We start from the raw sequence: 57,671 nt of genomic DNA, 5'->3' as shown, positions 1-57,671 counted from the left end.
GCATAATACCCTTTGCGCGCCCAGTCTATATTGGCACTCAGTACAGCGGCAGGAACCTTTTTGGAAGCAATCGCTGCTTGCAGCTTCTGCTCGGTCTCGGTGTAATCCGCCTGTACAATCCCCTTCACAACGACTTCGTCCTGTGAGGCATTGAATGCATCAATGGTTTTTTTCATGTTGTCGCCCAGATTACCACCGAGACCATACCAGAACTCAATCTCAACCGGGTCTTTCGCCTGAGCTTCTGTTTCACTGGCAGCAGCCGTTGTGCTGGATTCTGCGGGTGCTGGTGTTCCACAAGCAGTAAGCAGTGCGAAGCTCGTCGCGAGTACCAGCGACATACCACCCTTCCAGTTCAACCCCAGTTTCTTTTTCCATGTCATGCTTGCCTGACTCCAATTCATTGTTGTTCCTCCCGTTTAGGTAAAATGTTGGTTCGGCACGGTGCATCTGGATGGATGCACTCATACAAGGTAATTCATATCAGTTCTTGTTCACACCAGCCGTAATGTTCACGCTCTGCATGACCGTCTTCTGGGTGAACATGAAGAGAATAAGTAAAGGTGCGATGGTGAATGCACTCGCAGCCATGATCTGCGGCCAAGCCAGTCCATATGCTCCGCCTTCGACAAAGAAGCTGCGCAGACCAGCCGATACCAGCTGCAGGTCAGGGTCTTTGGTGATGAGCATCGGCCAGAAATAGTTGTTGTACTGTTCAATGAACGTAATCAGAACCATCACGGCAAAGCTGGAGCGAACGAGTGGTGCGATAATCGTCCAGAGAATCCGGAAGTGCGATGCACCATCCAGCTGACCAGCCTCCACCAGCTCATGAGATACCTGCATAAATGCCTGACGGATCAGGAAGATCGAGAACACGCTGACACAATTGGATACGATCAAGCCTGTGTAGGAATCCAGCAGGTTAAGTTCGCTTAGAACCAGGTAAGATGGCAGGTAAACGGCGGTGCTCGGTATCATATAACCCACCAGAATCAAGGATGTGAGCGTGCCTTTGAGACGGAATCTCATATGGGTGAGGGCATACGCCATCATACTGGAATTGACGATCTGAAATAGGCAGATTGCTAATGCCACACCGGTACTGTTCAGGATGTAACGGGCAAATGGTGCGGCATTCCAGGCATCTACATAATTGCTCCACAGGAACGTCTCCGGCCAGAAGGTCGGCGGGAACTGCCAGATCTCATCATTGGTTTTGAATCCGCTAATAACCATCCAATAGAAGGGAAAGGCTGTACCCAGTGCAATAATGGCTAACAGCAGGTAGCGGATGATTTCACTTATTTTCAGGTTCCCTTTGGACACGTTCTGCATCTCCTTGTGCTTCATCCTTTTGCTCTTCTTGTTCAATAACGTCATTGTCATTAGTAGTGCACCAGGCGTCTGCCCAGCAGGAAAGATACACCCGAGAGCACTACGCAGATCAGAATAATCACAACGGCGATGGATGAAGCTTCACCGACATTGAAGGATTCAAATGCAGATTGATAATACATGTACAGCAACGTTCTCGTGGATCCCGCCGGTCCGCCCTGAGTCATGACGTTAATCTGGTCATAGGCTTGCAGGGATTGGATCGTAAGAATAATGGAGAGAAAGAATGTGGTTGGCGAGATGAGCGGTAACGTGATACTTCTGAACTTGTCCCAACGGCCTGCCCCATCTATGGAAGCTGCTTCGAGCAGATCGGATGGCAGGTTCCGCAGTGCAACCAGGTAGAATACCATCGCCCATCCAATCGATTTCCAGAGCGTAACGATCAATACGGCGACCAGTGCCCAGTCCATGTCACGCAACCAGCCGATGGGCGATACACCGACCCAGCCAAGCATCAGATTGGCGAGTCCCACCTCTGGTTCAAAGATCCAGGACCACGCAATGGATACTGCAACGGTCGGTGTAACCCATGGCGAGAAGAGTAACGTCCGAAAGATGCCGGATGATTTTATTTTGCTATTCATGAGCATAGCTAGCGCGAGTCCGCCCACAATCGTTGGAATCACACTCCCAAGTCCGAATAACAAGGTGACTTTCAGTGACCGATAGAATTCAGAGTTCGTCAGCAGATAACTGTAATTGTCCAGTCCCACGAACAGCTTGTCCGGGCTCATGAAATCCCAATCGGTGAAACTGAGATACACGATATATCCCAAGGGTCCCAGCCAGAAGATCAGCAACGGGATTAGAGCTGGCAGCGTGAATAAGACTGCTTCAGACTCCCTCCATAGTTTTAAACGCAATTCCCCCACTCCTTACTGTCCAAATTTTCTTTAATGCTTGGGAATTTTCAGTGATAATTTCTTTTATATTTCTTCTGTACAAAATTTATTGTACACTCGTATTGAAAAATCTAATTCCGGGTTGTGTTAAAAATGAAGCCAGTCATGTAAAATATGAAGCAGCTAGTGGGAACGCTATCATAAACCAGAGGTGACATTGTGGGAAAAGAAACTGCCGGGAACCCGAATCAATCTTCATTACCCGATCGGTATGCGCTAAGGGAGAGAGTCATTGAGGCCATCGCCAATACGATGGATCTGTATGGGGTTAATCATACGTTCGGTAAATTATACGGCATTATGTATTTCGAAGATCGACCGATGACACTTGAAGAGATGAAGACCTCGATGAATATGAGTAAAAGCAATATGAGCTATGCGGTTCGTTCACTTACCGAATCACAGATGATCTATAAAATGGAGGAAAAGAAAGAACGCCAGGATCAGTATGTGGCTGAAACGGACTTCTATCGTACCTTTCAAAACTTCTTCGGATCGAAGCTGCAGCGGGAAGTGGATGTGATGTTGGAAGGTATTCGTGAAGTGATTCCTGACCTGTCGGCCATGATTCTTTCGGAACATACTTCTTCAGAAGATCGGGATGAGGCGCTGCGTGATCTGCACAAGCTCCAACATGCGGAGCAGTATTATGTCTGGCTCCAGGGATTCGTGGATCAGTTACGAGACGGCAGATTTTACGAGAATGTCCAATCAAGAGTAACTGAGTAAATTAATTGGGAATATTAGTATAAAGTGTATGAAGGGCATACCGAAGACTCCCGTGTGCTCTACACATTATTTAGTCAGACTAATCTTGTATAGACCGGAGATAGAAAACAGTTCTTTTTATATACCTATAATTAAATCCTAAGAGTATATTTTTTTCAATAATAGTATTTATATAGTGTTTTTTGCCTAATTCTAGTGGGTGTATTATAATAGTTATTTAGCATCAACAATGAATTAATGAGAGGTGAATCATGTTGTGCCTGTCTTCCCTAGAACATCCATGAACTCCGTGCCAGCGACTTGGAAGACCAAGCTGGATTTTTCATCACATCAATGGAGAGAATGGGAATATCGTGATTGTACACATCCCAATTCGGAGCCATTTTTAAGAATTCCCAAGAAGCTTTGGAGTAAGCGAGTACACTATCAAAGTAAAATCATTAAGAAAATCCAACTTGAATTGGAGATACTCCAAGAGCAATTTACCTTCCCATATTTATTTATTCTAGCTGATTTGGAAGGTGTCATATTGGATTTATGGGGTGAAGGTTCTCTACACTGGAGTATGAAACCATTAAAGCTCAAGAAGGGATCCTTGATTAACCTTCAGTCTAGTGGTATTAATGCATTATCTATTTCAATACAAACAGGAGAGCGTATTTTTCTTACAGGTACCGAGCATAAACCAACTTTACTTCAAGATTGGAAATGTCTTTGTCTTCCTATTAGTGTTAATGGTACAATATTCGCCTACTTAAATTTCAATTTTTTCTCAATTCATATGTATAATACCTCTTTCGCATTATTGGCAGCCATAGTTCAACATGTGGAAAAAGAGCTTGAGAGCGAACGAATTGATGAAGAGCATAAGTGTGGAGTATTTGAAACATATCATTTTACGGAAAGAGAAAGAGCAGTTGCGACATTATGGTTACATAATAAAGGCGCACTCTATATCAGTGGAGAACTTGGTATTACGGAGGGAACCGTTCGAAATTTTGTTAAGAAGATTTATGCGAAATGTAATGTAAGAGACCGCGTGAGTTTTATACAGAAGTTCCTATAGATTGTAATTAGTACCAATAAAAATAAGATCATAAGCTCCTGGAGGGTGAGAACCCTTGAAAAGAAATAATACATATATCCACCTAACTGCCAACAAGAAGACAACTAATATAAAAAAGCAGTTTCCTTCCTGTTAGTTGTTGAAAGTACTATGCTCCCCATAAAGTAGACAGGCGAATTAGTAGCATCCTGTTACTGAACGGGGAGCATTTTATATGGAATACAAATTTTCGGCACTTTTGGTAAAGAAGCACGATATGAAAATCACGCAAACTATGTCCCAAAATATAAGCTTACAATTACGAATGGTTACAACAAAAGGCACAACTATAGATCACACTAAACCCTACTAAATAATTTTCTTTCATAACGCAGTTATTTACTCCAAAAATCAGTTTTTTCAAGAACCCATTGAAGTGCCGATTTTTGCTCTGTAATTATGTGGGCTTCCATTTGCATCCCTGATTTAATCGTACTTTCTTGACCAAGTGCATTACGCAAAGCAATCTTTTCTAAAGAAGCCTCTACAATATAATAAGATGTACCATTATGTGCGTTAATTAGAGCATCACTACCTATAGACTTTATTTCCCCAAGTACGGACCCATATTCTTCTCGAGGATATGCCGCAAAATGGAAACGCACAGCATCGCCTTCATGAATTCGGCCAATATCTTGATGATTCATTGTTATTTGGACAGTATAAATCGTGTTATTAATCGGGACAATATCCATAACTTGTAGTCCTTCTTGAATTAGTTGTCCTTCGCCTATTTCATTTAACATATTGATTACTCCTGAGATAGGAGCAATAGCAGTGTACTTGTCTAATGAAGTGTTGATAGCTATTAATTGACTATTGAGTTCAGATCGTTGTTTGTTCAAATCATCAATACTTCCTTGCAGTTGAACATATGATTCAGATTTTTGTTTATCTAAATTCTTTTTCTGCTCAAGCGCCTCTTCTAGCTCAGTTTGGACTGTATACCTGAACTCACTTCGACTAGTCTCCATTTGTATTTTCAATGACTTAATTTTTTCCATTATCGTGGCGGCGTTGATTTCATCATTACTGAAAATTGCCCGCTTGTAATCTTGCTGCATTTGTGATTCTGATAAGAGGCTCTGTGCGTTCTTTAGCATGAAATTCTCGAATCTCTCAAATTCTGCTAAACTAGCATCCAAATAGTTTTTACCATAATTAAGACTTTTAAGCAGAAGGCGTTTATCACCAATACTTCTATCTATTTCCACTTGATCTTTAATCGTTTTAGAGATATCTAGTTTTATTTTATTTTCAACTGGATTGTCATTTTCCATTAGAGTTTTGTCAGCATACGTCTGGATCACTGTCTGGTTTCCAGACTGGATTGTAGAGTACAGTTTCTCTAGGCTAGACAAATACTTTCCTATTTTCTCATATTCGTTATTTAATTTCTCTTTATCTTTTTTTAGTGTACCTGTCTGTATAGAAAATAGTCTATCTCCTGCTTCCACCTGCTGTCCTTGCTTGGCATAGACTTGCGAGACGCTCCCCGTTGCTTTATTAATAATTTTTGAAATTTTCTCGTTTGGTCTGACGACCCCAGACGATTTTATGACAATATCGATTTGAGCTTTCCAGCTCCATATCAGAGCGATCATAAAAATAATTGTCAACAATACTAGAAACCAGCTAATAACTTTAGGAGATTTACTCTCAAGCATTTCTCTGCTATCTATCATCTCTTCGAAATTAGTAAGTTTAATGCTCATGAGGTTGCACCTACTAAATTATGCTCATCAATGTTTTTATCTTTTTTGTTCTCTTGCTCAGTTTCAATACCAGGAAGTTGGTCCTTCCAGAGTTCATAATAACGTCCTTGTTTTTTTAATAGCTCGTCATGTGTTCCCGATTCAACAACCATCCCTTGATCCATCACAAAAATGCGATCACATCGCATGACTGTACTTAAGCGATGAGCAATAATGATCATCGTCATTTCCGTTAATCCATGAATCGTATCAGATACCGCCTTTTCAGTAGTTGTATCTAGATTACTAGTTGCCTCATCCATAATAAGAATATCTGGTTTGTTAAGCAAGGCACGTGCTAAAGCCAACCTTTGTCGCTGTCCACCTGATAAATTAGAAGCATTCTCTTCCAGTGTTGTTTGGTATCTAAGTGGCATCTTATTGATAAAATCATGTGCACTGGCTTGTTTGGCAGCCTCAACAATGTCTTCCATTTCAATATCCAATGCAGAGCCTAGGGAAAGGTTTTCTCGGATCGTTCCACTAAAGAAAAATGTCTGTTGGGGTATATAGCTTATTTTTTGTCTTAGAGAATCAATAGCAATATCTTTAATATTGTTATCACCGATTAGAATTTCACCATTTTCGGTTTCATAAAATTTGAGTAACAATTTGGACAATGTTGTTTTCCCAGATCCACTTTCCCCCACTAAGGCAATCTTCTCTCCCTTTTCAATCCTCAGAGATACGCCGTTAAGAACAGATTCTCGTGTTCCATAACGAAATTGAACGTTACTAAAGGTGATGGATTCTTTCAGAGAAGCTGGTTTTATATTCTGGTCTTCGGCTTCGTTTTTTTCGGGCTCCAAATCCATAATTTCTGCCAATCGATCAGCAGCTACAACAGCTGTCTGCAAGGAAGGTTGCAAATTAATCAGATTCAAGATTGGATCAATAAAGTAAACTAACAAGGCATTGAAAGTGATCAATTGTCCCATTGTCATGTCCCCGTTCAAAACCTCTCTTGCTCCTATCCATAAAATCACAATACCACCCACGCCTTGTATCGTTCTTTTTAATGAAGATTGTAGATTGTTCGAGAAACCGAAACTAAATAGCGTACGAAGTAACTTTACAAATCTCTTCTCTGTTTCCAGGTTGGTTTTTCTTTCCGCTTGATAGGCTTTAACCGTTTCAATTCCGTTAACCGATTCGACAATATATGAAGTGAGAGCCGCATTTTGCTCCATTTGTTTACGGTTTTGTTTGTCGAATGTGCGATGAAAGCCCCATACTATTGAAGCATATAGAGGAACCATAATCGCTGTAATACCGAATAGGAAAGCATTTTGGTTATACAATATAATACCACCGGCTACAACCATGAGCGTATCAATCATTATGGTCAAAGCGGCACTAGAGATAGCATCCCTCACTTTTGAGGCATCCAAAAGTCTAGATATTACTTCTCCTGTCTTACGTGTTTCAAAGAAGGTTAGCGGAAGCTTTAAAATATGATAGTAATAACCCATAATTAGGGATATATCCAATTTTTGACTTAAATATAATAGTAAATGACTTCTAAAAGCATTCAAAATCGTTTGAAAAATGGTAATTGTAATGACACCGATGGATATCCAAGTTAATGTGTCTTCCAATCGATATGGGATAATGGAGTCCAATAAAAATTTAAAATAAAAAGCACCGAGTATTCCGAGTACAGTATATAAAAGGGATGTAAAAAATATCCCTAATAACATTCGCTTTTGGGGAATTAAAAGGGAGAAAAAACGAGAAAGCGTTCCTTGTGTTTCATCTTTCTTCTGAAACTGTGTTGTTGGTACCATTAGTATTAGAACACCAGTCCATATTTTAAAAAAATCTTCCGGGCTATACTTTACGATCCCTTGAGCAGGATCAGCAACAATCACTTTCTTTTTTGTGATTTTATGTATAACAACATAATGAAGAAGCGTCTGGCCTATCACAACATGTGCCACACAGGGCAAAGGGAAATCGCTAAAAAAGGCTTCTTTATCTCCCTTAACTCCTTTTGCAGAAAAACCAATTTGTTCTGCAGCTTTAATAAGTCCTAGCGCGTTAGTTCCTTGCTTGTCCGTCCCAGCAATCTCTCTTATTCGCGCTAAGGGCATTTTCAGCCCATGATGCTGTGAGATGGTCGCTAAACAAGCAGCACCACAGTCTTTAATATCATATTGCTTTTGTATGGTATATCGTTTGAGTAGAGACATGCTGACCTCCTGATGCAACTTCACTATACATTATGTGATTCCCTAAGAATGAGAATGAAACCTAGGTACTCTTATTAGTTTTAGAAATAAAGAATACCTAGGAGACAATCTGCGTATGTTTTTTATTGATTTGACTGCTTTAAGTAGATAAACTCTCCAACATCTTTGCCAAAGTTATAAATAAGTACCGCACCACTACAAGCAAAAAAAATGAGAAGTACTATACCTAAAAAAGGATTCTTATCAACAAAAGTACTTAAGTTCAGAAAAAACATTTTTATTGTACTCACAATAAACACAACCCCTTAAACGCGTTAAGAACAACCTTTTAAAATTTAAAAACTATTTTTTAGGAACTGTTTTAGTTACTAGCACCTTTGTAGCCGCTGTATACTCCGGCAACGAAGATCACAGCAACAACTATTAATCCTACTACAATCCCAGCACCGCCACCATTAGTTTCTAACTTCTCTTCGAAAGTCATTTCTTGCATTAAACCCATACTGACATTCATTATTTTTACCTCCACATATAATTAGTGAGTAAGATAGTACAATGTTTCTCCAACTACTTTGCCTGCTTCATAAATGGCAACAACTCCGGCAGCAACTCCGGCAATAATTTTGCCCAAACCTCCGCCGTTCACATTCATTAACTCTTCGTTACTCAAAGTTTGACCGTTAAAAGTAATTTGATTAGTCATGGTTTCACCTCCCTTCGGTATTAGAAATACCCATGTATATATCTACTTTAATTTCTGCGGAATAGCTGGATAGTTCCTTATAATTATAAGAATTGTATATTACACCTGGATTCAGCTTTTCTTGATTTGCATATGTGATAAGCCCTCTGTAAATATCTTGTAGAACCGAGGGACTACCAACATATCTGTAGTGTATATTTTTCCCAATATTAAAATTAGCTATAACTTTGTATGGTTCAGGGATAAGTTTAGTGTTTTTAATTGGAAGTAATATACTCATTAAAATAAATTCTTTTTCACCAATCTTCTCCACACCTAAATTCGCGGTAATTAAAGGGCCTTCTATCTCACAACCTAACAATGTAATTTCACCAATAAATTTTGAGATTTCAGGGTTCAATTCTTCTGGCAAGGCTTTAAATTCATACATTGCTACATTGTTAAGACTTAGCTCAGTATTTTCTTTAATAAGATCAGGATTAAACATAGAGTCACTCCTATAATCATAGTGAAGTAATATATATAATCATAATTAAAGGTGAACAATTATGATATATCTCATATTGGATATAGACGAATTTATCTGGAGCCATCAACATATTAATGCATACTAGCTAATCAGGGAACTAAACCGGTAAATGATCTGGTACCGCTATAGAGCCTACCGATTATATAGATTTTCTAAACAAGACTATCTTTCTCGGGCCTGTCAGATATAGATTATGTTTTCCGATAAAGGAATTATAGAAAAAAAAAATTAGAGCGCCCATCTCTAAACCAAGGAAGGGCGCTCTAATTAAAATTTTACTATTCAAATGTTTTCATTTACTTTTCCGCTGCAGCTTCGATATCTGCATACGCCCAGTAGGATGAAGGTACGTCACTAAACGTTGGCGTAACTTCTCCAGTTAGTGGTGTGCGGTTGAACAATACGTTCAGTACTTTCACCGCTTCTGCACGCGTCAGCTTGCTGTCCGGTTGGAAGGTACCATCGTTGTATCCTACCATCAGACCCGTAGATTGCACGTAAGCAATCGCATCCGCTGCCCACAGGTCTGCAGATACGTCCATGAAGGAAACTGCTGTACCCGCAGCCGTTGCTGCGTTTGCTTGTTGCTTCTGCATCCAACGATATGCAATCGTCGCCATCTGGGCACGTGTAATCGAACCTTCCGGTGCAAATTGAGTGTTGCTCATACCGTTCATGATGCCTGCAGATTGAGCTTTTTGAATTTCATTTGTTGCCCAGTATGTTACAGATACATCTTTGTAGTTAGCACTATTAGCCGAAACTGTTCCCGCATCGACAGTCAGATTGCGTGCCAGCATCGCTGCCATTTGCGCACGAGTGACGAATGCATCCGGGCGGAAATCAGCACCGAAACCTTGGATGTACGGCTGCTGTGTACCTTGCGAAGCTTTCAGTCCATCCACGACAACGAGGGTGAATGTACTGAATTTCGTTACAGTAAATTCGATGCCTTCGCTGTTATCTGCGAGTTGCACCAGTTTGCCTTGAATCAATTCTTTCGTACCGTCACTATGTTCGATGTAGATCGCCAGGTTGTCCAATGCTTGCTGACGAGCAGCTGGATCGGTTGGAAGACTTCCACGTAGCGGCAATGTCAACGTTACTTCGCGACTCTGCATATTCGTGTCGATCTCTACTGGACGAGCCAGTACACGCACATTCGTATTCGGAGCAATCTCTTGAATCAATTGCTCTTTCTTCGCGCGTTCTTCGACTTCTTTGCGCTCCGATTCCTTTTTCAAAGGGACCACGCGGAAGTACAAGTCTTGATCGAATCCGGCGATCGAATTCGTCGGAACAGAAATCACTACGTTCTCTGTAGAGATTTCAAGTTTAAGCGAACCATCACTCAAGTCTTTCACAGCTGCTTTAGGCAGTTCAATACGTGTCTCGGACACGGCATCTTTGGTGTCTGGAATGACAATACGTGCGGTGTTCATGTTCAATTGTTTCGCTTTTTCCACCGATTCCTTGGCAATCGCTTCGGTCATTTTCACCAAATCTTTGATTGTACCGTTCGTTTCGGTTGTACGAGTGATTGGTGTCTTGGTCAGGTTGGTGCCGTTAGCTCCGTTGACATCTACTACAATCTGTTCCTGCTTTGTTGTTGGAGCAGGTGTAGACGTTACAGGTGCAGTCGTAGACGATCCGCCACCTGTGCTACCACCCGGGTTAGGCGTGGAACCATTGCCATTATCTGTGTTGCTATCACCGTTCTGTGTAAAAACAAACTTCACGGCGCGGCCTGGCAGTTCATCGCTGATTGCTTTGTAACGAACCCATACCGTTTTGTTGCCGCTAAAGTCAAAGCGCTGAATGGAGGCAACATCAAGCCAGTTCAGTTTACCATCTAAGGAAATCTCCATCGTGTTGTCCAAGCCCGTTAGGGTGTTATTGATGTCATTCCCCTTCACATTAGGAGCCGTAAAGAATCGGTTAAATACATATTGCAGATTCCAAACATCCTCGTAGCTGTCTTGTTCATTAAGAACCCATTCTGCCAGTTCCTTCTGATCTTCCGGACTCAGCTCTGCTCGTTTGGATAAATCAAGGGCACCTCTTAGATTGAACTTGTATTTACTAAAGAATGCCTCGCCTGCAATCTGATTTTTCATAGCTACATCAAGCCATTGATTCATTCGTGGAATAGAGGTAGCTTGCTCAAATGAATCGATAGGCATAGACAAGAGCTTCAGTACGATATCAGGATTCGCAATATCCCCTTTATGTTCTCCCTCTAACCTTTCAAAGGCTATTTGATGCAAGTAGCTGTAAGCAAAAACACTTTTATCTACTTTGTTAGCACGATCCAAATGTTGTTGTCCAATGCTGCGCAGTACATAGGTTTGTTGGTCATTAAAGTATTTAGGTCCATCTACCAATTGCTGGGCAAGCAGATCCAGCTTGTTCTGAAGAACACTGAGTTCCCTCTGCTCCCAGATGGATTGGGCCAGAACAGCAAGTTCCATCATATATTGAACTTGTTCTTTATTTTTGTAATCATTTTTCACGTAATGGATCAGGAATTCAGCAATGAAATCTCTAACCTGTAAAGATAAAGCTCCGTATCCATTAGGCAACGTAATTCCCAAATCAGGATCTTCCATAGCCAGTCGCATAGCTTCTATATTACGGTTACTTTTTGCAGTATTTAAGACAGTCAATGGATCGCTTTCGTTATCATCATGGAAAAATTGATTAATAACCGTTTGAATTTCTTTGAAACTTGCATATCCATTAACCGGTCTTTCACTAAGCATCAGATCAGCCAATTGCTCCTGCTCTTCGGATGAGAGGTTTTCCCATTTGCTGATATCCAAAGGGAAGCTTCCAAGTAGTTTTTCTTGGTTTTCTTCTTTGGAGTTATACGATTCGATACCTTCTTGAATTTCAAGTATCTTATCTAATACTTTCATCATATCTTCTGACGTTACTACCTTATTTATAAAAGGAGTATCACCTACTGCTGTATCCCTATAAGCCAGAATCTTCTTAATGGAAGGGTTACCTATGATTTTATGCTCATATAAAAAAGCGGTCATACGTCTTTCAATCTCTGAAGAGTTGAGATACAGATCAATACGTTCATAATATCCATCTTCGACACCAGGATAATCAAAATGCTGTTTCCGCTCTGCTAGTTTTCCATAAAATTCATCAAGAACCTCTCTGGAGTCTGCTCCTCCAATTTTACGGGGAAGTTCCAGGGCTTGCAGAGCCAATTGCACCAGATATTGAACTTGTTTCTCGTCCTGATATCCATTGCTAGTTGGTGGATCAAGACTCAGTACATGTACTGCGATGTCAATCTGATCGTCTTCAGATAACGATTTAAAATCAGGCTCGGTTATGAATTGTTTATTACGAAATAGGTCTATAACTTCCTGTTTAAAGTCAGAAGTATCGCCCTGCTTTATCTTTTTTTTGATTTCGTTAAACTGGTCCAACTCACTTAGCTGTGTACTAGGGTCGTAAGATTGCATTTGATAAGCGGCTTCCAAGCCGTTTTTATCTACAACCATTACATTGAAATAGTACGTCAAGTTGTCGCTTAAACCCATGTATTCTCTAGCAAATGTACCGTCTTCAGATTCTGAACCAATGATCCAGTCATCATTCCCATAATCTAGTGAGTCCCTGATTTCTTCCATGTCTTTCAGATTAGGATAAACCGAGACGTAGACCTGATATTTTAATTCATAGGATGGAGTAGAGGAGTCAGCATATTCCCAATGTACCTCAACATTGTTATCACCCGTGGGCTTAATTGTGATTAGGCCATCATTTCCTGGTACAGGATATGATGCTCCGGCACTGACCTTCCCCGCTGGTGCCAACCATGGAGCTATTAACACCAAAACGAGCATCAAACTAATTATTTTTCTATAATTCATGTACTGAACACTCCCTGTCTTATATTTTTCACATAAAAATTCAACCACCCTGATACGTAAGACCTATTGTAGAACGCAACTCTAAACAAACTCTAAACAGAATAATCAAATAAATGGAAAAAGATCCACCCTGTAGGTCAATAACAGGATGGATCTCAATTTTTATCGTCATGTTTCTACATTTTTTTGTCGGATGTATTATCCAGGGCCTATATAACTCTCACTCAATTCAAAGTATATCCACCGCCTACATCTAACGTACTGCTCAGGATTCGTTCCTTCTCACCGAAGGTCCGTTCCGACGCATCATCTAAATGATGTACACAAACAGCCTGGTGCCCGGTAATCCGTGGCAGCAGGCTGCTTCATTGTGGTCACTATATAGCGAGAAGCATGTGAATTCTGGTGTGTCAACTTACTCCTGCTCACCATTTCCACGTATATACTCACTTAACTTCCCCTCATATACAAGTTCCAGCCGTTCACTCTGGCGAAAATCATCCGGCGTCACAAGGGCAGGCAGTTTGTTCCATAGCTTGATACCTGAGCGCTGTAGAATCTCGGCGACAAATTGGGAACAGAAGTAAGAGTTGCTGAACTCCACTGGTTCCTTCAAGGTAATGCCGATCACGCCCAGCAGATTGTACATATATTTCTGGCGGCTGCGGATGAAGATGTGCAGCACACGTTTCATCTTTTCCACTTCACGGTCCGTCACCTGCAGCTCGTATATAACACATGTGGTATTGGGATACTTGCTGTATGTACCTGTCTGGATATCTTCCTTCACAAATCCACCATTCAGCGGATTGCTCGGATGCTTGCGACCGAAGCTATATAGCTCGGATAATTCCCGGTTAAATGAGATGGATGCGTGATTGTATGGCGCTCTGGTGTAACTCTGAATAACCTTGGTAAACAACGTCCCTGTATTCGTAAGCAGGATATAGATCGAGCGTTCTTCTGTCATAACCAAATTTCCCCTTATCAAGTTGGCACTATTCCTTCATAATAACATAGGTACCCTATAATGAAATCTTACTTTGAATAAGCAGGTGATCGGTACGTGAGCAGTTCACTCTTTACACTAACCCTAATCTTCACAGCTTTACTTGTGATACATATCGTGTACCAAATTATTGCCAAGCTTCAGCCAACCAAAGACTATTCAGGCATCGGCCAGAAAATCAAAACCTGGTGGGGCATGTTCGTGATCTTCTGCCTCGCTACGCTTTTCAACCCCATTGTTTCGTTAATCTCGCTCATGGTGCTTGCGTTCTTCTCACTCAAAGAATATTTCTCCATGATTCGCAGTACACGCAAAGCCGACCGCAGGCTATTCCTCTGGGCTTATCTGGCGATTCCGGTTCAGTTCTACTGGATCTACATTGGATGGTATGGCATGTTTATCGTGTTTATTCCGCTATATGTGTTCCTGGTGCTGCCTCTGCCGCGGTTAATTAATAAAGGTACGGTCGGTTTCCTGCGCAGTGTAAGCTCCACACAGTGGGGATTGATGCTGATGGTGTTCGGACTCAGTCACTTGGCCTATTTCCCATTCGCTTCACCCGAATACGGGTCCAAGCTGGTGCTCTTCCTCGTTGTGTTAACGCAGCTTAACGATGTAGTGCATTATCTGGTCTCGCTCTATCTGGGCAAACGCAAAGTGGTGCCCACCGCCAATCCTTTTGTCACATGGGAAGGGTTCGCCTGTGCATTCATCGTAACGACATCGACCTCCTATTTTGTCTATCCCTACCTGACGCCGTTTGATTGGAAATTCTCCTTGTTCATCGGCGCACTGATTAGTTTGGCCGGATTCTTCGGCAGTCTGACCGTGTCCGTACTGAAGCGGGATCTGTTAATCGGGGACGATAACAAGTTCGATTCGCTCAAAAAAAGCTATCTGAGCCGAGTCGACAGTCTCACTTATACTTCACCAGTGATGTTCCACGTGGTCCGTTATTTCTTTGACTTCATGTGATAATAGAATACCCTTCATCCTGAAATATGATTTCAAAGATGCAAAAAAAGCAGCCGATGGGCTGCTTTTCCTGTTCATCTGCTACTTCAACGTAATATCCTTCCCGGACATAAGTACATTTCCTTCATCATTCGTGAATACAAACGTCGCTTTGCCACGCTCGCCCTTCATCTCATCCGAATAGATAAATCCGGAGTACTGCCCGTTTCCGCTAAAATAAAAGCCATCCTTACCATTCTCACCATGTTCAATGGCTTCTTGTAGCGAATTCACAATCGTCACCGTGTTAGATGTCCAACGCATCTCCGTTAGCGTGTAACCCTTCGGAACCTGCTTGATTCCAAAATCAAAGCTGTTGCCCTCCATCGGTTTGTCCGACTGGTCAATCACAATCTCAATCTCCTCCGATGGTTCTGTGGATTCGGATTGAGCCTTAGGTTTGCCAGCATCATCGCTTATACTACCTTGGTCATTGTTCGTCTTTGCATCCGCATTAGGGACAGAACTTTCTCCAGCTTCCTCAACAGGTTGCTTCGACTGCGGATACGCATGCTCTTGAACAGACTCGGCATTATTTTGGACCCCGCAGGCACTGATCATGAGCGAGATACAGAGCACAGACATGCAGAGTGCAGACTTCTTTATATTCATTTTCATTATCGCGTTCTCCCTTCTTTCATCTATAACACATCCATCCAGCACACTTCTTATTAATCACTACACCATATCGTCCCTCATGAAGCTCCATTATATGTAAATGACTAATAAATTCGGTATGCACTCACTCTTGGATGAGTAATGAACACGGGAGAAACCACGCCATGACTTATACAATCTGATGTTATCGATCAAATCCCGGCAAAATTAAAACTTGTCCTGTCTGGATCGCGTTATGCTCCAGTTCATTCACTTTCTTGATCGCTTCTATATACACACGAGTATCCATCTGCTGAGGTTTATGCACCAAAGAAATCCCCCATAATGTATCTCCTTGAGATACAACCACTTGATCTCCTGATAAAAGCTGCTCATCGCCGGCAAATGCAGTGAATACAGCACCACAACCTATGATTATAATTAGAACTATGATGACCCACCTCAATAGCCAAGTTGGCATTTGAACATGCTGTCTGAATAGCTTTTGAACATACGTAATACGAGACTCGTCTGTTTTGGCGTAAACGGGTTTATAAATACTTTTGTACGTAGAATACCTCATTCTAGTCGACCTCCAAATTTTCGTTACGCTAATCTTTAACACCATACTTACCTATGTATTTTTCATGTAACAATGAACGGTCAATAATCATCTTTTGGGTCCAATAGGTACCTTTGCGTAAGTCACGCTACTTGGATAGGTCTATTTTACCAATGCACTCTAAACAAATTCTGAACAAGACCTATTCCATGATCATCAGGTGAGATTTAACATATCTATATTCATGCCTGATTTTCGGCGATGCTTGACACCAGGCTTTTCTATAATAAGTGAAGGAATAAGATTCTACGGAAGTAAGGACGTGCTACTCATGATCTCTACTGATCTGAAGGAACAATATTATCAGGCTCTAGTGGCCAAAAATTCGGAATTCGAAGGACTATTCTATGTTGGTGTCAGAACTACCGGTGTCTTCTGTCGGCCCACATGCCCAGCGCGTAAGCCCAAATTCGAGAACTGCGAATTCTATGAAACGGCTCAGCAGGCACTTCTGGCTTCATATCGCCCGTGTCAACGCTGTCGGCCGTTATCTCACCCTAACCAAGTATCGGACGTCGTGCGTGTGTTAGTGGAAGCTGTGGAGAAGGAGCCGGAGAAGCGCTGGAAGGAGCAGGATTTCAAGGCACTCTCCATCGATGAATCCACGGCTCGCCGCCAGTTCAAGAAGAGGTTCGGCATGACTTTTGTCGAGTATGCCCGCGCCCGGCGTATGGGACTTGCCCTGAAGAATATTCGCTCAGGCCGCACCGTGATTGATAGCCAGTTATCTACCGGTTATGAGTCCAGCAGCGGCTTCCGCGACGCCTTTTCGCGCATCATGGGTGCAGCTCCTACACAAGTGGATGAAGGGAATGTCTTGAAAGCGTCCTGGATTGACACCCGCCTCGGTCCAATGATGGCTGTTGCAGATGAAGAGGCCCTCTATCTGCTGGAATTCGTGGATCGCAGAGGGTTGGAGCGCGAAGTGGAGCGCCTGCGTAAACGGACCAAATCCGCTATTGTGCCTGGTTCAACAGCTGCCATTCAGTCCATCGAACGTGAATTAAACGAGTACTTTGAGGGCATGCGGACATCATTCGACACACCGTTGTTCTGTTTAGGAACACCATTCCAGAAGCGTGTGTGGGAACAACTAATAGCCATTCCAGCAGGTGAGACGAGATCATATCAGGATATCGCGATTGCATTGGGTAAACCAACAGCATGCCGAGCGGTGGCACAGGCCAATGGAGCCAATCAACTTGCCATTGTGATCCCATGTCACCGCGTAATCAATGCCAGTGGTGAACTGGGTGGATATGGAGGTGGGTTAACCCGCAAAAACTGGCTTTTGATCCACGAGAAGCAGGATAGCCTGCCCAATGAATAAGGTACGCAGCATATAGATGACCAACCATACTATATACCAAAGGAGAATTAACATATTGAATACCCTAAAGGAAAAAGCAACGTTGTTCCACCAATTACATGTGAAAGGGAATCCACTGGTTCTCGTTAACGTGTGGGATGCCGGAAGTGCACAGACAATCCAATCTGCTGGAGCAACAGCCATCGCTACCGGGAGCTGGTCCGTTGCTGCGACCTATGGTGAGCAAGATGGCGAAGCATTGCCGTTCCATCTGGTCCTTGCCAATCTTGCACGGATCACAACGAGCGTTAATCTGCCTGTAACGATCGATATAGAGGGAGGGTATGGGAGGTTTGCGTCAGATGTGAAGGCAAATGTGCTTCAAATTATCGAACAGGGTGCCGTGGGCATTAATATTGAAGATCAACTTCCAACGGGTGATGGCCTGTATGATGTGGAGGAACAGTGTCTGAGACTGTCGGCCGCCCGAGAAGGCGCGAAGCAGGCAGGCGTTCCGCTTTTCATTAACGCTCGCACAGATCTCTTTCTGCAAGATGCACCTGAACAACACAATGAGGCGCTCTTGGAAGAAGCACTCACTCGATCAAAGGCATATGCCGAAGCAGGAGCCAGCGGCCTGTTCGTCCCAGGCTTACAGGATCAACAATGGATTCAGGAACTGTGTGAACGTTCGCCGCTTCCCATCAACATTATGGTGACATCCGCGGAGCCTTCACCGAGACAACTTGCCGCACTGGGCGTAGCGCGAGTAAGCTATGGACCCTATCCTTATCTGCAAGCCATGGAACACTTGAAAGAGCTGGGACGAAGTATTTTAGCGAAAAAATAACGGAAGGCAATCTTCTTACCATTCTCAATTCTTACCTGAGGGGGGTGTATAAGCGATCATCTATGAGGTGAATACTCCAAACAGGTGCTGGACTGCACTTGTTTTTAAGTGCTTATTCCTTTTCAACTATGTTATAATCACCCCTATTGAACACTAGGAGGCAAATATGCTTAACGTTGAACAAAAACTTGAAATTCTACAATCGTATCCCCAAATGCAACGCAAGGATGTTTCTCTCGGTCGTGTTAATTTCCACTACGAAGAGAGTGCATATGAGAAAAAAATTGTTGCTCTCCATATTCATCCGAACGGCAACGGTTATATCTATGCAGGGCTACTGCCCAACGTGGAGACCGATGCTAAAGGGTTCGTCAATATTCGTGATTACTCCGAAGCAGATCTACGCACATTGTTAGATGAAACGATTAAAGCGATGTCTCACAATCCCAACGCAGTTGAATTCCAAGAACCAGAGCAAGAGCAAAAACAAGAGCAAACAAACACCGCTCTTCATTTTACTACGACCTCTTCTGGTGGCGGAACATGGATCGATGAAGATGGACATACACTTACTTTAAAATATGAAGATGACATGTGGTATGTGTATTCCGGTCATAATCTGGATATGGCTTTCGAATCTCGTAGCGAAGCTGGCGATTATCTCCACGACGAAGGGTTCAAACCACAGGCTCAGGCTTAACACGTACCACCAGAGATCATCCCTCTCCAACCGAAGTAGCGCTCGGATGATATCCTTCCATTTGGCGCTCAAAACTCATAAAGTAGTTCATACAGAAAAACACGAGGTGTATATGTGCTCCCTCGTGTTTTTCCTGATCCTAATGGATCGTTACCTCCATTTCCTTCATATAACAGTTAACTATTCCCTGTCAGTCTCTACTAGCTTTTCGCACAAGCGGCGCATTCTTCATCATCGGGTACGTAGACAGAAGTAGCGCACCACCAATGCATCCCAGAACGGTGAACAATGTCATGCCATTGATCCTGGCAATCCACAACATAAACTCACTAAGATCGCCCAAAGTAAATATCAGGGTAATGACCAGGCCAACTCCAAAGAACATCATGAAGAAGTTACGCAACCCCAGTCGCATCCAGCAGACCGTTGGGAAGACGGAGATACCCAGTACGAGAAAGCCACACATCAGATCGATCCACAGGTAGGATAAGAAATGATATTCGCTTGAATACAACATACCTGGTTGATAGAGGGTAACGTCAACAATTCCTTTTTCCTGAAGCAGGTGTATGAGGAAATACACCACATGCAGAATGGCCATGGTGCCTGCAACCATCCATACCGAGTTCATATAGAAGGATTTCATGAATTGAATTCGTGTACTGCCCATACCGATCGCAACGGGAAACAGTGTCATGATTCCCCCGATCGCAAATGTACATATCCCTCCGTACATGGGACCAAACAGTTGTGTGGTATACGAGGCATCAAATATGAAGCCAATGGCCAGATATACGACGGTGAGCATGAGCGCAATGGATGTGAATATGACCAGATACAAACGCATGTCATCGCGAATCAGTCGGTTCGTACCTTTTATTGCGTTCATGGTTTAACCCCCTCTTGATTACGGGTCCTGTTAACCAAATAATCTTGTAATGTCGCTTTCTCAATGGAAAGCCCCTGCGAATGAGCGATATCTTTCCACATTTTCGAATAGGGCTCATCAATCATCACTTTCACAGTCGATCCCATCTGGGAAGACTCTATAACCTTAACATCTGCTGTGACTCGATGAACATCATCAACTATCCCTGTTAGAAGAACTCCTTTTTCACGCATCTCTTCCATCGGTTGATTCAATAACACCTCTCCGGCTTGCAAAACGATAAGGGACTCACATAAGGGCTGAATCTCCTCAATATGGTGGCTGGATATCAGGATCAGACGTGGGTTATCTTCATAACTTTCCAGTAGCGCATTGTAGAAAAATTTACGCTTCTCAGCATCGAGTCCATTGGTAGGTTCATCTAGAATGGTTACCTTTGCATTGCTGGCAAGACCCAGTATAATCTGGGCAGCAGTCTTCATGCCTTTCGAAAATTTAATGATCTTCTTCTTCGCCGGTAGTTCGAACATATCAATTAAACGCTCCGCCAAATCCTGATTCCACTGCGGATGAAAATATTGCCCCATTTGAACCATGTCATTAACCGTCCAGTTTTTTCCCAGAGGATGGTTCTCTTGAATGTAGCACAGATGCTCTTGGGCAGCCAGATTATTATAGGGGTCTTGACCCATGATCTGAACGGTTCCACGATCCGGGCGGTTATGCCCTGCGAGCAGACTCATCAACGTTGTTTTACCCGCTCCGTTTCTCCCCCAGATCGCACCAATGATCGGCTCACTCTCATGTAACGTAACTTGGTTCAGAACGGGCGTCTTCTGGTAGCTGTAGTTGACCTGCTCCATATGAATCATAACTCACTCTCCTTATCCTTCTTGCCGCGAATCAGATCAATGATCATGTCTTCATTCATGTGAATCCGTCTGGCTTCTTCGAGTAAAGGCTTGATGTATTCTTCATAAAAATCCTGCTTCCGTTCAACGAGCAAGGCTTCTCTTGCTCCCTTCGAGACAAACATTCCAACACCTCGCTGTTTGTATATAATCCCCTTGTCCACGAGCTCCTGCAGTCCTTTGCGGGCCGTAGCCGGATTAATATTGTAGAATCGTGACAGTTCGTTGGTCGAAGGAACCTGCTCCTCCACCTTTAATCTGCCCTCCACAATATCGTCCATAATCATCGTGGCAATCTGATGAAAAATAGGCTGAGATTCATCCAAAGTCGATTTCATGTGTTTCCAACTTTCATACAGAATAATGTGACGGTTAGTCGGTTAGTTACTCATGTAACTAACTATAGTATACAGAATCGTAAATGTAAATAGGCGAACGTCAATTCATTACCTTACCTACTTTGGCTCTGTTATATTGATTAATAAGACCGTCGAGAACGATGGATTGCTGGATCACTTCAGGATGAAGCAGACTGTCGTATTCCATCTGTATGCGGTATAACTGTTGTCTGGCATCTTCAATCTGTGACATCAAATCCAGGCATTCCATAGAACTCCTCCTTTTTGTCATATTTTAGTGCATTATGCCAATCGAAGGCGCAGGTGAGATACGACATACTTATTCTTCCACTTCGATATACAAAAAAAAGAACGCCTCTGAAATGAATCAGAAGCGCCTTTTGGCTCAGGCTTATGTCCCTAAACCGTGATCATTTGGTCGGTTAATTGAAGGGTTGGGCACTTCCACAACCGGGGTAGGCCCGGTAACAGGGGTTGCAGGAGTAAGAATACTTACCACTACACTACATGTAACTATCAGCAAAGCCAGCTTTCTCTTCATTGAGTTTCTGCACCTCACCAATCAAAATTTTGTACTGCTGTATAGCTGTGTCAGACGCATAATCCCTATATTGTTCAAACAATCCGACACCTCTAAGCATACCTCGTCCACTGCTAATTTCAATAGAAAATCTTAAACTATCTAGAACAAATTCTATACCTAAATTAAACTCGTCTTTCTTTAAATAATATGCGCCCAAATCTGCTAAAAGTCGTAAATACCGATCATCCGTGACCTGCTTGCTCACTTTCCCAATCCGATTGCTCTGTTCCTGATAAGTAAAATAGGATTCATATTCCTCAAGTACATTATCAATGTTCATATTATAGCGATTAGCGGCCGTGACGATATCGCAAAGTGCTGGGAAAATCTCATTCTCCTTCGTAGAGATGTACGCCAGATATTCAGACAACACTTCAAACTGTCCGGCCATTAATTGATATATATAACGATTACCTTCAGCCCATTCCTGAAATTGATGAATGACCACCATTTCCTCTGGATCGGGTTCTTTGACCCAACGATAATCCGTATATAAAGCAACATACTTTAATGCCATTTCATAGTTGTTCAGATGAAAATAGGCGCTTCCTGAGGCCAAGTAGGCATACATAATATAAAAAACAATAGGTCGCTTAGTTTCTTCCTGTTTCCTTCTGCCATTCATCTCATAATGTATAGCTGCTTTCACCCTCAGCTTCTCAGACAGTTCCTGGACTTTACTCCATCGGTGGAGCGATGCAAAAGCATTAATCAGTTCGTTAAGTGCATCCAGCTGATAGCGTTCATCCAGCCGATCCATATAGTATTCAAACCGGGCTGCGATAATCAGATTCCGCTGCTGATCATTGGTTAGCCCCAACCTGAATAGTCGATATTGGCATAGGGCAAGCCGCTCGGAATGTTGCATTTTCTCACTTTCGGCAATGTTCTCGTATAGAAGAATGGCTGGTTTGAATTTACCCGCTTCGTAGAATTCTTCAGCCACATCAAATAACAAAGGAATATAGGATAGATTATCCATCATTAGACGAATAACCTCTTCGATACAATTCAGTTTGTCCAACTCGGCGCAACGATGAAGAAAGGGCCCCAGTCTACGCCAGTCCGGGGTTGCATGTACAAAACACTCATCTATGTATAACTCATAGAAGGAACCTTCTTCCAGTCTCATGGCGGAAGTGATGCGATCCAACTGTTGCATAGCAATCGGCCGATTTTTATTCAATATATTGCTCAGCGTACCCGAATTAATCCCTGACGTTTCCGAAAAATGACTAATGGACATCTGTTCACGCTTCAAATAAGTCTCTAAATGATCGCGTATCGTGGTTGTCGGCTCCAAACGAACACCACCCTCCAAAATAAAAACCATAAACAGGATTATCGGTATACAAAAGTAATTATATGTAATTATAAAGTAGTGGTCAATATAATAATTTCAACTATTTTGTATTAAAACCATTTTAATCCTTTTAACAAAATAAATGAACAAAATAAAGACTCTTATCCTTATTTTATATTGGATACAGGCTGGCATCAAACCTGAAAAACGAACAAAAACACGAGCCATCTTCCGGCTCGTGCTCTCAACTGACTCATCAGTCAGCATGCTCACTATAACTTGAATTTATGGCAGTACATTCCCTGCTGCACGGTAAATCTCATACCACTCTGCACGAGTGAGATGTACATCTCCTGCTTTCACACAGTCTTGCAGACGTTCAATGTTCATCGTGCCTGTCACAGGCTGCATCTGGGCAGGATGACGAAGCAACCATGCGATAGCCATCGTGGTGTTGCTCACGTCATACTTCGCAGCAATCTCGTCGATCTTCGCATTCAATTCCGGGAACTTGTCGCTACCCAGGAATACGCCTTCGAAGAATCCGTATTGGAACGGGGACCATGGTTGAATGGTGATATCATGCAGGCGGCAATAATCGAGAATACTGCCATCACGGTTAACCGCGGCATCGTTCTCCATGTTCACGTTGATCCCGCTGTCAATCATTGTGGTATTGGTGATACTCATCTGCAACTGGTTGGCTACCAGTGGTTGTTTCACGTATTTTTTCAACAATTCAATCTGGTTCGGGTTCTGGTTGGACACGCCGAAGTGACGAACTTTGCCCTCACGCTCCAATTGGTCAAAGGCTTCAGCTACTTCCTCCGGCTCAACCAATGTATCCGGACGGTGCAACAGCAGAACGTCAAGATAGTCAGTATTCAGACGTTGCAGGATGCCATCCACCGAATTCAGAATGTGTTCTTTGGAGAAATCAAACATGCCTTTGCGGATACCGCATTTAGATTGAAGAATCAAATTTTCACGAACTTGGGGATTCATCTGTACCGCTTCGGCGAAAATCTCCTCACATGTTCCTGTACCATAAATGTCGGCATGGTCAAAGAAATTCGCACCAACCTCCATTGCAGAACGAACGAAATGTTCGGCTTCCTTGCTGTCTAATGAATTAATCCGCATGCAGCCCACGGCGACCACAGGTACTTCGAGTGTGCTACTGCCAAGTTTCATGGTTCTCAAGATGTAATCCCTCCATATTCGAATATGTTTTTGCGTCTTACTCTGATTGTGACACACATCTGCAATCGTTTTCAATAGAATTATCCTATATTCATATGGAGAAATGATAGGTTCTCCTTCACTGCCTGAATTCATACAGAAGTAAGTTATACTTCTTCCGGTACAATCACCTCAATATGGCGAGGCAGGACACGGATGTGGATCGGCAGTGCAGGGCCTTCTTCCCCATCCACGTTGGTGCGAATGGCTTCGTTGGAGCGGACATGAACTTCGTTGGCCGTAAAATAATCCACATCCTTATGGTCCTTCAGACTACCAAACAACAGGGAAGTGCCTAGGGTCAGGCTGTTGAACACACCGATGTTCCGAATGACAAAACAGTGAATCAAGCCATCATCCACCTCAGCATCCGGGGACAACTTCTCGAATCCTCCAACCGAATTGGTCAGCGCTGCGAGAAAAAGAGGAGACTCCCCCTCCCAGATCTGTCCATCATATTCAATCGTTAGTTGGTTGGCCGGTGTGTTCACCAGGTCTTTCAATCCTTCTTTCAGATACGCGAACGAACCCAGCTTCGACTTCTCTTCCGATGATACAGAGAACAAAGCTTCCGCCAAAGAGCCGGCTGCCACCACGTTGGCAAACAAACGGTCATTAATCTTCCCGAGGTCCACGCTATGAATCTGATCCGAACACAACTGCCGAATAGCTTCCTCCGGGTCAAGCGAGATATTCAGCGCGCGTGCAAAATCATTCACCGTACCCAGTGGTACCACGCCTAATCGGGGACGATGATCCTGATCCATCATGCCGTTAATCGTCTCATGCAAGGTGCCATCTCCTCCAATGGAAATGACCAGATCACAACCGTCTTCGCAGGCATTCAGACAGAAGTTGGTCGCATCACCTTCCCCGGCTGTTTCGTTAACAACCACTTCATACTGTTGTGACTCCAGAATTTCTCGAACTTGGGACACATACTGCTCGGCCTCTTCCTTACCCGACGATGGATTGCTAATGATCATGGCTTGACGCATACTCACATCTTCCCCTCCAAAATGGCATCTTTACTTCATCTATACCCCTTTCAAGGGTAGGTTGAATAGGGTCTGGGGGAGATATCGAATTTTTTTTGATAAAAGTGTCACGGAAGAGTGCAGAGCAGGGTTTGTTTCATATAGAATAGAAGTATAGAGATACAGGGGTAATGAAATTTATTGTTCCTTTTTCCTGATAACGGGTTAATAACTATAGATATGTTTGTATCGAAACTACCTTAATTATAATGAGCTCATATACACATAACACTCCGATGGCAGAACAACCGATCCTTACTACTGTTCGGAGTATTTAATAATTTTGATTATCACAATCGGAGGGAATGCATGCAATGAAAAGAATGACTCTACTGTTTCTAGTATTCATCCTGAGTATCGGAGCGTCAGGGCAAGCCATGGCTTATGCCACAACTGAATCAGGAGAAGGCCTTATTGAAGATCCCCTTCTAGAGAACGGACTGAAGCTGATTCTCAATAAACCTCTGGATGTCCCACTGACTTCGTCTGATCTGGAGCAGCTTGAGGTCGTGGATCTGAGCAACGCCGGCATTCGAAGCCTGTCTGGTCTGGAGTATGCCACCAACCTGACTCACCTCCGATTATATGGGAATGAGATTACGGATCTTACACCACTGAAGCACTTAACCCAACTTCGCGAGATTGATGTTCGCAACAATTACCTTACATCCATACATGCACTTGCCGAATTGAAGAACTTGGGACGGCTGTATATCAGCAACAATTCCATATCTTCCATTGAGGCTGTGCGAGGGTTCACCCGATTACATACATTTCACGCCAGCGGCAACCAGATTACCCGTCTGGATGCTCTATCGGAATCAAGTGCGCTGCAATGGCTTGAGATCTCGAACAATTCGATTGTGGATCTGACACCACTCTCTGATCTAACCAAGCTTAAACAACTGAATGTGGCAAACAATGATATTCAGACGCTGGACGTACTGGCTGAACTGCCAAACATCCTGCGGAATCTGAATGTGGCTGGCAATCAAATCACGGATCTGACACCCTGGAGCACATGACACGGTTGCGGACACTTGATATCTCCGGGAACCAGATTCAGCATCTCAAGGGAATGGAAGATCTAACCGGGTTAACCGAGCTGAATGCAGAATCCAACCAGATCTATGACCTGGAACCTCTACGGCAGCTTTCCAGCCTGGACGTATTGAAATTATCCAACAATCAGGTGTGGGACCTGACACCGATTGAGGGTTTTACGTTTACCCGTGATAACTCCGCGACAAATACCATACAGGATATCTCGGCTTCCACCTCGTTGTCCTCCGGTATGCTGACAACACTCCCTGAGATAGAGCCTGCGGGACTCACGGTACAGAATAACTATCTGGATGTCACCAGCGGCAGTACTACGATGCAGCTTCTGAACCAGATGAATGTGCGGGAGCAGAAACGAACGCCGCAAGGCAGCTTTCAGCGTCTAATTGAAGGCTCCACCACTGCCTATGTCGGTGATCGTGCTTATACGCTTGACGCTGCACCCTTTATCGATGAAGGCCGAACTTATGTCCCTCTGCGGTTTGTGTCGGAGCAGCTGAACGCCAGTGTGAACTGGAACAGCGGTACGCGGGAAGCCGTGATCACACAGAATGGCAAAACCATTCGCTGGAGTGTCGGTAACAAACAAGTGATCGTGGATGATGCGCTTGCTATCAATGATGCCCCACTATTGATGAAGAGTGGCAAAGCCTTTGTTCCGGTGCGCTTTATTTCGGAGCAATTTAATACGACGGTTGCGTATATCGGAAGCAGCAAAACGACGTTGATCTTCGAAAATAAACAACTTGCTGAGCGTATTGATCCTTGATGTTGTGTCCCAAGTTCATTTACAGCGGTAAGAGAAACATAGCAAAAATCCCCGTCTGAACTATCGGCGGGGATTTTATTGTGCTACGACATTGGATAATGGTATAGGAGCAGGGTCTTAATACCCGCAGATATAGCCTATCCTCTGTCTGTATGGACTTAAACTTATATAGCGCCATCTTGGATTAGGGCAAATTTAACACGGTTTAGCATATCTTCTTTTGCAGCAGGAGTTGTTATACTGAACGTACTTGATATAACAGCTAAGGTTCACAATGAGGAGGATATTCACATGACATTCACGTTCAACGGGTATTCCACAACCCAAGACAGCTCATGGAAAGAACTAACTTTCGCGCCCACTAATGAAAGCGCTAACTTAAAACTGACAGGTGAACAGCACCAGCTCGTGGAAGGGTTTGGCGGCTGTTTCAATGAGCTTGGTTATATGGCCCTGTCCCACTTGAATGAGGACCAGCGCCACGAGGTATTTCATTCCCTCTTCCATCCGGAGGGTGATCATAAGTTTAACATCTGTCGCCTGCCGATTGGCGCGAGTGATTATGCGGAGCAGTGGTACAGTCACAACGAGGTGGACGGCGACGTGGCCATGGAACATTTTTCGATCGAACGTGATTTCAAATACCTGATTCCTTACATCAAGGAAGCCCTGAGTTATAACCCGAACCTGCAATTCTTCGCTTCTCCATGGAGTCCGCCAACGTGGATGAAGTCGCCCAAAGCCTATAACTACGGCACTCTTCGTTGGGAGAAAGATATTCTGGATGCCTACGCCCTGTATTTCGTAAAATTCGTACAGGCTTACCGTGAAGCAGGCATTACCATCCATCAGGTGCATGTGCAGAACGAAGTGATTGCAGATCAGAAATTCCCTTCTTGCATGTGGACAGGCGAGCAGCTTCGTGAGTTCATCGCCGATTATCTGGGCCCGGCATTTGACAAGCACGGTCTGGATACGGAAATCTGGCTGGGAACGATCAACGCCCCCGATCCATGGGAAGAATTGATCAAGAAAAAAACCAATGACTTCGATGAGTACGCCGGGCTTGTCCTGAGTGACCCGAAGGCCTATTCCTATATCAAAGGTGTTGGGTATCAATGGGCTGGCAAAAATGCCATTCAACGTACCGCTGCAAGCTATCCCGAGCTTCGTTATATGCAGACTGAGAATGAATGCGGCGATGGCAACAACTCATGGAACTACGCCAAATATGTATATAACCTCTACCAGCATTACTTCAGCAACGGCGTGAACGCGTACATCTACTGGAACATGGTTCTGAACCCAAAGGCCGCAGCACGTGGGGCTGGGAGCAGAACTCCATGATTACGGTAGATCCGGACACTACGAAGGTTACTCGGAACCCCGAGTATTATGTGATGAAGCACTTCGCACATCCTATTGTTCCTGGTGCTCGAAGAGTCGGCCTGTCTGGCGCCTGGAGCGGTAAATCCGTTGCTTTCCGCAACCCGGATAACAGTCTCGTTATTGTCATCAACAACCCATTCCAGGATCGTCGTGACCTGTATCTAACCCTTGAAGAAGGACAGACCCTTCGCATTGAGCTGGAAGCAGATTCGTTCAACAGCATGGTCATTCAACCAGAATAAACAACTTAACACATCGTGAAAAGCGCAGACACCAATAGCGTCAGGCTCAGGGATTTCCCGGGTCGGCGCTATTTTTCATGGGAAACTTCATGCTTATTGTTACCGTTATTTCTCCGGTAGATTGCAAGCTGTGGACGACTTGCCCTGATCGCTTTTGTATTGATAGGGATTAAAATCAAAGGAATGGGACATTTGCCGATCCAATATTAATTTCATCTGGGTATCCAGTTGGTAAGGCATGGATATGGGATCGGTAACTGCAAATTCCGCATATTCGGTCATATACACCTGATCTTTCCTCACTGCGGGCATCTCCTGCCACCAGACACTGTTCGATATACGTTGATACCGCTCCGAATCCAAGACCGTCAGGAACAGGTGGTCACCTGCATAGGATGTAACTTGCTCCTCTGAGATCATGAGATAAGCCTGAAGGTCAATTAATTCCTTCTGCACCCGCTCTGGTGCCTGTAGTCCAAGGCCATCATATAGATTGTAGGCCCCCCTACACCAGTAATTGCCGAACACATAGATCGAATCATCACGTATTTCCATCACGGAGAACGTATCTGTGCTCTTAATCACGCCCTTTAACCGGGATCTCAGGCGCTGTGTTTTGCGCTCATATTGCTTGATTACCTTCTCCGCTTCAGATCCCTTACCAAATACCTCTCCAAGCTTCTGTAACAATACGAATGGCTTGTGATCGTTCTGTGAAAAGATATATGTCGGTGCGATTGGTGATAACGTGTCGTATTCCTCCTGATTTCCAACGAGAATCAGCTCAGGCTGCAAATAGGAAATCTCCTGTGGGTCTAGTGGTACGCTGTTAACCTTATGGAAACTCGCACTTAACTGGGTTAGGTAATGCTCATTGGACAGATTTTTGGCAACCGCCGCCGGACGGATTCCAAGGGCAAGCAGATGACCGAGACAACTCATCACACAGATGTTGGACGAGCTCTGCCGATGGTTAAGAATGAACTGACCCGGGGAGATTCCTTCCATCTGTTTAAAGCGTCGATTGAAATAGTACTCATCCCGATACCCCACCAGGGAGGCCACCTCTTTCATACGCTCTCCGCGTAACAGCAGTTGTTTGGCATGTTCCATCCGCAGTGTTGTCATATAATCCGACAGATTCGTTCCTGTGAGTTGCCTGAACCAATGGGTAAATCTGCGCTTGCTAATTCTGGCCTGTGCTGCCAGATCATCCACATTAATTTCCTCATTGTAGCGGCCCTTTAGCTGCGTAATGATCTCGGATATGTTCGCTCTCGTGTGCTCACTGGAGGCTTTCCCTTCGTACTCATGGGTATCTTTCAGCACCATACTCATTAATTTCTGAAACTGCGTGTGAATGCCGACTCGTTGTTTGCGGTCCTGTCCCCTGCGACGATTCTCAATCCCTCTGATCCGCTGCAATATAGATCGAAATCCAGCCGTGTCCATCTCACGGGTCCCGACGAGGGCCGGGGACATTCTGCGCTCCGAATCATGCAAGGTAAATGCCACTAACCACGCGGATAACAACGTCTCTTCATTTATTCGAATCTCTACCGTGTGTCCTGCATTGATAACGAGGAGAACCCCATATTGCAGCTCATGTATCTTATCATCATCAATGAGCAGACCCTCCCCCTCCTCGACTACAATCATGATGTCGGTGGTTAGTGTTTGTCGTGGAATGCCATCGTTAGGCGATAGATGCTGTAGAGCCAACCCGTGAAGTTCGTAATACATGTTGGGAACGACGTACCGGGTTTTGAGATGAGTCAGATCCACAATTAGCTCTCCTTTTCGTGATAACCATTATCAATTAGAGTCATCATAACTCAACTCTTCCTTGGTTATCAATGACCGAAACTTGCTTATAAACAGCCTATTAATGCAAAAAAAACGTCCTAATCTTCCATTGAATGCATTCTTGAACGGCATTACACTTGATTAATTGATAATGATTATCAGTAAATGTTTAACCATATAGGGGGATATTCATGATACACAAAATGTCGAGACTCACCACGTTACTCACTTTATGTTTCATTGTATTGGTTGCAACAGCTTGCGGTACAACAGCTGATACAGCCAGCAACACAGCGACGCAGAACACCAGTCAAACTGCCAGCCAATCGGAGGAAAAAGGAACCCAGATGGCGACCGATGCTTACGGTAACCAGGTGGAGATTCCCATAGCGCCCAAACGCATCGTATACACCGACAACACGGTTGGAGATCTGTTAATTTTCGGTATCAAGCCTGTAGGTGTAGTCCAACAAGGTTTGCAATACGCGACGTATAAAGACGAACTGAAAGATGTGGCAGATATCGGCTGGCCGCCAAGTCCCGAGAAGATTGTGGAACTCCAGCCCGATCTGATTATCACCTCAACTCCGGACCAAAAGCAGAATGAGACTCTCTCCAAGATTGCACCGGTGATCCTGACCAATGAATGGGACCCTATGCCTGTTCGGATCAAGCGACTGGGTGAATGGCTTGGCAACAAGCAAGTACCAGAAGAATTCCTCGCACGGCATAATGCAGAGATTGTGAAGATGTGGAACGACCTACAGCAGGACGGCAACATCGAGAAGGACGAGACGGCATCCGTATTCCAATACATGATCGGTCAGAAACGATTAAGTGTGTACACGACCAGTTACCTGACCGGTTTCGTCTATAACGAAGATGGCTTCAAGCCAACCGCAGCGATTCAGAAAATGATTGATAACCCGGATGACTATGGCTATGCCGATATTTCCATTGAACAGCTGCCCGAAATTGCCGGGGACCGGATATTCATTGTGTATTACAGTGACGAAGAACTGAAGGAAGTTGAGAACATGACCAAAGGTCCCGTATGGAGCCAACTGCCCGCTGTCAAAGCCGGTAAAGTATATTTCGTAAATGGCGGTCTCGGGATATCGACAGATCCACTGGCGAGGGAAGAACTGATCAAACAACTGCCAATTATGCTCAAAAAATAAAGGGATTGCACCCAACTAATCATGGAGGTAAGCGATGACAGATTCACTTGAACTGTATGATGTGACCATCATTGGCGGAGGACCCGCCGGGTTGTACACGGCTTTTTATAGTGGTATGAGAGAACTGAAGACCAAGGTTATTGAAGCACAGGATGAACTGGGCGGAAGAGTCCTGACGTATCCTGAGAAAATGATATGGGATGTCGGGGCTATGCCCCCAATTCGCGGGGAACAGCTCATTGCGCAGTTGATTGGACAAGCCCGTACCTTCGATCCGACGATTGTTCTCGGCCAGCGAATTGTCGGCATGGAGCGTCAGGAGGATGGAGCCATTCTCCTGACCGCTGATCAAGGCGAGCAACATCTGACCAAGACCGTGATTCTGGCTATTGGGTACGGGGAGCGCCAGAACGTCAAGCTTGAGATCGAAGGAGCAGATCGCTTCGAAGTGACCAACCTGCACTACACGGTTCAGGAACTGGAACGCTTCCGCAACCAGCGGGTATTAATCTCAGGTGGAGGCGATTCCGCTGTAGACTGGGCCAATGAGTTACAACCCATTGCCAGTAGCGTAACGATCGTTCATCGCCGTGATCACTTTGGCGGTCTGGAACGCAGTGTTACGACGATGAAGAACTCCTCCGTTCAAATTCGGACACCCTATACCATAGAAGCGCTCCACAGCAGTGATGGAACACAAATTAATCGTGTCTCTCTCGTTCATACTGAGACATCAGAGCGAGAGCAGCTGGAGGTCGATGCGGTTATCGTCAATCACGGTATGAAGTGCAACTATGGTACCATCCGGGAATGGGGACTGAATCTCGGTGAATGGAACCTGGAGGTGGAAGCAGATATGACGACCAACCTTCCCGGCGTATATGCCGCAGGTGATTTTGTTGCCTATGATAGCAAAGTTGAATTACTCGCAGGCACATTCACCAGTGGTATTCTTGCACTGAACAGTGCCAAGCGTTATATACAACCCGATGCTTCTCTAATGGCTTATGTCTCCTCACACAATGAGCTGTTCAAAGAAAAAAACCGCGCCTTGGGTGTGGTTGAGGAAGAAATTTAAGACGGTTAACACATCGAAACAACCTTCTGCACATCAAATAGCGCCTGTTCCGCTGTGATCAGCGGAACAGGCGCTACTCCGTGTTGTATGATCATCTGAATCCATAGGAAAGCATGATTCGATAATATGCCGATTTAAGGATTGTTCGCCAGGTAATTTCTGAGCCATTGCATAGCTGGACGTTCTGTACCGTTGCTGTTCACCAGATGGGAACCGTTAACCCAAGTTTGGCCTTGGTTGTAACCCCACAGTGTCACACCTTTAACAGCAGCGTGTTTCCACAGCACAGGGAATTTCTGTTGATAGCGCTGCAACTGTGTATTATCGTCACCTGTCATATCCAGCTCGGAGACGTAGACCGGTAGACCTGTCGCAGCCAGCTTGTTCAGTACGGTGTTCATCGTATTTACGGAAACGTTGTCCATATTAAAGTGATGCGCTTGAATACCAATGCCATCGACCAAGCCTCTATTTTTCAGAAGGTTGATAATCTGGATATATTGGTCGGCTTTAGCTGGATCACCGATGATGCCGTACTCATTGATCAGCAATTTGGCATTAGGGAAGGCTTGTCTCGCCTGTTGGAATGACCAAATGACCCAATCCCAACCTGTTGCTCCATCTCCTCCAATCGCGTTGCGATAGGATGGCTTGGCATGCAATGGCTCATTGACAACATCGACATATGCCGACTTCGAATACCGCTGTCCTGCGGCTTTAATCCATTGTGTCACTTCAGCCTTCTGATCTGCGGCGGAGAGACTGTTAATCCAATTGGGCTGCTGACTTCCCCATACGAGCGTATGGAACTTGAACGGGAATCCGTTATTGTTCGCATAATTGTACGCCAGATCTGCCTGACCCCAGTTCATCACGTTGCGTGTGCCTTCCACAGCATCCCACTTGGTGGAGTTCTCTGGAGTTACCTGGTTCCAATAGGGGCTAAAATTCGAAGGAACCTGGCTAGCTATAATATTGCCCAAAAATTTGCTACCTTTCGCCAAACCAGCACTCACACTGCCAACCGCAACTGAAGCAGCGAGAACCCCTACCAACGCCAGCGAGCCGACTGTCTTAAACCACTTGGACTTAATCAATGATTTTCCTCCTTTATTTCAAATGTTTTGTTAAGCGCTTACATACATCACTTTACTGGATAATTTTGGTTTTAGATACCTGACAAATTATAGTATTTTGTACCAATAATAGAAATCTATATTATGTTCCCATGCACTTTTTTGCTTAAATCCAACATGATTCTTACATTGGAGTTTACATTCCCCACATGTTTATCTAGTATGAAATGATACATATCTTTACATACACTAGATAACAAGGGAGATTACAACATGCGCAAGATTTCAACGAAACGTTTCGCCGGATGGCCTTTATCGTTCCTCTTATGTGCCTCCATTTTGTTTGCCCCTTTTGCTTCCACACCCGTTCAGGCTGCTGAGGCAGACAAGGAAACCAAGATCACGTTGCTGGGTACATCCGATATTCATGGTCGATTCATGCCATGGGACTATGCTCTGGACGGTCCAAACCCAACCGGCAGCATGACACAGCTCTACACCATTGTGAAAAAAGTCCGTGCGGAGAATCCCAATACGATCTTGCTGGATGCGGGAGACATGATTCAGGATAACTCGGCTGAGTTGTTCAATGATCAACCTCAATCTCCCATGATGGTTGCCATGAACGAGATGAAATATGACGCATGGGTTATGGGTAACCATGAGTTCAACTTTGGATTGGACGTACTGGAGAAGATCTCTTCCCAATTCAATGGACAGCCTCTCGTGGGTAACATTTTCAAAGAAAACGGCGACCGCTACATGCCTGCCTATACGATTATTGAGAAAGACGGCATCAAAGTAGGTGTCATCGGAATGAACACACCTATGATTACCGAGTTCGAGAAGGGTACGGATCACCTGGACGGTATCATCGTCAAAGATCCTGTGGAAGAGACTAAGAAGGCCATTGCTGAGCTGAAAGGCAAAGTGGATGTCATGGTTGGACTTATGCATATGGGACTGGACAACGAGAACGGGAACCCGGGAACCGGGGTTACGGATATCGCCAATGCCAACCCGGAGCTGGCTGCCATTTTTGCCGGACACATGCATACCTTGATTGAATCCCAAACGGTTAACGGCGTATTGATCTCCGAGCCAAATAAATATGGTTCACATATCTCGCGAATCGATCTGACATTTGCTAAAGACGGCGACAAGGTTGTCCTGAAAAGCAAGGAAGCTCAGGCACTCGCTGTTAAATCAGCTGACGGAACGTATGAAGTCTCCGATCCTGCCCTGGAAAAGACATTGCACCCGTTCCACGAGTTCGCCCGTGCCGATGCGAATATTGAAGTGGCTGAACTGAAAGGAACGAACCTGGTTCCTGCCGATGAGATTAAGGGTATTCCTGCGGTTCAGATCCAGGAGACCCCTTTGTCCGACTTTTTCACCGAAGTGATGCTGCATTACAGTGATGCTGATGTGGTCGCGCACCAGATTGATAACGATAAGGCCAAGCTGGATGTAGGCCCGATTAAGAAAAAGGATATCGCATTCAACTACCAATATACTTTCGGTGAAGTGACTGTGTATGAAGTGACCGGACGCGATCTGATGGATTACATGGAGTGGTCTGCGGGGTACTTCAACTCCACACGTCCGGGTGATGTGACGATCAGTTTTGATCCAAAACGTCGTGCTTCCAAATACAGCACCGATGATTTCTTCGGCGGCGTAACGTATGAGATCGACCTGACCAAGCCCTATGGCAGTCGGATCACCAATCTCAAGTACAGTAACGGTGCAGCAGTAAAAGAAGACGATACATTGAAGCTCGGCATGAACGCATACCGGATGGAAGCTCTGATTGCCAAAGGCGGCGCGATGGAAGGACGTAAGTTCAAGCAACTCTGGTCCTCCAAGGATGCTTCGACATTTGGCGAGATTCAAGGTACGATTCGCAATCTGTCCATCTCCTATTTGAAAGATGTCATGAAGGGTGTATATGAACCGAAGATTCAACACAATTGGAAAATCACCGGCGTAGACCTGACTGCACCGGAGCGTGCAGATGTGGTGGAGTTAATTAACGATGGCATCATGTCTGTGCCGACAACAGAAGATGGCAAGTACACCAACATTGCCTCCATTAACATTTTGGATGCCGTGACACAGGAAGAGATTGATACGTTATCTGCCAAAGCAGGTGTGAGTGCAGCGCAGTTCGCAAGCGTGAAGACCAAGGGAGCGTTCTATCAACAGCTGAACAAAGCTCGCAAAGCAGCTGGTCATGGTGAGGGAGCAACCACACCTGAGAAACCTACGACACCAACAGCACCTAAACCAACACCGACTCCAGGCACGTCGAAACCCGGTAAACCGTCAACACCAAGCACGGGTAAACCAGGTGCTGTCACCAAAGGCAAACAAGCCAAGGTTACTGCAGCTTACCTGAATGTACGCGCTGGCGCTTCATCCAAGGCTAAGGTCGTTGCTGCCGTACCGAAAGGCACCCTGCTTGAGGTGATCAGTACAGACAACGCATATGGCTGGGTGAAAGTGAAGCTGGATGGACGTATAGCATACGTATACGGGAAATATGTGAGCATTTTGAAATAGCATAATCGTTACACACCAAGCTTAACGCAGAGCAGAGAGGGCGATTCTCCCATGGAACTCATGGTCGGATCGCCCTTTGTTATGTTAACGAGCCGTTAGGAATGTATATCAGAATATCGTCGTAGTACAAGAACACTTCGACCGATACATTTCGTTTCACGTGGAACTTTACCCAATCATTCAAGCACCCTTTTCAATTTACTCCGTTAGCCTGCCCGCATATAGAGTATAATGAAGAGGTATACGATAAATGTACGGTGCAATGCTTGTATGTAAGAATATTGCATAATTCAAGATTTCAAACGCTCCCGTGTACAAAATATAGACAAATAAAACCATTTCGCTCTTTATTTTACTGATTTGAAGTCGCTTTAAGGATTTATGCAATATGCTCCTGTATTCAAAACTAACGCAAAAGAGGTAAACAATGAGCAAGCAACAATTTAAAGATTATGGACTTGGTGAAGAGATCGTAAAAGCGCTGGAAAGTCTGGGCTATGAGACACCAACCGAGGTTCAAACTAAAGTTATTCCCGTAGCACTGGAGAACCAGGATCTTGTGGTGAAATCACAGACAGGTAGTGGTAAAACAGCTGCCTACGGCATTCCGCTCTGCGAGCTGGTGGATTGGAATGAGAATAAGCCACAGGCTTTGATTCTTACACCAACCCGGGAACTGGCTTTGCAGGTTAACGAAGATATTACGAATATCGGCCGCTTTAAGCGTATTAAAGCAACCGCACTATACGGACAGTCCCCTTTTCACATCCAAAAGGCGGAGTTAAAACAAAGAACCCATGTGGCTGTTGGTACGCCGGGTCGGGTACTGGATCATATCGAACGTGGCACGTTGCCACTCGAACGAATCGCCTATCTCGTGATTGACGAGGCTGATGAGATGCTGAATATGGGCTTTATCGAGACGGTGCAAGCCATCATTCAGAAACTGCCGCAGGAACGAGTGACCATGCTATTCTCTGCGACGTTCCCTGAAGATGTAGCCAAGCTGTCCCGCAAGTACATGAACAAGCCGGTTGAGATTGAGATCAAGGCAAGTGGACTGACAACAGCCACCATCGAACACGCCGTAATTAACGTACCAGAAGTGAACAAAACCGCGCTGCTACAGGACTTGTTCATTACGGAAAATCCGGATAGCTGCATTGTATTCTGCCGTACGCAGGAGAATGTGGATAAACTATTCCGGGTCATGGCTGACCTTGACTATCCAGCAGACCGTATCCATGGCGGTATGGAGCAAGATGAGCGGATCGAAGTCATGAACGCGTTCAGACGGGGACAATTCCGTTATCTGATCGCAACGGATGTAGCGGCGCGTGGTATTGATATCACGAACATCACCCATGTGATCAACTACGATATTCCGCTTGAAAAAGAAGGCTATGTTCACCGCACAGGCCGTACTGGACGCGCAGGCAAAACAGGTAAAGCCATTACGTTAATTACACCGAAAGATGGCAGACGTCTAGCCGAGATTGAATCCTATATCGGATTTGAAATCCCTGTCGTGAAAGCACCTTCCGAGGAAGCTGTAGATCGCCGCAGAGAAGATTTCGAGATGCGATTGAAGATCGTTCCTGAACGTAAAAAGGACAAGCGTGAACAGTTGAATCAACAGATCATGAAGCTGAACTTCAACGGAGGCAAGAAGAAAAAACTTCGTGCCGTAGACTTTGTCGGTACCATCGCCAAGCTTGAAGGCGTTACGGCTGACGACATCGGGATCATTACCATTCAGGACAATGTGACGGATGTGGAGATCCTGAACGGCAAAGGCCCACTCGTACTGGAGCTCATGCAGAATACAACGATCAAAAAGATGCAACTCAAGGTTCGCAAAGGTCATAAGTAATTTGGTAAACAGGATTGAATAGACAGGATACAATTTAGTATTATTTTTAAAATCGCTCCTCTTTTTATGTCAATCAAACTTATGTCGCACTGCCTCATAAACGCTTTAAACAAGACAAGCAGACCTGCTAACATGATGTTATGACAGGTCTGCTTGTAAATCGTTGTTATTGGATTGTGTATTTATTTCCATAAAGAATCATTCGAGTTTACATATCAACCGATACAGTGAACAGGGGGCTTCATATGACAATCGAAAAGTACGGAAATAACAGAGAACGATTTATAAATGATTTAATGAATTTGATGGTACCAATAGAAGGTGGGACCGTTGAATTACGCGATTATATTAATACGAATAAATGGCTGAGTTCTAATTATACATTATCAAACCCTGGAAGAGAAAGTGATAGAAAGGTTATTACTTGGACTGAAACGATTGAACCTTTCTATGTAATGAAGTATCCGGTAACACACCAGTTGTATCATTTTGTTATGCATCATGAAGAAGAAGTAGAACCGAATACGAATAGTCTGCCAATTACGGAAGTTTCTTGGGTAGATTCGCTTATCTTTTGTAACGAATTGTCCAGAATACATGGCAGGACTGAATGCTACTTAATCACAGGTGAAAGTCAGAACACTATATATAACCAAAAAGCGAATGGCTTTCGATTATTATCAGACGCAGAATGGCAGTATGCGTGTAAAGCGGGAACCAAGGGATATCGGTATGAAAGTATCGATAAGATTGCATGGCATCAAGAAAACGCTAATGGATCAGTTCAACAAGTCGGAAAACTGCTTCCTAATCCATGGGGGCTTTACGATATGATCGGAAACGTTTGGGAGTGGTGCTGGGATTTGTATGATGCTAAACGATATGGGGACTATAGAGTCTTCCGGGGAGGCAGTTGGGCTGAAGTTGAGAACAACTGTGGTTCTACGAGTAGAAGGAAAAGCATGCCCGATTTCAAGATAGATGACCTTGGCTTTAGAATAGCACTTACAAAACCATGAGAACACGCGTTGAGCATGAAGTGAATTGAAATGGACTCGATGCGACCTTCATTTGACTGACATCGTTAATCCATTGACTGACTTATATTTTATCGAAATGGATGTTACCCGAGAAGGGATTAAAGATTACCTGTCTGTAATTATCGCTGCTAGAGTGGGTGAATACCCTAACAATGAGTTACATAAAGAGATTTTATCACTTGGGCGGTGAAGCTATGCCTTTACGTTTTCTTCGATTTTAACTTCTATTCCCGTTGCTTTACCACAGAATTGCTCTGAACCGTATTACAAGTAGGGCGAAATGACAAACAGAGGAATGTCCATGGTATCATTAGAAGAAGTCAAATCGTATATGAATGATTGGTACATTAGTGTAGTGAAGCTCTCTAAGGTTGAAGAGCTTTTCTTTTTGTCTTCAGATGATAATGGGGGAGAACATGAATAAAAAGAAAGATATTTTAAATGCTTGGATTACAATAGAGCAGCTATCCGAAGGATCTATTAAGAAAGAAAAACCGCTAAAGCTCTTACATACCATGGAAGAAGACTGGAATACGTTTTTTAGAGACTTTTTAATTAAACAAAAAGAACAACAAAATGTAGAAGATAAGATCTATAAAAATTCGGGTTTAGTATTATATTTTGATATTTTCGAATTTGAAGAGGTTGTTGAAATACTGAGGGAGAAGCACAAGATCGAAAAAACCCACGAAGAAGTTAGTAAATCTGACAAATTCACCTTCGCTATATATTTTGATAACCAATTAGAATTTATAGCAGACAAATTATTCTTTACCATGAGCGGTTATATCCGCCAACATGGTGATTTACCAGAAGATTTTTCGAAATTTGAAAACTCATTTAGAGAAGATTTGAACAGTAAATTTGAAGATGGATTTAACAGTGCCATTTCTGAACTTTTGCAAAAGTATAATGTTTCCACTAATAATTTTCGCTATGCATTTATGAAAAACTTAGATAATGGAGAAGTAAATTTACATTCGTTTTTTATTGAAGATCTGAATAAAGCAAAGGTAATCACTACTAAAAATTTAGATCGTTATTTTAATGGCTTTTCGGGATTCAGGCAGAATTTAGATGGAAATAAAAAGTCACTTCATTTTAACTCACAAATTTTTGAGACAAACAGTTTACAACCTAAATATTACCCGTTAGGACGTTTTCCAAGTAACCCTGCTTTTGCACTCTCATTCATGCAACAGGTTGCGGTGAATCTAGCATTACACGATAAAAATGAGATTCGTAGTGTCAATGGTCCTCCAGGAACAGGAAAAACAACTCTGTTAAAAGATATTTTTGCTGATTTGGTGGTTCAACAGGCCGTGGAAATGGTGCAACTTTCTGATAAAACGATAAAAAGAAGTTTAGTTTATTGGCAAAGTGCTAAAATTGGTATTTTACCATCCTCCATTTCAGATAAAAATATTGTTGTTGCAAGTTCAAACAATGGGGCAGTCCAAAACATTGTTAAGGAGTTACCAAAGAAAGAAACGATTGCTAACGATTTTCAAAAGCAATTGGATGAAGCAGATTATTTCAAAGATATATCTAATTCTAAACTAACCGGTGAAGGTTTCGGAAAAAATCGTGAGATTAAAAGGGAGACTTTAAACGAGGAGAATTGGGGTGTATTCTCGTTAGAGGGTGGCGCGTCAACAAATGTGAACAAGCTACTTTTAAGCATAGAAGCAATTGAGAAAGATCTAGAAGATAATTATCAATCCAGTACAGGTGAAGGTGTATACCAAGAATTCTCCCGTCTCTATAAGGAATTGAAAATCGAAAAAGAAAAAATGCAGGAATATAGCGAGAAAATACATTCACTTCAAAAATTAAAAACCAAGCATACCAAGCAAAATATTGCTTTTGAACAAGAAGAAAAAAAGAAACGAACAAGTTTAATCACACAAGAAGCAGAAGCGACGCGTGAATTTGAAAGACTGAGACAAGAAAGTTTAAATCTTCAAGATGATTTATCGAATGCTTCTATTGAGATAGAAAACCTAATCGATCCACAAGCTCAAGCTAAAAGAAATTATGATGTAGTCACTTCACAAAAACCAAGCCCTTTGTGGTTTCATAAAATATTTAATCGACACAAAGTTGAGCAGTACTTCAAAAATCTGAATGATGCGAATGATCATTTAAATGATCTATCTAAACAAAAAACGAAATGGTTGAATGAGCGCATCCGACTCGAAAATAGGTTAAAAGAAACTGCTACAAAAAGTGAGCATATTCAAAAACAAACCCAGGACACAAAAGCAGACTTCGAACGTTGGACGACTACTCAACATAACGCTTTAGAAAAATCGGCACAAGAAATTGCAGTACTGGAAAACCTCAAATCTCAAAGTGGCATTAAGGAACTAGATTTTTCACTATCCTATGATGAACTTCAAAAGTCTAACCCATGGTTTACAATGCAATTTCGTAAATTACAATCAGAGTTGTTTATTTCAGCTTTAAAAGTTAGAAAGCAATTTCTGTATGAGAACAGAAAGAGTTTGAAAGCCGCGAGGATTATCTGGAGCAAACCGTCTGAATACATTGGAAAAGAGAACGGACTTCAGTTAATTTCGGAATCATGGCAATGGTTGAATTTGGCTATCCCTGTTATCAGCACGACTTTTGCTAGTTTTGGGAGAATGTTTAAAAATCTTAATGAAAACTCAATAGGCAATTTATTCATAGACGAGGCTGGTCAAGCACTACCACAAGCTAGTGTTGGCGCAATCTATAGAAGCAAAAAGGTTATGGTGGTCGGCGATCCATCACAAATACAACCAGTAATGACGTTAGATTCAAATGTGCTGACCTTGATCGGAAGAATTTACAAAGTTGATGAAAAATTTGTCTCTGCTAATGCATCTACTCAAACCATTGTGGATGCCACAAGTCAGTATGGTTTTCAAAAAAATGAGGATGAATGGATTGGTATACCTCTTTGGGTGCACAGACGTTCGGACTATCCGATGTTTACGATTTCAAATAAAATATCGTATGACGATTTGATGGTACAAGGTAAATCAAAAGATGAGTCACAAGGTAAATCACGATGGTATGACTCAACGGGGAAAGCAAATGATAAATTTGTTAAAGAACAAGCTGATTTACTGAAAAGTCTAATTGATAAACGTTTGCAAGATGACCCGAATTTAGCGGATGAAATTTATGTTATCACCCCATTTAGCAATGTGGCTAATAAACTTGTACAAGTATTAGATGGAATTAACTTCACAAAACGAGAAAATGGAAAAACAACGAACATTGGAACTGTTCATACTTTTCAAGGGAAAGAGGCCAAGATTGTCTACTTTGTTCTTGGGGCTGACTCTGATAGCAGTGGGGCGGCAAGATGGGCTGTCTCTGTTCCAAATATGATGAATGTTGCAGCTACACGAGCAAAAAAAGAATTTTATATTATTGGCGATAAGAAATTGTATGCCTCCCTCGGTAGTGAAGTAGCAAATAAAACGATTTCAATTATTGACGACTATAACAATGTTGTGGTCTGAAATGATCCTACGCTGTACCAAAAGTGACAGCATTTTTGTGGAACAGGGGTTACCTTGAGTTACTTTCTATGAAAATGTCTGTTTCCGTAGATAATATAATTTCAAAGCGGGCAGAGTGCCTCACTCTGCCTAATAATTATTGAGTATGTATTGATTTAATGGCACTATTAAAGAGTCTATTTATATTAAGAACTGTTATAGAATGGAGTGGTTTGAATGAATCAGTATCTTCAGATGGGAGCAAACACAACCCTGAGTGCTGCAAAAGGTAGCATTTTCCTCCGCTCTCACCGCTCAGCCCCGCTAAAATGCCGGTTTGTTCAGCAATGGATGGATTGTTCACTTGAAAAAGAGTCTGGCCCAACTAAAATATAAATAAAAGCGCTATATTTAAGTTGATATCTTTCGGGAGGTGTATGTAATGGGTAACAGGAAAGCCGTCTGGTTTCTGGTCTTTGCACTCACGTTCACCCTGTTTGGACTTCATCCTGAACGGACAAGCGCAGCAAGTGTCACCATAACCAACGGTACCGATTGGCTCGACACCGCAGGCAACCACATCCATGCGAATAGCGGCAACATTCTGCAGGTAAGCTCGACGTATTATCTGTACGGTGAACATGCGGTGGGCGGCAGGTTTGACAGCGTGAACGTCTACACCTCCACCGATCTGAAGAACTGGACTTTCAGCAACGCCATCCTGACGAAAGATTCTGCAACCGAGCTTGCCTCCAGCAAAATTGAACGCCCCAAAGTCATCTATAACGCCTCCACTAACCAGTATGTGCTCTGGGCACATTATGAGAACGGTACGGACTACAACCTCGGGCGTGTAGCGGTCGCAACAAGTAATACCCCGAATGGCAAATTCACCTATGAGGGCAGCTTCCGCCCGCTCGATTACGAGTCTCGTGACATGACCGTCTTTGTCGATACAGATGGAACCGGTTATCTGGTTACTGCTTCCCGCAAGAATGGCGGTGCCAATGATACGATGGCTATTTTCAAAATGAATGCTAGTTATACCGGAATACAGTCCTTCGAGGGCTGGCTGTTCGAGAACGCCTACCGTGAAGCGCCTGCTGTTGTGAAAAAAGGAAACCGCTACTACCTCTTCACCTCCCAAGCCGCTGGCTGGTATCCGAATCAGGGGGCTTATGCTACAGCAACTTCCATGACAGGTCCATGGACTGCGCTTACGCCATATGGCAATCCATCTGCCTTCGGTTCGCAGATTCATGATATTGCCACGATTACAGGCAGCAACACCACATCCTACATCTACATGGGGGATCGCTGGAATCCGATGAATCTCGGAGAGCACAAACATATCTGGCTGCCGCTAACGTTGAATGATTCGAACGGAACAGCATCACTGGAGTGGTATACAACTTGGAATATCGACGCAGTAACGGGTGCGGTAACACCTCCTGCTCTCGTCAATCATGCCCAAGGCAAAACAGCTACCGCCAGCTCCACTGCCTCCGGCTCGTCCGCATCCAACGTCAATGATGGCAACTACCAGACGTCATGGGTGGCTTCCTCCAATAGCTGGCCTGCCTGGTGGCAAGTGGACTTCGGCGCACCGAAGACGATCACCGAGATCGACACGTCCTGGTTTATGTATAAAGGTTCGGAAGGGTACTACAAATACAAGATCGAAATTAGCAACGATGGTGTCAATTACTCCACCTTGGATCGCACCAACAATCTGACCTATGGCTTCACCACGGATGCTGTGCATTTCACAGCCCGTTATGTACGGATCAATATGGTGAACGCGGTCTTGTGGAATAATCCGGGGAACTGGTATACCCCAACTCTGCACGAGGTCAAAATGTTGGGTCCAACCACACCGGAAGCCACAGGGTACAGCCGTTTCAGTTCACACAACGTTCCGGATCGATACATCCGTCATGCCAACTACATCGCACGCATTGATGCCAATGTCTCTCCTGCTCTGGACTCCCAATTCCGCGTTGTACCGGGTTTAGCGAGTTCCACGGGAATTTCACTGGAGTCCATCAACTTCCCAGGCTACTTCCTGAAGCGCAACAGCAGCAACAAAATTGTACTTGAAGCTTACGCCGACACCGCCGCCTATAAGGGAGATGCTACGTTCCTAAGCAGTCCTGGTTGGGCTGACAGCACCAAAGTATCCCTCCAATCGTACAGTCAGCCCGGCTATTACATCCGGCATTATGATTACGTATTACAGCTCGATGCCATCAACGCATCCAGCAGTTCGACGGTGAAGAGTGACGCCACGTTTGGGCGAACCAATTTCTAAACAAAATAATTGTAGATGAGGATTAGCCACCTACATCTACAATTTAAATTTCAGAGAAAGGCCGCTTTTTCAGGAGTCACAACTGAAGAAGCGGTTCTTTCTGCCGCACAATTTTCAGAAAGTGATTACGGAACCCCATCTCAGACTGAGAATGCAGGTTTAATTAAAGCGTAATCACCAGCCAGACTGGCTAGTGGCTGCCAGCTCTCTATCGCTATTTTATAATGACCGGCATATGCCTCTGGATTCACCCGTACGTGCTCTACTTTTCCAAGAACCAGATGATCTGTACCCACCGTAATAATCCGATCCAGTGTAAGTTCAAAAGCAATCGGAGATTCGAGTACGGAAGGTACATCTACACGTATGCCCGCTTTGGGTGTAACCCCCGCCAGTTCAAACTCATTCTCGTCCGATGCTACGTCAGCAGACGATCGCTGCATCGAATCCACCAGTGAAGCCGGGACCATATTAATCACGAACTCACCCGTCTCTCGAATATTGAGGAGCGTATCCTTCACGGTACCTTGCCTCTCACCTACACCGGGCCCAATGGATATGAGCAGGGATGGTGGATTACGCGAAGCAACGGTAAAAAAACTAAAGGGCGCCAGATTAAGAACACCGTCCTTGCTTCTCGTAGAGACCCAGGCAATAGGCCGTGGCACCACGGAACCGATCATCAATTTATACATTTCATCGATGGTGATATCATCTGCCGCAAAATCAAATACATTGTTTTTTGCCAATGACACTCGCTCCTTCTCCCCATTCCAACAGAAGCTCCTTCGGTTTACAAAGCCCTATGGGAAACCTATAGTTGGTATAAGAATATACACTTGTTCACCACAAAAAAAGTACGCACTTTGAAGTGCGTACCTGTATAAAGGAGCCTATTCTTGATGGATAACCCGAGCACAATCCCAGTGGAAACACTAACTCCATTCGACTACACCCTATCCATTATCGGCGGGAAGTGGAAGATGAAGATCATGTATCAACTTGCCTTTCATGGGGTCACACGCTACGGCGAACTCAAAAGGCGTGTCCCCGGGATCACATACAAGGTGTTAACCTCTCAACTGAACGATTTGGAACGTGAAGGTGTGATAAACAGAGTTGAGTACGATCAGACCCCGCCCAAAGTGGAGTATTCCTTAACACCCCGAGGCAAGAGTCTGATGCCCATTCTGGAGGAAATCTGCAAGTGGGGTGTGCATAACGTGCCGGAGACACAAACGCTGCATGAATTACAGTAAATTACGGAATATATGCAAAAAAGCCTACTCCGATGGGAGTAGGCTCTTCTGCCAGTCTGATCTATCCAAGTTATTTGAAATTAGGATCAAACTTCATCACGTTCATTTTACCTTGTTCCTTATAACTCACATAGATGTTATCAGTGCTGTCTATGGTGATGTCTAGCTGAAGAACATCACCAGCGGAGAATCCGGCAGACCCTACGGGTCTCCAATCCAAACTCTCGTATTTCATCACAGTCACCCTGTTGCCATTTGCAGCATCTCGATAAGCAACGTAAGGCGTTCCTTCGCTGTCAAAGGCCATATCTATGCTTCCTTCTTGAGATGAACCGACCAAGAATTCGGGAGTACTCACCTTCTCCCATGCTGTATCTTCTGACGGAATGGTGTGCGGATATTTCCACATTTCAACAACGTTGGAGCTGCTGAGATAGATCATATAAGGTACGCCAGATGGATCAAGCGCGGATGCAGCATCCATATTTGCAGATGTTGGATATGGATATAATTTAGGATCCAATTGTATCCATGACCCATCTTCCAAGCTATATCCTGTTGCCACAGGGCTAACAGATGACCTGAATGGAGCAAATAAATACATGCCATTGTTTGGTAATGGTTCAAGGAAGGCTCTAAGACCTGCGAATGCCTGTATTCTCGCTTCTTGTTTCCATCCACTACCTTCATGATAACTCCATGACATAAGCATTGACGGTTCCGCAGCATTACCGACCAAAATACCTCTAAACATCAGAAAAGGATTATCATCCTTATCAAAGGTAATGAAGAAGCTATCATTAACTTTATCCACTTTTCTGCTCGTCTTTCCATCATTCCAACTGAAATCAGAGATAGTAGATACTGGTCTCCACCACTTATGTTCATCATTATAACTCTTAAAGCTTACTTTACCTGAGCTATTCTTATAAGCAACATAAAGCTTGTCCTTACTGTCTATTCCGAGCGATATAGCTGAGCTCCCTAATCCTCCCGCTTTTTCAAGATCGCTTTGATTGCCAAAGGACTGCCACTTGCCTCCCTTAAATTGCATCACAAACACTTCGTAATTGTCCTTTATATAAGCCACGTAAGGAGTCCCTTGACTGTCGAAGATGACATTAGACTTACTATTCAAATCCAACAAGTCACCTACTTGCAGCCACGATGTCATCGTCCACTTCGCGTACAGCGTGATGTTTGACGTCACCGGCGTCATGAAGTCGTAGGCGCTCTCCAGATCGCGATCGCTATACCAACCTTCAAATCGATACCCTGCCCACTTCAGCGCAGCAGGTGCCACAGCTTTGTCGCCAGTAACCACCGTCTGACTACCTACTGCTGCTCCACCGTTACTGTCAAAGTCCACCGTGCGGCTGTTAAATGTCCACTTCGCGTACAGCGTGAGGTTACCCGTCACCGATGTCATGAAGCTGTAGGCTTCATTCAGTCCAGCGTCGCTGTACCAACCGTTAAACACGTAACCGTCCCTCGTCGGTACGGCAGGCTCCGTAGCATTACCGCCGGTTTGCATATTCTGTTCAGCCACCAGTGATCCGCCGTTACTGTTGAAGGTGACCGTATATATAGCCGTCCACTTCGCGTACAGCGTGAGGTTATTCATCACAGATGTCATGAAGCTGTAAGATTCATTCAGACCAGCATCGCTATACCAGCCTTCAAATACATGCCCTGCACGGGTCGGTGCGTCAGGAACTGCTGCCGTGTCACCTTCACTCACGTACTGACTGCTCACCGACGATCCGTTGTTACTGTTGAAGCTCACTGTGTAGCTGTTCTTCGTCCACTTCGCGTACAGCATCACATTGGCCATTACACCTTCTGTGAAACCATAAGGTATCATCAATTCGCTATCGCTATACCAGCCATCGAACGTATACCCTTCCAGCATCGGAGCGCCAGGAGCAGTAGCCACGGCACCTTCATTCACAGTCTGTTCTGTGACCAACGATCCGCCGTTACTCTCGAAAGTTACAGTGTAGGTAATCGGTACATATACCGTCCACTTCGCGTACAATGTCAGGTCTCCCGTAACCACCATAGTCGTGAAATTGTAGGCGTTCATTAGCTCACTATCGCTGTACCAGCCGCTAAACACATAGCCGTCTTTCGTCGGAGGGGCAGGAGCCATAGCCTTGACGCCTTCATTCACTGTTTGGGCATCTACTACCGACCCTTCATTACTCTCGAAGCTTATCGTGTAAGGGATCAGCCACTTCGCATACAGTGTGAGATCCGCCGTCACCGCTGCAGCGAAGTCGTAAGCATTCGTCAACGTGTTATCACTGTACCAACCGCCGAATACATAACCATCTTTCGTCGGTTCAGTCGGCGTACTAATCGTGGCGCCAAACCCTACAGTCTGAGCCGGCACTTCTTCGGACCCACCGTTACTGTCGAAATTTACAGTGTAGTCGTTAATTGCCCACTGAGCGGTAAACTGGACATCTTCGGCAGGCATCGTGGTCGGAGGCGTTGGCGACCAACCCGTAAAGCTATATCCCTGCCATGTCGGAGTGCCTAGACGCAACAGCATCGTCGCTCCGAAAGGAACATTATCCGTTTTATTTGTTGCCCCAGAACCGTTATAATCAACCGTCATTTGGTATACATCACGCTTATAATATACCTTCAACGCCGTTTTGCCGTTGCTCGTGATTAGATCCGTCAGTACCGAAATGCTGTCGTCCCGCACGAAGCCATCATAAGATCTCGGCTTGACGTCCGTCATATTCGCCTCGGTACCCGTAACTCCACGATACGATTCCGTATCTGCAACCGTATAGGTGTCACTTCCGATATTTTGCAGCAAGTACACGACCTGATAAGGCGTACCCTCTCTCCCCGTCCACTTCGCTGTATACGTAGTATCCTCAATCGGCATCGCACTTGGAACTTCTGGCGACCAACCGGCAAACGTATATCCCTGCCTTATCGGTACAGGTATACGAGTAGCGATGTTCTTGCCAACAGCTTCTGTTACCGAGATTTGGGGCGCACCGGCATAACCCCCAGCGAAAGTCATCTTTCGATTCTCCGGATAGTAATTAACTCTTACGACTGTAGAGCCGTCGCCCTTGATTAATACGCCGCTCACCGTTCCGGTCGCATAGCCTTGCTCCTTAAACCTGTCGGAGCTGATTCGTATCTCCGTGTCCGTTGTTCCAGTCATATTTTCCGTATCCACAGGCGGAGCTTGTATCCTGCTGTTCGGGTCTAGCACATAATACTCAACGGTATACGGCGTATTCTTGTTAGCAATCCAGTGCGCGTACAGTTTCCGATCCTCCGCAGCCATTCGGCTCGGAATCGTGATCTTCGTGCCGCCGGAAGCGGCCGTATACCAGCCATCAAAGGTGTATCCTGGATATACCGGGATGACCACGCTGATTGGCGCGTTATACGGAGCCGCCACAACCTGGGTCACTCCGCCGTTCTGCGGATCCAGCTGAAGGATGTAGTCACCCACTCTGGCAAGCCAGCTTAACTGAATCGTACGCTTGAGTGGATCGGACGTGAACGACCCCGGCGACCCCTTCCAGGTGATAACCAGATTGCCATCACTCACCTGAATCTTCTTGTCCACCACTTCAATCATCCCATTTACTGCGTCATACTTGAAGTTCGGATTGTCCACCTGAATATCGAAATTCGAGCGATCATAAGCCCGTTTATCCGTAGCACCTGTCTTCAAATCAAAGGTATTCATTGTGACCCACAACTCCGGTACAGCGATGGATGACGCAGAACCCGCCATGTTCACTTTGAGCGACTTATCCTGTGGATAGGCGAAGTCGTAGACGTTCTTTTCTTCCCCTATCGTATACAGTGGCCACTCTTCATCGACCAGCTCTACGCCGCCGGAAAGCGCGCCATCACCTAATTGAGCGCCGAGTTCGACCTCCAAATAGATGCCAATCTCGACGAACAGGGCACCTAAAGACTTCGTGGTCTTCACCCCGCTAATATTTTTCAATTGATAATAGAAGTAGCCCCACAGATTCACATACACACCGGGTTCTACAGCAAGCCCGATACTATTCAACTTGACGCTTCCAATCCCCGCTTTGACCTCCATATGAATACCAGCTCGTAAACCGATCGTCCCCATCACATAGAAGGTAAATTGGTAATCTCCGTCTCCCGGCAAGCTGACCGTATTACTCGAACCACTGAAACTCAATACGCGCAAGCTAACCGAGTAGCGCTTGGCCATCTTATAGTAGAAATCTGCCCCCACCGTCAGGTTCACCTGGGCGCTGACCACAAACTCCGCTTCAAATTTGACTTCCACAATACCTAAAGCCACGCGTACGCTCTTTTCAAAGAGCTCTTTCTTGATTAACGGAACCCACTCCGTGTCTTGCTCTAACATCTCTTGATACTTTTCCTTCAACGATTCCGCATCTACGGCAGTATCCTGCACACCCGCCATTACCGCTTTAATCTGTGTCGCAATGTTCTGAACCTTTCCCAACCTGCCAGCGTTCTTCTCGCCCACCCAGTCATTCAGTGCATCATTTAGCTTATCGTGTTCAACGAGAGCTATCTCTGCCGTGATGTTCATCCCGGTATAGCTATAAGCATCCAGATTCGCCGTAATTACATAATCATCAATGCTGTACCAGTAAGGAATCCCCCACTTTTTCAGCCAGTGCCCTTTCATATCCCCATTGATACCGAGGTCTAGGCTCATCTCCTGCACGAATGTACCCGTCATATGGATGACAAGATCGCTGTCTTCATTGATATTGACAACAATATCGGCACCCACTTGTAATGTAGCGCTTACGCCTGAGGTTCGGCCGTCAATATTCTTCAGCCTCGTGCCGAGTGAAGCAACAACGGTCAGCTTCTCCACACTTACCCGGCTCCCTTTACCGGACGCTAGGGAGGACTGAGCCTTGATCTCCTGAATTTCCTTTGACTCCATGGCGATGTCAGACAGATAATCCGCGGCTTCATTGACGAATCCGCTGTCTCTCGCTTGCTGCTCAATTTGCTCTTCGAGCTGTGCAATCTGTTCTTTCGAAAACAGATCATCGCCGTCAATTGCTTGCTTCTGATAGATATTGAAAGCATTTTCAATATCTTCAATGGTGGCATCGGTATACGTAATGACGTCCATCTCTGCCTCAGGCGTAATCGACGTAATACGTCCATAACCGGTTACCTTAGAACCTTCTTCGGCGAATTCACCTTCATAGAACCCGATAAAGTCTCCCACATCGACCGTGGTCAGTTGATCCAAACCAAAGGGCTCGTACAGGCCGTCGCTGTAGTTCATCGCGGTATGATCGACCGTGATGGAATGGTTACTGGGATCTCCATCCGTATCTGCCTCTACGCTCACCGGTAGCACATCTGGCTTGAGCAATACTTGTTTGGCATCTGCGTGATCATAAGTGTAGACACTTGCATCTACCGACGTGATCTGGACATAGGCCACATCACCATCGTCTTCACCAGTCGTTTCGACTGTGCGCAGTTCGGGACTAACTCCCTCATAGATGGCTACGGTATCACCGACTTGAATCACCGTGCCAGTGCTTCCGGTGTACTTGAACGTTCCACTACTCGCATTCACTTCGGCGAGTGCATTTTCGCCGCCTACCGTCGTCGTAACGACTGAAATCGCGGGCGAATCGACATCTGCTCCATTGATCACCATATCCGTGACATCCGTGAACGGAATGTAGATCATGTTCGGATTGAGTGGAATATTCATGACTTCTTTTTTAGCAACGCTAAATACATAAATACTTGTCGTCGCGTCTTGGCCTTGGAAGGACAAACTGTCATCCGTCAACGTAAGTTGATATGTGTTACCTTCAACGAACTTGCCGTTTTCGGCTGCTGACGATACCGTGAAAACTCCGTTCCCGCCAGAGACGGTAACCCCTTCGAATTCGGGATTTGCCGTATCCACGAAGGTCATCCCCTCTTTGACCTGGGATTCCGTCAGACTGCCCGATGAATCCTGTACCTTAATGGTGAAGTTCGGCGCGACATCCAGTACCGAATAGCTTGGTACGCTCTGTACGGCACTATCCAAGCTATCCGTATACTTTGCATACAACTTTGTATCCGCGTTCAGGGTGCTGCCGCTTGCGAAGATGAGTGAAAGATCACTATCCGCAAACCACCCTTGGAATATATATCCTTCTTTTGTTGGAGCAGGTAGATTATTTAGCACCTGGCCTTTTCGTACCGTCTGCGCAGAAATCGCCGTGCCTCCGTTGCTCTCAAACGTGAGCGTATACGCAGTGGAACCCGTGCCTGAGTTACCTCCGTTATCTCCAGGCGTTCCGCCACCACTATTACCGCCGGATGTTGGTGTCACCGGCGATGTCGGTGTTGGTGTTGGAGTAGGCGTCACCGGCGTTTGATTCTGATTTTTCCACGCCTCTACAACCGCGTTGTTGCGCATGAAGAGAACCGCTGCTTCCGCGCGAGTCGCTTGTGCACGCGGATTGAAGTTCCCCTTTTCGTCCCCGGTGAACACACCGGCTTGCCACAGCTTGATGACCGCGTCAGCCGCCCAAGGCGATACATCCCCGAGATCGCCCGGCTCTGTCGTGACCGGATTCTCGGTCTGATAAGGGATCTGTTCGCTTTCGAAATACCGCAACGTCATCGTCGCCATTTGCTCCCGAGATACGGTAGCATCCGGCGAATATTTCCGATCCCCCGTGCCATCGGTAATTCCCTTCTTAACCGCCCATTCGACATATGGCGCATACCAGCTGCCCGCCTGTACATCGGCAAAGCTCGAAGTGGAGTACGCCCCGGCATCGACTCCGGCCATCCGTCCAAGTGCCGTTACATACATGGCACGTGTCATTGTCCCCTTAGGAGAGAAGCTACTCGCGTTCGTTCCGCTGAATATGCCCTTCTCCTGCACATGGACGACTGCATCATAGAACCAGTCGGTGGGACTCACATCCTGGAATCCACTGGATGTGGTTACTTTTGTCATCTGCATCGGCAGTTCAGCCGCTACTGCCGATTGCGCTGGTAATAGGGGCACGGCAGAAACTATTAAGCTGATCACCAGCATCCACATTAGGATCTGCCGGCTCACCTTCCATCCCTGTCTTACTTTCTTCACTTTCATTCATCCCTTCTATGTATAGATCAAACTAAAAAAGACCGTCCAAAATTGGTTTCTAATCAAGCTAATCAACAAAGCCAGACTAATAGCGGATACCACTGACCCAGATCGGGATCATTGGTCTCCTACGAGTCAGTTCGCTCGGCACGTGGAGATCAAGCGAGGAAAAACTTTACATACAGAAATGGTATTGTCCTATCTGCGGCGTTCAGCACATTCAGAACATCAACGTCAGCTCAAACATCCGACTGGAGAGATCCGACTGCTTTAAGGTACGATAATGCCAACTTTACAGATTGAATTCGTTCACCGACCTTTCTTATCAGTCGCAGTCGAATTGTGACACCAATACATGCAAATTATGTCGTTTTTTCTTCCGTATTTTATCATGCGAGATAGGGGCGCTTGTGAATTATAAAGAAAACTTTAAGTAAGCAACTACTTGCAAGTGAGAACATCAATGACATCAAAAAATAGCGGCGTAGGGAAGGTAACTCCCACTCCACTATTTTTCATGAATTCTTTAGCTAGTCTGCAATCCATTGCAGATGATTCGCGTGTCAACGATTAACCTACCAGAATCGACTATAACGAACTGCTCTTCCCCCAACGTAGTCTTTGAGGAAGTGAAAAAACACTAATATGCCTCTTGGATTTCAATGAGATAAAAGGCTCCTGCTGATTCTTCGCCACATTGTGGGCGATATGCCTGAAGCGAAGCCCGCTTTCGAACTCGGGATTAAGCGCAATCGGGATGCCCTTATGTACGGAACGTATAATTTCTACATCGGCATGGATCACGCCAATCACACCGATATTGAGAATATCAATAATATCCTGCATCTTTACCGTTGCCGAACGGGCTTCCTGTCCGTCGGCCATATTAATGATGAGCTGCGGCGGAGCCGGAATCATATCTTCTAATAATCCGATTACGCGATCCGCGTCCTGAAGCGATGTACGATGAGGCGTAGTAACGACAATAGCCTCATCTGCTGCCAAAGCCGCATTCCAGAATCCATTTTCAATGCCTGCCGGCGAATCGATCAGCACATAATCATAGTTCTGGGCTACTTGCTGCACCACCTTGCCAAAAACTTGCGGATCATCGTGATGCACCGCGTCGTTACTACAGGAGATAAAGGACAAGGTACTGATTCGCTTATCTTTGACAATCACTTGATGTAAAGCACATTGACCCGTCAGAAAATCAGAAATATGATACCTTACCCTATTGCTCAAACCAAGCGGAATATCCAGATTTCTCAATCCAAAATCAGCGTCGATCAGGCAAACGCTGCTCCCCGATAGGGCAAGGGCAGTCCCGAGATTAGCAGTGACCGTTGTCTTGCCAACTCCACCTTTCCCTGATGTGATACATATAACTCGTGCCATCGGAGCCACTTCCTTCTCTTCAAGTACTAATGCGGGACAGCAAGACAACCATTTCTTCACGTATTATCGTTTGATCCGGCTCGAATGAACGTCCTCTTAGCTAATAATCAGTTACAATTTGATGAAATATGTCGTTAAATCGACCAATGTGATTTTATCATGATGGATTATCCTACTTGAGAAACCTAAAGAAAACTTTAAATCCGTGCGTATGGATCGTTTAATTCTTCGGAGAGATGGCTCATCATTTTGACGAGGATGGAGAAGTGCAGACCAGTGTTGAGGAATTCAATATTTTGAGTCGATTACGAAGCTAGTGGAAAAAACAAAAAAATGGGAAAATAGCGTCAGGTACTGCTCCAACGCCATTTTCCCATTTATAATAGACTACCACCCTTACTGCTATATTCATGCTTGTGACGTACTGTTAGAAACCAGCATATATCCGCTCCCCCGAACCGTAATGATTCGCTCGGGGTCGGCAGGGTCAGACTCAATTTTTTTGCGTAAATTACTGATATGTACAGCAACCGTTCTCGTATCCTCCAGACTTTCCATTCCCCAGATGATTTGAAACAACGTATCGACACTGACGACACGATTCACGTTTTGTGCCATATAGGACAGCAGACTGAATTCTTTTTTCGATAAAGAGATAGATGTACTCCCCATGTTGACGGACTGCGTGTAGAAATCCAGTGTCAAACCCGGTAACTCCAGCAGTTGTTCCCTTCTACCCGTCGACACTCTGCGAAGGTGAGCCTTGATCTTGGCCATGAGCACTCCCGGACTGAACGGCTTGGTCACATAATCGTCCCCGCCATAGGATAATGCGCTAATTTTTATTTCGTCTTCCTCTTGACTGCTCAGAAACACAATCGGCGCACTGGTGAGATTACGCGCATTCCTGCACCAGTCAATACCGTTTTCATTAGCCAGCAATATATCCAGAATAATTAAATCCGGCTCAAACGATGCAAGCAGCTCCATCGCTTCTGACCCGCTATGACTGCAGGTGGAGACAAATCCCTCCCTATCACAATACACCTGCACAATCTCGCATATATGAGGATCATCATCAACGATCATGATTTTGTGCATGTCCATCTCATCACCCCTTTCCTTCAATCACCGTACAAGGAAACGTTACATAGAATGTCGCCCCCATCTTGCCGTCGCTCTCCGCTCGAACCATGCCTCCGTGCGCTTGTACGATTTCCCTGCAAATTGCAAGCCCCAGTCCACTGCCCTCTATGCCCATTCCCGGCCGATCGTATCTGTAATTACGTTCGAAAATTTGCTCAAGCTGATCCGGAGGAATCCCCATGCCAGAATCCTGTATGCTAATGGTCGCATAGCGAGCATGATTCATCACTTCCACAACTAGTGCAATACGCACCAGCCCCCCGCTGGAGGTGAACTTCATGGCGTTGGATACTAGATTAAATAAGGCCTGCTCTATTCTTTTCGCATCCATCTCGACAACTGGCAAAATAGTTCGTCTATCCTCGGTACCTCCGATATCCAGTATGAAGTCTAATCCTGCGTCGCGCACTACCAACTCATATTGTTCAAAAAAACCATGCAAGAAAGGAATCATCTGAACCGGCTCCATTCGGTACGAGACTTGTCCGGTCTCCAAATGAGACAAGAAGGACAACTCCTCGATCATACGGTTAATCCTTATCGTGTTCTCCCGGATGTACTTCAGATATTGCTCATTGCGTTCCGGCTTGACCCTGTCCTGTATAGCTTCTACATATCCAAGCATACTGGACAACGGCATACGCAGATCATGCGTAATATAAGCAAGAAGCTTCTTCCTCCCTTGCTCGGAGTGAAGCAGTCGGTCATACGAGGTTTGGAGATCATCATGCACTGTAGATAAGGCATGTGTTCGCTCCTGAACGGTCTGTTCCAGATTCATATTCATTTCAATCAGCTTGTCATTAACGTCCTGTAATTCACGTGTAATTCTCTCTTCGTTCGATGCCGTCTTCGTAGATCGCGAAGACAGCAGAATCAGCTGCGCGATCGTAAATATCAATAAGCCAAGCGGAGATGTATTTCCAACTAGCGACCATCCGTTAAAATATAAAAAATCGTTGACAACCGTGACCAAAGTAACCACCGACACCAGCAGGAAGATCAGCGCTCCCTCCATACGTCGCACAGCCGCCTGAACCAGCCCGATCATCAGATAAATCATATGCAGAACTACCATCACACCGATTACCAGTAAAAATTTTGTATATATAATTGCAGGGGTTACCACCACAAGGATACAGAATGCACCAGTTAAGATCCGGGTGCTAAGACGAAACCATCGCGACACATAATTCGGAAAAATACAATCA

General features: G+C 44.7%; 42 protein-coding genes and 1 pseudogene (2 of these 43 running past the window's edge). 17 read left to right on the top strand and 26 right to left on the bottom strand.

The window, feature by feature from the left end; genetic code table 11:
• The 3 genes from C0Q44_RS06570 to C0Q44_RS06560 form a co-directional block, all read right to left on the bottom strand.
• Window positions 1-404, bottom strand: the start of a protein-coding gene (locus C0Q44_RS06570) for an ABC transporter substrate-binding protein (protein ID WP_105406548.1). It extends 970 nt beyond the left edge of the window; 404 of the gene's 1,374 nt are visible here — the first part of the coding sequence; its start codon is at window positions 402-404; its stop codon lies beyond the left edge, outside the window.
• 79 nt (window positions 405-483) lie between these two features.
• Window positions 484-1,329 (bottom strand): carbohydrate ABC transporter permease, encoded by an 846-nt coding sequence (locus tag C0Q44_RS06565; protein ID WP_483874449.1) that lies wholly within the window; start codon window positions 1,327-1,329, stop codon window positions 484-486.
• Between the two features lie 59 nt (window positions 1,330-1,388).
• On the bottom strand, window positions 1,389-2,264 hold the full coding sequence (locus C0Q44_RS06560) for a carbohydrate ABC transporter permease (protein WP_105406547.1): 876 nt from the start codon (window positions 2,262-2,264) through the stop codon (window positions 1,389-1,391).
• Between the two features lie 198 nt (window positions 2,265-2,462).
• Here C0Q44_RS06560 and C0Q44_RS06555 point away from each other — a divergent pair, with 198 nt between their 5' ends.
• Both C0Q44_RS06555 and C0Q44_RS06550 read left to right on the top strand, forming a co-directional pair.
• Window positions 2,463-3,032, top strand: coding sequence for a GbsR/MarR family transcriptional regulator (locus tag C0Q44_RS06555; RefSeq protein ID WP_105406546.1), 570 nt, complete (start codon window positions 2,463-2,465; stop codon window positions 3,030-3,032).
• A 280-nt stretch (window positions 3,033-3,312) separates the two neighbouring features.
• Window positions 3,313-4,098: a helix-turn-helix transcriptional regulator gene (locus C0Q44_RS06550; RefSeq protein ID WP_181150877.1), complete on the top strand. Its 786-nt coding sequence runs from the start codon at window positions 3,313-3,315 to the stop codon at window positions 4,096-4,098.
• 374 nt (window positions 4,099-4,472) lie between these two features.
• Here C0Q44_RS06550 and C0Q44_RS06545 read toward each other — a convergent pair whose 3' ends face one another.
• The 7 genes from C0Q44_RS06545 to C0Q44_RS06520 all read right to left on the bottom strand — a co-directional run bounded on the left by C0Q44_RS06545 (window position 4,473) and on the right by C0Q44_RS06520 (window position 14,181).
• The gene (locus C0Q44_RS06545) at window positions 4,473-5,852 is read right to left on the bottom strand and encodes an HlyD family secretion protein (protein ID WP_105406544.1); all 1,380 of its coding nucleotides are present in this window, start codon (window positions 5,850-5,852) and stop codon (window positions 4,473-4,475) included.
• Window positions 5,849-8,083 carry a peptidase domain-containing ABC transporter gene (locus C0Q44_RS06540; RefSeq protein WP_105406543.1) on the bottom strand — a complete coding sequence of 745 codons (2,235 nt, stop codon included), beginning with the start codon at window positions 8,081-8,083 and terminating at the stop codon, window positions 5,849-5,851. The genes C0Q44_RS06545 and C0Q44_RS06540 overlap by 4 nt, the downstream gene beginning before the upstream one ends.
• 361 nt (window positions 8,084-8,444) lie before the next feature.
• A complete protein-coding gene (locus tag C0Q44_RS30075) occupies window positions 8,445-8,597 on the bottom strand; it encodes a hypothetical protein (RefSeq protein WP_181150876.1) in 153 nt (50 codons plus the stop codon).
• A 21-nt stretch (window positions 8,598-8,618) separates the two neighbouring features.
• Window positions 8,619-8,786, bottom strand: coding sequence for a class IIb bacteriocin, lactobin A/cerein 7B family (locus C0Q44_RS06535; protein ID WP_105406542.1), 168 nt, complete (start codon window positions 8,784-8,786; stop codon window positions 8,619-8,621).
• Between the two features lie 4 nt (window positions 8,787-8,790).
• Window positions 8,791-9,273, bottom strand: coding sequence for a hypothetical protein (locus C0Q44_RS06530; RefSeq protein WP_105406541.1), 483 nt, complete (start codon window positions 9,271-9,273; stop codon window positions 8,791-8,793).
• A 338-nt stretch (window positions 9,274-9,611) separates the two neighbouring features.
• On the bottom strand, window positions 9,612-13,211 hold the full coding sequence (locus C0Q44_RS06525; RefSeq protein ID WP_105406540.1) for an S-layer homology domain-containing protein: 3,600 nt from the start codon (window positions 13,209-13,211) through the stop codon (window positions 9,612-9,614).
• Between the two features lie 415 nt (window positions 13,212-13,626).
• Window positions 13,627-14,181 (bottom strand): hypothetical protein, encoded by a 555-nt coding sequence (locus tag C0Q44_RS06520; protein ID WP_105406539.1) that lies wholly within the window; start codon window positions 14,179-14,181, stop codon window positions 13,627-13,629.
• Between the two features lie 96 nt (window positions 14,182-14,277).
• Here C0Q44_RS06520 and C0Q44_RS06515 point away from each other — a divergent pair, with 96 nt between their 5' ends.
• A complete protein-coding gene (locus tag C0Q44_RS06515) occupies window positions 14,278-15,195 on the top strand; it encodes a phosphatidate cytidylyltransferase (protein WP_105406538.1) in 918 nt (305 codons plus the stop codon).
• A gap of 81 nt (window positions 15,196-15,276) precedes the next feature.
• On the opposite strand, the gene C0Q44_RS06510 is transcribed toward C0Q44_RS06515, so the two are convergent.
• Both C0Q44_RS06510 and C0Q44_RS06505 read right to left on the bottom strand, forming a co-directional pair.
• Entirely contained in the window at window positions 15,277-15,852 is a 576-nt protein-coding gene (locus C0Q44_RS06510) for a hypothetical protein (protein ID WP_105406537.1), read from the bottom strand.
• Between the two features lie 184 nt (window positions 15,853-16,036).
• Entirely contained in the window at window positions 16,037-16,414 is a 378-nt protein-coding gene (locus C0Q44_RS06505; RefSeq protein ID WP_181150875.1) for a LysM peptidoglycan-binding domain-containing protein, read from the bottom strand.
• 310 nt (window positions 16,415-16,724) lie between these two features.
• Here C0Q44_RS06505 and C0Q44_RS06500 point away from each other — a divergent pair, with 310 nt between their 5' ends.
• The 3 genes from C0Q44_RS06500 to C0Q44_RS06490 all read left to right on the top strand — a co-directional run bounded on the left by C0Q44_RS06500 (window position 16,725) and on the right by C0Q44_RS06490 (window position 19,312).
• Window positions 16,725-17,783, top strand: a complete 1,059-nt coding sequence (locus C0Q44_RS06500) for a bifunctional transcriptional activator/DNA repair enzyme AdaA (RefSeq protein WP_105406535.1) — start codon at window positions 16,725-16,727, stop codon at window positions 17,781-17,783.
• Window positions 17,784-17,838: 55 nt separating this feature from the next.
• Window positions 17,839-18,612: an isocitrate lyase/PEP mutase family protein gene (locus C0Q44_RS06495; RefSeq protein ID WP_219845172.1), complete on the top strand. Its 774-nt coding sequence runs from the start codon at window positions 17,839-17,841 to the stop codon at window positions 18,610-18,612.
• Window positions 18,613-18,778: 166 nt separating this feature from the next.
• Entirely contained in the window at window positions 18,779-19,312 is a 534-nt protein-coding gene (locus C0Q44_RS06490) for a hypothetical protein (RefSeq protein ID WP_105406533.1), read from the top strand.
• Between the two features lie 190 nt (window positions 19,313-19,502).
• On the opposite strand, the gene C0Q44_RS06485 is transcribed toward C0Q44_RS06490, so the two are convergent.
• The 7 genes from C0Q44_RS06485 to C0Q44_RS06455 all read right to left on the bottom strand — a co-directional run bounded on the left by C0Q44_RS06485 (window position 19,503) and on the right by C0Q44_RS06455 (window position 25,597).
• On the bottom strand, window positions 19,503-20,201 hold the full coding sequence (locus tag C0Q44_RS06485; RefSeq protein ID WP_105406532.1) for a hypothetical protein: 699 nt from the start codon (window positions 20,199-20,201) through the stop codon (window positions 19,503-19,505).
• Window positions 20,198-21,073, bottom strand: a complete 876-nt coding sequence (locus C0Q44_RS06480; RefSeq protein WP_105406531.1) for an ATP-binding cassette domain-containing protein — start codon at window positions 21,071-21,073, stop codon at window positions 20,198-20,200. Before C0Q44_RS06480 ends, C0Q44_RS06485 begins: the two co-directional genes overlap by 4 nt.
• Entirely contained in the window at window positions 21,070-21,450 is a 381-nt protein-coding gene (locus C0Q44_RS06475; protein WP_017691551.1) for a GntR family transcriptional regulator, read from the bottom strand. The genes C0Q44_RS06480 and C0Q44_RS06475 overlap by 4 nt, the downstream gene beginning before the upstream one ends.
• A gap of 100 nt (window positions 21,451-21,550) precedes the next feature.
• Window positions 21,551-21,721, bottom strand: coding sequence for an aspartyl-phosphate phosphatase Spo0E family protein (locus tag C0Q44_RS06470; RefSeq protein ID WP_105406530.1), 171 nt, complete (start codon window positions 21,719-21,721; stop codon window positions 21,551-21,553).
• 253 nt (window positions 21,722-21,974) lie between these two features.
• Window positions 21,975-23,357: a transcriptional regulator gene (locus C0Q44_RS06465; protein ID WP_105406529.1), complete on the bottom strand. Its 1,383-nt coding sequence runs from the start codon at window positions 23,355-23,357 to the stop codon at window positions 21,975-21,977.
• Window positions 23,358-23,642: 285 nt separating this feature from the next.
• Entirely contained in the window at window positions 23,643-24,560 is a 918-nt protein-coding gene (locus C0Q44_RS06460; RefSeq protein ID WP_105406528.1) for an aldo/keto reductase, read from the bottom strand.
• A 146-nt stretch (window positions 24,561-24,706) separates the two neighbouring features.
• Complete coding sequence (locus C0Q44_RS06455; RefSeq protein ID WP_105406527.1) at window positions 24,707-25,597, bottom strand: diacylglycerol/lipid kinase family protein; 891 nt, start codon at window positions 25,595-25,597, stop codon at window positions 24,707-24,709.
• Between the two features lie 353 nt (window positions 25,598-25,950).
• Between C0Q44_RS06455 and C0Q44_RS06450 the strand changes: the two genes are divergently transcribed.
• The 3 genes and pseudogenes from C0Q44_RS06450 (at window position 25,951) to C0Q44_RS06440 (ending at window position 29,098) form a co-directional block, all read left to right on the top strand.
• On the top strand, window positions 25,951-26,661 hold the full coding sequence (locus C0Q44_RS06450; RefSeq protein ID WP_181150874.1) for a leucine-rich repeat domain-containing protein: 711 nt from the start codon (window positions 25,951-25,953) through the stop codon (window positions 26,659-26,661).
• Entirely contained in the window at window positions 26,658-27,467 is an 810-nt protein-coding gene (locus C0Q44_RS06445) for a copper amine oxidase N-terminal domain-containing protein (RefSeq protein ID WP_105406525.1), read from the top strand. Before C0Q44_RS06450 ends, C0Q44_RS06445 begins: the two co-directional genes overlap by 4 nt.
• 291 nt (window positions 27,468-27,758) lie before the next feature.
• A pseudogene (locus C0Q44_RS06440) lies at window positions 27,759-29,098 on the top strand (glycoside hydrolase family 30 protein).
• Between the two features lie 105 nt (window positions 29,099-29,203).
• Here C0Q44_RS06440 and C0Q44_RS06435 read toward each other — a convergent pair.
• Entirely contained in the window at window positions 29,204-30,883 is a 1,680-nt protein-coding gene (locus tag C0Q44_RS06435) for a helix-turn-helix domain-containing protein (protein WP_105406524.1), read from the bottom strand.
• 212 nt (window positions 30,884-31,095) lie between these two features.
• On the opposite strand from C0Q44_RS06435, the gene C0Q44_RS06430 reads away from it, so the two are divergent.
• Window positions 31,096-32,085 (top strand): ABC transporter substrate-binding protein, encoded by a 990-nt coding sequence (locus C0Q44_RS06430; RefSeq protein WP_105406523.1) that lies wholly within the window; start codon window positions 31,096-31,098, stop codon window positions 32,083-32,085.
• 34 nt (window positions 32,086-32,119) lie between these two features.
• Entirely contained in the window at window positions 32,120-33,163 is a 1,044-nt protein-coding gene (locus C0Q44_RS06425; protein WP_105406522.1) for an NAD(P)/FAD-dependent oxidoreductase, read from the top strand.
• Between the two features lie 134 nt (window positions 33,164-33,297).
• Here C0Q44_RS06425 and C0Q44_RS06420 read toward each other — a convergent pair whose 3' ends face one another.
• Window positions 33,298-34,260 carry an endo-1,4-beta-xylanase gene (locus tag C0Q44_RS06420; protein ID WP_105406521.1) on the bottom strand — a complete coding sequence of 321 codons (963 nt, stop codon included), beginning with the start codon at window positions 34,258-34,260 and terminating at the stop codon, window positions 33,298-33,300.
• A gap of 252 nt (window positions 34,261-34,512) precedes the next feature.
• Between C0Q44_RS06420 and C0Q44_RS06415 the strand changes: the two genes are divergently transcribed.
• The 5 genes from C0Q44_RS06415 to C0Q44_RS06395 all read left to right on the top strand — a co-directional run bounded on the left by C0Q44_RS06415 (window position 34,513) and on the right by C0Q44_RS06395 (window position 45,525).
• Complete coding sequence (locus C0Q44_RS06415) at window positions 34,513-36,804, top strand: 5'-nucleotidase C-terminal domain-containing protein (protein ID WP_105406520.1); 2,292 nt, start codon at window positions 34,513-34,515, stop codon at window positions 36,802-36,804.
• A gap of 427 nt (window positions 36,805-37,231) precedes the next feature.
• Window positions 37,232-38,677 (top strand): DEAD/DEAH box helicase, encoded by a 1,446-nt coding sequence (locus C0Q44_RS06410; RefSeq protein WP_105406519.1) that lies wholly within the window; start codon window positions 37,232-37,234, stop codon window positions 38,675-38,677.
• A gap of 245 nt (window positions 38,678-38,922) precedes the next feature.
• The gene (locus C0Q44_RS06405; RefSeq protein WP_105406518.1) at window positions 38,923-39,696 is read left to right on the top strand and encodes a formylglycine-generating enzyme family protein; all 774 of its coding nucleotides are present in this window, start codon (window positions 38,923-38,925) and stop codon (window positions 39,694-39,696) included.
• A gap of 437 nt (window positions 39,697-40,133) precedes the next feature.
• Entirely contained in the window at window positions 40,134-43,235 is a 3,102-nt protein-coding gene (locus tag C0Q44_RS06400) for an AAA domain-containing protein (protein ID WP_181150873.1), read from the top strand.
• A gap of 421 nt (window positions 43,236-43,656) precedes the next feature.
• Complete coding sequence (locus C0Q44_RS06395; protein WP_105406517.1) at window positions 43,657-45,525, top strand: AbfB domain-containing protein; 1,869 nt, start codon at window positions 43,657-43,659, stop codon at window positions 45,523-45,525.
• A 140-nt stretch (window positions 45,526-45,665) separates the two neighbouring features.
• On the opposite strand, the gene C0Q44_RS06390 is transcribed toward C0Q44_RS06395, so the two are convergent.
• Window positions 45,666-46,274 carry a flavin reductase family protein gene (locus C0Q44_RS06390; RefSeq protein ID WP_258166190.1) on the bottom strand — a complete coding sequence of 203 codons (609 nt, stop codon included), beginning with the start codon at window positions 46,272-46,274 and terminating at the stop codon, window positions 45,666-45,668.
• Window positions 46,275-46,427: 153 nt separating this feature from the next.
• On the opposite strand from C0Q44_RS06390, the gene C0Q44_RS06385 reads away from it, so the two are divergent.
• A complete protein-coding gene (locus C0Q44_RS06385; RefSeq protein WP_105406516.1) occupies window positions 46,428-46,784 on the top strand; it encodes a winged helix-turn-helix transcriptional regulator in 357 nt (118 codons plus the stop codon).
• A gap of 70 nt (window positions 46,785-46,854) precedes the next feature.
• On the opposite strand, the gene C0Q44_RS06380 is transcribed toward C0Q44_RS06385, so the two are convergent.
• From C0Q44_RS06380 to C0Q44_RS06365, 4 genes are all read right to left on the bottom strand, one after another.
• Window positions 46,855-53,916, bottom strand: a complete 7,062-nt coding sequence (locus tag C0Q44_RS06380; protein WP_181150872.1) for an InlB B-repeat-containing protein — start codon at window positions 53,914-53,916, stop codon at window positions 46,855-46,857.
• Window positions 53,917-54,504: 588 nt separating this feature from the next.
• On the bottom strand, window positions 54,505-55,374 hold the full coding sequence (gene minD / locus C0Q44_RS06375) for a septum site-determining protein MinD (protein WP_181150871.1): 870 nt from the start codon (window positions 55,372-55,374) through the stop codon (window positions 54,505-54,507).
• A 348-nt stretch (window positions 55,375-55,722) separates the two neighbouring features.
• Window positions 55,723-56,421 carry a response regulator transcription factor gene (locus C0Q44_RS06370; RefSeq protein WP_105406513.1) on the bottom strand — a complete coding sequence of 233 codons (699 nt, stop codon included), beginning with the start codon at window positions 56,419-56,421 and terminating at the stop codon, window positions 55,723-55,725.
• 4 nt (window positions 56,422-56,425) lie between these two features.
• Window positions 56,426-57,671, bottom strand: partial view of a sensor histidine kinase gene (locus C0Q44_RS06365; protein WP_105406512.1) — the 3' portion only. 896 nt of this gene lie beyond the right edge of the window; only the last 1,246 of its 2,142 coding nucleotides appear in the window; its start codon lies off the right edge, out of view — the gene reads right to left on this strand; its stop codon occupies window positions 56,426-56,428.

Origin of the sequence: Paenibacillus sp. PCH8 (assembly GCF_002968835.1) — a bacterium.
In the GTDB taxonomy this organism is placed as follows: Bacteria; Bacillota; Bacilli; order Paenibacillales; family Paenibacillaceae; genus Paenibacillus.
The sequence above is the reverse complement of the archived record's forward strand: the minus strand, read 5'-3'. Positions and strand labels throughout refer to the sequence as shown.

Coding starts and splice junctions, on each gene's coding strand:
- C0Q44_RS06385 (WP_105406516.1), top strand. CDS start 46,428: ATGGATAACCCGAGCACAATCCCAGTGGAAACACTAACTCCATTCGAC.
- C0Q44_RS06470 (WP_105406530.1), bottom strand. CDS start 21,721: ATGGAATGCCTGGATTTGATGTCACAGATTGAAGATGCCAGACAACAG.
- C0Q44_RS06530 (WP_105406541.1), bottom strand. CDS start 9,273: ATGTTTAATCCTGATCTTATTAAAGAAAATACTGAGCTAAGTCTTAAC.
- C0Q44_RS06450 (WP_181150874.1), top strand. CDS start 25,951: ATGAAAAGAATGACTCTACTGTTTCTAGTATTCATCCTGAGTATCGGA.
- C0Q44_RS06395 (WP_105406517.1), top strand. CDS start 43,657: ATGGGTAACAGGAAAGCCGTCTGGTTTCTGGTCTTTGCACTCACGTTC.
- C0Q44_RS06480 (WP_105406531.1), bottom strand. CDS start 21,073: ATGATTCATATGGAGCAGGTCAACTACAGCTACCAGAAGACGCCCGTT.
- C0Q44_RS06505 (WP_181150875.1), bottom strand. CDS start 16,414: ATGAGGTATTCTACGTACAAAAGTATTTATAAACCCGTTTACGCCAAA.
- C0Q44_RS06550 (WP_181150877.1), top strand. CDS start 3,313: ATGAACTCCGTGCCAGCGACTTGGAAGACCAAGCTGGATTTTTCATCA.
- C0Q44_RS06455 (WP_105406527.1), bottom strand. CDS start 25,597: ATGCGTCAAGCCATGATCATTAGCAATCCATCGTCGGGTAAGGAAGAG.
- C0Q44_RS06405 (WP_105406518.1), top strand. CDS start 38,923: ATGACAATCGAAAAGTACGGAAATAACAGAGAACGATTTATAAATGAT.
- C0Q44_RS06490 (WP_105406533.1), top strand. CDS start 18,779: ATGCTTAACGTTGAACAAAAACTTGAAATTCTACAATCGTATCCCCAA.
- C0Q44_RS06370 (WP_105406513.1), bottom strand. CDS start 56,421: ATGGACATGCACAAAATCATGATCGTTGATGATGATCCTCATATATGC.
- C0Q44_RS06545 (WP_105406544.1), bottom strand. CDS start 5,852: ATGAGCATTAAACTTACTAATTTCGAAGAGATGATAGATAGCAGAGAA.
- C0Q44_RS06430 (WP_105406523.1), top strand. CDS start 31,096: ATGATACACAAAATGTCGAGACTCACCACGTTACTCACTTTATGTTTC.
- C0Q44_RS30075 (WP_181150876.1), bottom strand. CDS start 8,597: ATGAATGTCAGTATGGGTTTAATGCAAGAAATGACTTTCGAAGAGAAG.
- C0Q44_RS06485 (WP_105406532.1), bottom strand. CDS start 20,201: ATGAACGCAATAAAAGGTACGAACCGACTGATTCGCGATGACATGCGT.
- C0Q44_RS06425 (WP_105406522.1), top strand. CDS start 32,120: ATGACAGATTCACTTGAACTGTATGATGTGACCATCATTGGCGGAGGA.
- C0Q44_RS06415 (WP_105406520.1), top strand. CDS start 34,513: ATGCGCAAGATTTCAACGAAACGTTTCGCCGGATGGCCTTTATCGTTC.
- C0Q44_RS06400 (WP_181150873.1), top strand. CDS start 40,134: ATGAATAAAAAGAAAGATATTTTAAATGCTTGGATTACAATAGAGCAG.
- C0Q44_RS06445 (WP_105406525.1), top strand. CDS start 26,658: ATGACACGGTTGCGGACACTTGATATCTCCGGGAACCAGATTCAGCAT.
- C0Q44_RS06500 (WP_105406535.1), top strand. CDS start 16,725: ATGATCTCTACTGATCTGAAGGAACAATATTATCAGGCTCTAGTGGCC.
- C0Q44_RS06520 (WP_105406539.1), bottom strand. CDS start 14,181: ATGACAGAAGAACGCTCGATCTATATCCTGCTTACGAATACAGGGACG.
- C0Q44_RS06410 (WP_105406519.1), top strand. CDS start 37,232: ATGAGCAAGCAACAATTTAAAGATTATGGACTTGGTGAAGAGATCGTA.
- C0Q44_RS06540 (WP_105406543.1), bottom strand. CDS start 8,083: ATGTCTCTACTCAAACGATATACCATACAAAAGCAATATGATATTAAA.
- C0Q44_RS06525 (WP_105406540.1), bottom strand. CDS start 13,211: ATGAATTATAGAAAAATAATTAGTTTGATGCTCGTTTTGGTGTTAATA.
- C0Q44_RS06510 (WP_105406537.1), bottom strand. CDS start 15,852: ATGAAAATGAATATAAAGAAGTCTGCACTCTGCATGTCTGTGCTCTGT.
- C0Q44_RS06535 (WP_105406542.1), bottom strand. CDS start 8,786: ATGACTAATCAAATTACTTTTAACGGTCAAACTTTGAGTAACGAAGAG.
- C0Q44_RS06475 (WP_017691551.1), bottom strand. CDS start 21,450: ATGAAATCGACTTTGGATGAATCTCAGCCTATTTTTCATCAGATTGCC.